The following is a 57,671-nucleotide window of genomic DNA, read 5'->3' as shown; positions in this document are numbered from 1 at the left end:
CAATTCAAAGTCCGTGAGCGCAAGCTGATTTGGTGCAAATCCAAAACCGACAGTGATAGTCTGGATGGGAGAAGAACAAATGAGATGACAGTCTATGGAAAAAATCGTTTTCAAGTAGGCTTATTTGTTGATGTCTTATACTCCCAAAACCCCTTTGATGAAAGGGGTTTTTATTTTTTTATTTATTGTTAATTAGTGAAGGGAGAAGGATAAAACACAAAAACAGGTGGATAGAATTTCAGAAATGACGGATAAAACTTCAAAAGTGAAGGATAGAAGTGCTAATAAAGTAGAGTAGGTGATGAAATGTTTACAGGGCTTGTAGAGGATATTGGTGTCGTAAAAGCTATGCAAAGCGATTGGGACAGTATGAAAATTACGGTTCAATCAGCCATGATAGCGGAGGATGTCAGGCTTGGCGACAGTATAGCAGTCAATGGTGTTTGTTTAACGGTGACACATTTTACTGATCAGCAGCTTACAATGGATGTTATGCCTGAAACAGTCAAAGCAACAAATTTACAGCAGCTGGCACTTGGTGATTCTGTTAATTTGGAGCGTGCCATGCCTGCCAATGGACGATTTGGCGGTCATTTTGTTGCTGGTCATGTTGATGGAGTCGGTAAAATTTTGCGCATACGTCCAGTAGCAAATGCCGTTTATATGGATATTGAAATGTCAGAAGAACTAACAAGCTTTTGTATTCCGAAGGGTTCCATAACTATTGATGGCACAAGCTTAACCCTTTTTCATGTTGAAGCGAATCGTGTCACGATTTCACTCATTCCTCATACTTACAAAGAAACCGTTTTAGGTATGAAGAGGGTTGGAGCAATCGTTAATATCGAAACAGATTTAGTTGGTAAATATATTTTACAGCAACTAAAAAAAGGGCAAGTAACGCCAACAATTACGAGAGATTATTTAGCACAACATGGTTTTTAAAATAACAGAATGAGGAGATGATAATCGTGCTACATACAATTGAAGAAGCCATTGAGGATTTAAAGCAAGGCAACATGATTGTGGTGGTCGATGATGAGGATCGGGAAAATGAAGGAGATCTGTTGGCACTCGCTGAATTCATCACACCTGCAACGATCAACTTTATGGCAACCTATGGTAGAGGTTTAATCTGTACACCGATTTCGCAACAGATCGCACAAAAGCTAGATTTACATCCGATGGTTCAGCGCAATACGGATAACCATCAAACCGCATTTACGGTGAGTATTGACCATGAAGATACAACGACAGGGATTAGCGCCTTTGAGCGTGCATTGACAATACAGAAAATGATAGAAAAGCAAGCTAAGCCGACTGATTTTCGTCGACCAGGTCATATTTTTCCGCTGATTGCGAAGGAGCATGGTGTGTTAGAACGGAGAGGGCATACTGAAGCGACAGTTGATTTGGCGAAGCTTTGTCATAGTATACCAGCAGGTGTTATTTGTGAAATTATGGGGGATGATGGGCAAATGCTTCGTTTTGAGGAACTGACAAAGTTCGCGGCACATCATGGCTTAAAAATGATATCAATAGAAGCATTGGTTGTTTATCGTAATCAGTTATCCACAAATGAAAATAAAATTTCTATTTAAAAAGGAGCAAGAACAATGGGTCAAACATTTGAAGCACAATTAATTGGAACGGATTTAAAAATTGCAGTAGTTGTAGGTCGTTTTAATGAGTTCATTACAAGCAAATTATTGGATGGAGCAATGGATGGTTTAACACGCCATGGGGTTGATCCCGCATCTATTGATGTCGCATGGGTTCCAGGGGCTTTTGAAGTTCCTTTTATTGCGAAACAACTGGCAGAAACAAAGAAATATGATGCCATTATTGGTTTAGGTACCGTTATTCGTGGCTCTACAACTCATTATGACTATGTTTGTAATGAATCAGCAAAAGGCATTGCCAATGTATCGTTAACAACGAATGTACCTGTTATTTTCGGTATTGTCACGACTGAAAACATTGAACAGGCGATTGAAAGAGCAGGCACGAAATCTGGTAATAAAGGCTATGATGCTGCAATGTCTGCGATTGAGATGGCGAATCTAAAGAAAATGATTGGATGAGGATAATTTGAATAACTCGTCACAACATTTGTTTCTTTGAATATTTTGAACAACCGTGGGAAAAATATGCTTAAGTGTATTTATTGAAGGTGATTGTTTTCATAAATGTACTAATCTTGAGCTGGCTCAGTAGGAGATGAGAAGTATTTCATCAATGGAACAAATGATCAATTTGAAAATGTTGAAATCACTATTTCAACGCTCTGCTGATGTGATTTTCCAACAATATAATTTTCAGCAATATACAGTACATTTGATAACTTGTGATGCAATGGTCAATGAGCAAATACTTCAAACTGTGGTTGTTCAACGTGTTCAATCTTTGTTAAGCAAAGTCTCTGAGGACATGTTAGAGGAAGAAATCGAACAGCATTTACACATACCCTATTTACAAAAGATTTCATCGAAAGAGGATGCAGTGACAAGAGTCTATAAAGGCCATGTCTTATTGTATTTTGAAGAAAATCAGTTACTTTATTCTAGCGATATTTCAAAAAGACCAAATCGAGAGCCTGGGGAAACAACACTAGAACTAGTGGTCAAAGGACCTAGAGATGACTTTATTGAAGATGTTTTTATTAATATTGCTTTATTAAGAAAACGATTACCCACTAATTCTTTTAGTGTTGAGACATTAGAAATTGGCAAGCGTTCTAAAACAACAGTAGCCATCCTTTATATGGAAGACATTGTGAATTTAAATATGCTGGAACAAATTCGACTTCAATTACAAAAAATCGATACGGATATTGTTATCAATGGTGATTTGTTAATGGAAACAATCGAAAAGACAGCAACCATCCTTCCAAGACATGATTATACAGGAAGACCTGATTTTGCTTTGCAGTCATTAATTAATGGGCGAATATTAATAATGATTGATGGCGTATCCTATGCTTTAATTACGCCTACAAATATTATGCTACTCTTTAAATCGGCAGAGGATAATGAATATCCAATCATTGTCAGTTCACTGGAGCGATTACTTCGAATTGTAGGGATATTAATTAGTATGCTATTACCAGGTTTGTGGCTTGCGTTGACGACTTATCATCAAGAGCAGCTTCCTTTTATTCTTCTTGCAACGGTTGTTGAGTCGAGAACAGGGCTACCTTTTCCAACGATTCTTGAAATATTAATGATGCTATTTATGTTTGAATTGTTTCGGGAAGCCAACTTGCGTCTACCAAGTGCAATCAGTGGCTCAATCAGTGTTGTGGGAGGATTAATTATTGGTGATGCTGCCATTAAAGCAGGTGTTACAAGTCCTTCGATGATTGTTGTGATTGCCATTTCAAGTATTGCTGCTTTTACACTGGTCAATCAATCCTTTGTGACGGCTATGAGTATTTTTCGATTAATCATTATTATGGCTTCTGCGTTTTTTGGTTTATTTGGTTTCTTTATTTCAGTCTTTTTCATACTGCTATATACGGCTAATATGCAAGTCTTAGGAGTGCCCTATATAAACTTTAGTGCAGACTTTGAAAAGGGCAGTCTTCGAAAGTCATTATTGCGCCCCTCTCCAAAGAGCTATACGAAACGACCTTCGTTTTTAAAGCCACAGGATCAAACACGTACTTCGGATAAGAAGAAGCAAATGTAAGAGAAGATCAGGTATTGTCGGTACCTGATCTTTTTTGTGACCTTTGCTTTAGTGGCCTTTTTCATTTTCCATTTAAATAGGAAATGAGACATAAAACGCTATTACTTACCTTTTTAGTTTACTTTCTTGTCAAGGATTATTAAACTATTGGTTACGGTGTGTAATTTTAGGAATGAATAAAATAAAAATTGATTTTGTGTTTTAATTTATGTAGGATATACAAGCAATGTTTGCTTTACAAACAAAAAATAGAGTTAATTATAATATAATAATATTCTAGAATATTTATAGATGAGGAAGTACCGTTTTTTATGAAAAATAGAAAAATAAAACTAATATTAATTCTATCAACGATTTTATTATGTTTGTTTACAAGTTTAAACATCTTTACATCCTATGTAAAAATAAAAAAGACCGTTGAAGAGTCGATTGCCAATCAAAGTTTAGAGGCAGCCCATTCTATTGCTGCATCCATTGATACGGATGCATATCAGCAATTTTTGAATAATCCACAGGAAAATGATTATTATTGGAAAGTAAGAAGTTATTTAAATGATGCAAGAATAAAATTAGGGGCACTATTTGTTTACACCTTAAAGGTGGACAATCCTGAAGTATCAATAGCCATGATTACGGGGATGCCAAAAGAAATGAAAGAGGGCTTTGGAATTGGGGTGATTTGTACTGTTCCTGCAAAGCAAGTTAAAAAAGCCTATAACGGTGAAACCTATGTCACAGAGGTAATTCATGATTCTGTACATGGGTCTTATTTGTCGGTTGGTGCACCCATCAAAGATGACAATGGGAAAATTATCGGGTATTTAGGCATTGACATCAGTGCAGATACGCTAAATGGTATTAAGGGTAAAGTCATTGAAGACAACTTATTTAATTTTATTTTTAATGGTGTGCTTATTTTAATTGTCATCGGTTCTTTTTTATTTTTACAAAGATGGTATCAAAAAGAGGTAGCGAAGGAAGTTGGAGCTACAGAGGACACGTACCTAGCAGAAATCAAAACATTGATTACTTCGGTGTCGTCCCTTCGTCATGATTTTACGAATCATATTCAAGTGTTACATGGTTTATTACAATTAGAAAAAACAGATCAGGCTAAACAATATTTATCTTCACTATCGAAAGAAGTGCAAGCGATTAAATCATTAAAATTAAATATTGATCATCCAGGTTTATCCATATTATTGCAAACGAAGAAATTAACGGCTCAAAATCATAATATCGATATGGATTTTACTATTTCTCAAGATGACTTTAATAAGATTAAAACTACAGATTTAATCAAGATTCTATCTAATTTAATTGATAATGCGATTGATGCTGCTGTTGAATTACCTGAGGAACAACGTAAAATTAAAATTTGCTGTTCAGCAGATGAGGCACAGTATGAATTTAAAATTACTAATACAGGGCCAAATATTGCGAATTCTGATCAAATATTTAAGCAAGGATTTTCAACGAAAAAACATGAGAATGGTAGATTAAGAGGCCAAGGCTTATTTATTGTGAAAGAAATTGTTGCTAAATATAATGGTCATATTTCAATTGATTCATCAAAACATTTAGAAACGACTGCCATTGTCCATCTTCCAATAAAATAAAAGAAAAAGCTTTCTACAAGAAATTGTAGGGAGCTTTTTTCTATGTATAGAACATACATTACAAAGTAGAAAGTGATATGATGAAGGAGATGAAGAAAATGGAAAAGGCTCTCCTGGCGTTATTGAGAAAGGGTGGGCTCACTTTATATGCAAGGCATGGGACTGCAACTGTCGGTGTCGATCAAGCCTATGGTACATTGCACAGTTGTCGAAATCAACGAAATTTGTCCGATCATGGCCGTAGAGAGGCTATGTATTATGGTCAAATGCTACGCTATTGGCAAATTCCCATCCTTTCCACCATTACTACTAGCCCTTTCTGTCGGACGATTGAAACAGCTCGACTGGCATTTCCAACTAACAATGTGCAAATTGACCCCTTTTTGTTTGAAATCTTTATGTTAGGTGGCAATCTTGCTAGTGTTGAGCAAACTCGCATATTAACGACTCTTACATCAATGTTGGAGATCATACCACCACAGGGCATAAATAGAGTAATCAGTGGTCATAGCTTTCCAAGAGACGTGGGGCTTGGTGTCATTTCGAATATGGGGACGGTTGTCATAAAACCGAGGGGTCTAGGACAAGGTTATGAGATTGTGAGAAAACTAACCTTAGAACATTTAGCAACATTAGATTCCATTTGAAAAGAGGGGAAATATGAAGATTAAAACAGTTGCACAATGTACATTAGAGGAAGTATTGAAAGCATGGAACAAAGGCTTTGAAGGCTATTTTGTTGAAATCAATATGACAGCAGAAATGTTTTTACAGCGACTAGTGGGCGAGGGGCTATCTCCTGAGCATTCCATCGTCGTTTTCGACCAAAATGAACCGATTGCCATTGTTATGAATGGCTTTCGTACCATCGATGGCAAAAAAATTGCTTGGAATGGGGGGACAGGTATTTCCCCAGCGTATCGTGGTAAGGGAGTCTCGCGCCTATTAATGGAGGAAACCTTAGCCATCTATAAACAGGAAAACGTAGAAATGGGTACGCTGGAAGCGATTAAGGAAAACCAGATAGCCATTGCTTTATATGAAAAATATGGCTATGTAATTACTCATCACTTACTATTTTTAAGTGGCGAGTATGAAGTAAAAACAGAATCTACAGCCGCTCTTCATATAGCAACCATTCGCCCTGAGCAGCTAGCACATCTATCATTTTATCAGGAAGATGTTCCTTGGCAGTGTAGCTGGCAGAGTGTGAAGCAGGGAGAAGCCAAGGTGTTTTATAACGATAACAAGGAAGCACTGGGCTATATGCTATACAAAACCGTGTGGAATAAACTTGGTGAGGTGGAGCGTATTCTACTTTACCAATTGGTAATACTTGAAGAAGGTAATGTAGATTTACTTCCACAGTTTTTAGCAAGTATTACAACAGATAAAGTCCACTTGACAACAGTGAACTTCTTAGCCAGCAACCCAGCAACGAACTATTTATTAAAGCATGGACTTAAGGTGACGACAGAGCAGGTACAGATGATAAAGCGATTCTAAGCAGGTTATCCTTTACGTTGCTGTAACGGTTTTATTATCAGGTATTAGCTTTGACGCTGTCCAGCTACTTAAAATTATTGTTTATGACTGTAGGTGGATTGACGATATACTTATTAAATAAAAAATTGATTTATCCAAATAAAATGAGCGAGCTTCCGATTAAAGAGAGGCTCGCTTTTCTACTATTAATCAACAGTTACAGCTAGTTCTTTAACAATGAATGATGGTGAACCATGACCGCTTGGTAAAAAATAAAGATCGGAGCTAATGGCTTCTATATCTTTAAGTAAGCTAAAGAAATTACCCGCAATGGTCATTTGCTTCACGGGTGAGGCAATTTTGCCGTCTTGAATATGGAATCCTTGTGCAGCAACAGAGAAGTCACCTGAAATACTATTCGTACCAGAATGAAGCCCTGATAAATTGGTTACGAGTACTCCTTCTGATAAAGAGGCGATTAATGTGTCCTGTGTATCTTGGCTAGGTGCAATATAAATGTTTTGAGGAGCAATGGACAACGTCTCTTTATAGGATTCTCTTTTTGCATGGCCTGTTGTTTCACAGCCATCTTTAGTAGCTGTTTTCCGATTATGCAAAAGGGTTTGTAATGTCCCATCAGCAATAATGGCTTGATGTTTTGTCGCAACGCCTTCACCATCAAAGTTCCCACCAGATAGCGCATCTGGATGATAAGGAGCATTGAGAAGTGTGACCCCTTCAGAGGCGACTCGCTGCCCCACCTTTCCTTTTAACAATGACTGATTCTTTTGTGCATTTTCGGCAGAAAAAATAGGCATAAAGGTACTAAGTAGTGCAGCTGCCGCATCATGCCGAAGAAGGATAGGGTATTTGCTAGAAGGGATGGACTGTTCACCTAAGTTGGCAAGTGCCTCCTCAGCAACTTTCTTGGCAATAGCATTTACATCAAGTGCATGGAAATCTCTCGTTGTTTTTAAATATTCACCTGATTTTAACTCGTCTCCTTCTTTGACCACAGTTGAAAGATAGAGGATTAAGCCATTTTCCTTATGTGATAAAGATAAGTTTTTACTATTCGCTAAAGTCCGCTCCGTTGAATAGTATTGGAGTATACAATAATCGAGCGTAACAATGCGAGGATCATATGCTCGTATCTTCTGTTCTATGGCACGTAGGATATCGATTTTTTCAGGAATACTAACTGCTTCTAACGATTCATTGTAAAAAGAGTGCTCAGCATATTCCGGGCTGCCTTCAAAAATGGAGAGGTCTTCATATTCATCTAGTACATCTGCGTTGGCTTTTACATGGTCAATTAAAAAAGAGATGGAATCATCATCTACTTTTTCCGTATAAGCATAGCCCATCTTGCCATTATAGAGACCTCGAAGACTAAGACCTCCATCCTCAGAAGTTTCGTAGCTATCTAATTCACCCTCATACAGTGTACATTGGAAAGAAGTTTTCTGTTCATAATAGACTTCTGCTTCCGTTAGTCCAGCCAGTGCTGCTTGTTGTAAAAGTTTATTTTGGAACTGTGTGATACTCATAGTTTATTCCCCCTTTGTTCCACCAACAGTTATTTCACTTACGCGAATCATCGGCTGTCCGACATTGACAGGAAGGCTACCACTAAGTGATCCACACATGCCTGCTCCATGAGCGAGATTATTACCAACTTGATCCACTAACTGCAATGTCTTGGCTCCATTGCCAATGAGCGTAGCGCCACGCACAGGACGATCTATTTTGCCATCTTTGACGATATAGGCTTCCATCACTGCAAAATTATAATCACCAGTGGTAGGGGAAACTTGTCCTCCACCCATATATTTTGCATAAATGCCATACTCCGTAGAGGCAATTATATCTGCTGGGGTAGATGTTCCCGGTGCGATGTAAGTATTGGTCATACGTGAGGTCGGATTAAATCGATAAGATTGGCGACGTGAAGAGCCTGTTGGCTGAGCATTCATGCGTCGAGCATTAAACTTATCAATTAAGTAGCCCTTTAATATGCCATTTTCAATTAAAATATTTCTTCTTGTTTTTTCTCCTTCATCATCAATGTTTAGCGAACCCCATTCATTCGGAAGTGTGCCATCATCAATATATGTAACGATTTCAGGAGCCACTCTTTCACCAATACGATTGGCAAAGACAGAATTGTTTTTAGCAACAGCCGTAGCTTCTAAGCCATGACCGCAAGCTTCATGGAAAATGACACCACCAAATTCGTTATCAATAATGACAGGGAATTTACCACTTGGACATTCATCTGCATGAAGCATCGTCACAGCAATACGTGCAGCCTCTCCTGCATAGTGGTTTAGATCTAGTTGCTCAATAAATTCAAAGCCTGCATGTGCACCAGGTCCATAAAAGCCTGTTTGGATTTCGTTGCCTTCTGTGGCAGTCGCTTGTATGCTGAGTCTACTGTGAACACGTGTATCCTCTACAAATTTGCCTTCAGAATTAGCAATTAGTATGTTTTGTTGTTCGTCTAAATAGCGAACCCTTGCTTGGCTAATACGAGAATCATAATTTCGTGCTATGGAGTCTGCTTGACGCATAATAGCTATTTTACTTGCGTGCTCCACTGTATTGGGCATACGGAGGATTTGATGAATAGGTGGGATGATTTCCTTATGAAGTGGGTGAATGGTACCCGATGCGTCACCTTTAATCGCTAATGCTGCTCTTTTGGCTGCTGCAAGTAAACCTTCCTCTGAAAAGTCATTGGTATAGGTATAAATACTTTGAAATCCTGAAAAAATCCGGATGCCGATACCGAAATCACGGCCAGCTATACTTTGTTCAATTTTTCCACTTTGTAATAGGAATTCATTGGTGTACTTATCTTCAATGAAGATTTCAGAAAAATCACCGCCTGTTACAAGAGCCGCTTCAAGCACATTTTCTATAATCGATTGTTTAAGCATGTATCTTCCTCCTTTTCTTGATTATACCAAATTATTAAAAAATTCTGTATTATGCTATTTTCCTAAATAACTGATGAAAATAACCACACAAATGTATGTATATTGCTAATAAATTTTTTTATGACATATTTTTTGTACATTTTCACCAAACTAATGGAAAGACAGAGGAAGGTGAAGAGATGCAACAACCATTTGATGTGGGAGATATTGTTTATATTTTTTACCGCAATCCACATATTCAAGATGTAACGAATATACAGGAAGCGGCAGTGGTACATCATCCAGAGCAACCAGAGGAGCTAGCGCTATTTTTATTTGAAACATATTATCCAATTACGAATGACATGTTAATTTTTGCAAGTGAGATGGCGGCTGAACAGGCCTATCATCAGTATTTTCATTGAGGGAGGACTAACAGAATGAAGCCATTTACCCCTCAGCTTGTTTATTTTGAGCCTGATGCTCTTCATTATCCACTAGGTCAGGAGCTAAAAGCGAAGTTTGAGCAGATGGGGATTGAAATTCGCTATACAACTTCGCACAATCAAGTGAGAAATCTTCCTGGTGACAATGATTTTCAAAAGTATCGGGTAGCCAAATCGACATTAGTAGTGGGCATTCGAAAAACATTAAAATTTGATACATCTAAGCCCTCAGCTGAATATGCCATTCCATTTGCCACAGGCTGTATGGGGCATTGTCATTATTGCTATTTACAAACAACAATGGGCAGTAAACCTTATATTCGGACGTATGTCAATATCGATGAAATCCTAGAACAGGCTGATCACTATATGGCTGAACGAGCACCTGACATCACACGCTTTGAGGCATCCTGTACCTCTGATATTGTAGGAATTGATCATCTAACACATACTTTAAAGCGAGCCATTGAGCATTTTGGCCAAAGTGAGCTAGGCCAATTACGATTTGTGACGAAATTCCATCATGTGGATCATCTATTGGATGCCAAGCATAATGGGCGGACAAGGTTTCGTTTTAGTGTCAATGCTGATTATGTGATTAAACATTTTGAGCCAGGTACCTCTCCGTTAGCGAAGCGTATTGAAGCAGCGGGGAAAGTGGCAAGAGCTGGCTATCCACTTGGCTTTATTGTGGCCCCAATTTATCTTCATGATGGCTGGCAGGAGGGCTATTACCATATGTTTGAGCGATTGGATGCTGAATTGCCAAAGGATGTGCGAGATGACATCACCTTTGAGTTTATTCAGCATCGCTTTACAAAGCCAGCCAAACGTGTGATAGAAAAAAATTACCCGATGACGAAGCTAGAGCTTGATGAGACGGTGAGACGATATAAATGGGGCAAATATGGGATTGGTAAATATATTTATCAAAAAGAAGAAGAGGAAGACATTAAAGAGCACCTGTATGGCTATATGCAGAAATTTTTTCCTCAAGCGAAATTAGAATATTTCACATGACAAGTAGAGAGAGAACAGCTTGTTTTCTCTCTAAAAATATAGCGGCGATCTATTAAATCGTTTGGTAAATCTAACAGTGAAAAATATTCCATTGTTTCTGATTCAGTATAATCAATCGCTAAATTACCGAGCACATTTCTTGGACTGCTGTCACTGCGTATAATTCGTCCCCATCCGATACTTTAAGGTAACAATCTGGACTAGAAAAATCACCTAGTAACTGTGTATCCTTAAAGCTCTCGTCTAATTTAGGAAGTCCCTCATATCTTTTTTGTAGTAATAGCTCGTTTGATGGATTAGCATGATGACCACCTAACCAGGTAAAATGATTGGCTGCTGTCCTACATACTGTCTTAGAAATTTATAGTATTCCATCATGTTCGAAACTATTGGCCTTGTATAATCCGAAAGTCAATGGTAACGCTAACAGAGATCGTCGTGAAGAAGGGGAGAATACATGGATGGATTCATTTCAACTAAATTGTTGGTCAGAACATGGGGAATTAAAAGTGGTGATGCTTTGTGCACCATCAATCGTAGATGTAACCAATTTAACAATTGCAGAGCAGGTTGGTTGGAGTGCTACTGTTAACCATCAGAAGGCAATGGAGAACTTCATGGCATTCAAGACAACATTAGAAAACGCTGGGGTACATGTACTTGATTATGCAAAGGAACTAGCCCATGATCAGCAGCTATTAAGTGAACAGCTACTCAATCGTTATTTTGTACGTGACCTCGCCTGTGTCATTGGTAATCGACTTTTACTTGGAAAGGCAGGCAGTTCACTTAGAAGACCAGAGTATCCTTTTGCTCATTCACTTTTAGAGAGATGGTTTCCGCAGCAATGGATAGCTACATCACAACCACTTCATTCATTCGAGTGCGGAGATTTGTTAATTTTAAATAAAGATGCTGTGCTCATTAATCTTGGGATGAGAACAACATTAGAGGCTATCGAAAGCTTGAAGGAAAGCATTTTTCAGGAGGGCTTTTCAGAAATTGCTGTGATTGATTTACCAAAAAGTAATGATACGCTGCATTTAGATATGAATTGTAATGTAGCGAACGCTAATCTGGTAGTAGCTAAAAGCTTTGTACGCCATTTCCCTGTGCAGGTGTTGACAGCGCAAAGCAGTCGTTTTGACATGGTAGAGCCATTTTTACAGCGCCATGGTTTTGATGTTTACTGGCTAGACACATATAAGACCATTCCAGACATTAACTTCATTAACCTGAATCCAGAAACACTGTTGATAAGCAAGCAGGCAACGCAACAACAATTATTGGCGCATCCACTGCTAAAGAAAAAGAACTTGCTTGAAGTCGATGTCACAGAGCTTGAAAAAGGCGGCGGTGGCATTCGCTGTATGACATTGCCATTGGTAAGAACGTAACGAAGGGCTGATAAAAATGACTTCAAAATCAACTAAAGGAAGTATGGCATGGTGGCAGCTTTCGCTTCTTGGTATCGGTTGTACACTGGGCACAGGCTTTTTTCTTGGGACAAGTATGGCCATTCATAAAAGTGGGCCTGCGGTATTAATTCCTTTTTTATTAGCGGCCATATGTACGTATATAGTGTATGATGCACTTGTTAAAATGTCTGTGGACAACCCAGATAAAGGCTCATTTCGTACCTACGCCAAGCAAGCCTTTGGACGCTGGGCAGGCTTTAGTAATGGCTGGGTTTACTTGATTTCTGAGTTATTGATTATGGGAAGCCAGCTGATGGCGCTCGGCATTTTTACGAAATTTTGGTTTCCAGCGCTGCCCCTCTGGATTGCTGCATCAATTTATGCTGCTATCGGTTTAGTCGTCATTCTCACAGGCATGAAGGGCTTTGAAAATTTTCAAAATATCTTCGGCGCTCTAAAAGCAGCGGCCATCATTATGTTCATTATCGTAGCGGTGATCATCATCATGAAAGGCACACCATCCGCTACATTGGCTTCACTTCAAACTAATTATGAAGCATTTTTCTCGCAAGGAATAAAAGGCATTTGGCTCGGCTTGCTTTATGCCTTTTATGCATACGGAGGAATTGAAGTGATGGGTTTAATGGTCATCGATTTGAAAAATCCAAAGGAAGCGCCAAAAGCAGGGAGAATGATGCTGTTTGTGATTACGATTATTTTTATCATGGCTATAGCCCTTGCATTGTTACTCGTTTCGTGGAAAGACTTTTCGATCGATGAAAGTCCTTTTATTACAGCGCTTCAAAATTATCATATACCCTTTGTGGCAGATATTTTTAATGGTGTGTTAATCATTGCTGGTTTCTCAACAATGGTGGCTTCGCTTTATGCAGTCATTACCATTCTCACTACACTTGCTGAGGACCATGATGCACCGGCAATACTCGCAAAGAAAGGAAAAATGAAAGTTCCCTTTCCAGCCTTGTTATTTTTAACGGGTGGGTTAGTGATCACGATTGTGATTGGTTTTTTGATGCCAGAAAAAATCTTTGAATATTTGATCACGGCAGCGGGTTTAATGTTGATCTATAATTGGCTTTTTATTTTAGTAACATATGGGAAGCTTATGGAGTTAACGAAGTGGGGGCATGTAAAGAATGGTATAGGGATGTTGCTCATTGCTGTGACGGTATCTGGGACTTTAGGTGAAAAAACAAGCAGACTCGGCTTTTGCGTGAGCCTGCTCTTTATTGTCTTAATCGGTGTGGCGACGTGGATCGTTGTGAAAAGGCAAAAAAACATTGCGTAATGAACCATTTTCCTGTGACATCCGTAAAAAAGGACACTTGGATGGACTATGGTTATCATCACTTAAAAAATACTGCTTCCATTCATAGCTATCCTCTTGCCCGTACCATTTTAAATCTGGATGCCCTGGGACCGTGTCATAGTCTGCAATACGCTGGCGGATGAGCTTTTTGATTTTTCGTCCAAAGGCGGTCGAGTCGTTAATATCATCAAATATCCAACGTGGTTGAATAGCCATCAATAAAGTGGAAAAATGACGACTCTTTCGCAATTTATGGGCTGGTGTTGCACAAGAAATAAAATAGGGCTCTCCATGAAAGCAAAACTCCCACTCATGGTGGGTTGGTTCCATTGGTATTCCCTCAGGCCAATCCATCTCATCCATATTGGTTAAATTGTTTAAGATGGACCAAAATAACTGCTGATAATCTGCCACCTCAAAGCTATCTCGCATATCATGAGGGGTATGAAAGAACACAGTGAGTGTTGTATACTTCCCGAAAGTTCGTGACGCTTTCGTATAGTCCTTTAAGCATTGTGCCAACATCTTAATCGATTGCTCCTCCCGTGGATCCCCGACAAAACTATAGCGCAAATGGTTTGATAAAAAGCCCATTCTTGCTGGTATACACGGAAATGTATTCGCTTCGTCTGCAATCGTGGCAGCAAAATCAGTATAGGCTGACTGTTGCCATAATGGAAGTGTTTCAAACTGTTCCTCGATCCACTCCCTATCAAACACTACTACTTCCACTTGAGACTCCTCCTTCTACTCACCTTTATACTATTAAAGAAAAGACAAAGTGGTTACGAATCTAAGGTGAGTGACACGGGTATTCTGATAAAGTTTTTTATGCTTCATTTCACGTTATGGATAACCAAAAGATAAATAACTCGATTAAAGAGAATAAGCGGTTTAAGTTAAGAAGTGATCACTTTAAGCCAGGAGATGAGCGGTTTTGAATCAAGAGTGAGCGCTTTGAAATAAGGCAAGAATGATCACTTCGAACTAGGGAGAGAGCGGCTTTACATGAAAAGAGAGCGCTTCGAACCAAGGTGAGAGCGGTTTAGAAGTAAAAGAGAGCGCTTCGAACCAATGGATGAGCGGCTTTGCATGAAAAGAGAGCGCTTCGAACCAAAGAAAGAGCGGTTGTGAACCAAAAGAGAGCGCTTCGAGCCAAGAAAAGAGCGGTTGTGAACCAAAAGAGAGCGCCACGAACCAAAGAAAGAGCGGCTGTGAACCAAAAGAGAGCGCTTCGAACCAAGGCAAGAGCGGCTTTGAATCAGAAGCGAGCACTTCGAACCAAAGAAAGAGCGGCAGCGGTTCAAAAATGAGCACTTCGAGCAAAGGTAAGAGCGGCTTTGAATCAAATGAGATCACTTCAAGCAAGAAAGAGCGGCTTGGCATTAAAAATGATCACTTCAAACCAAAGAAAGAACAGTTTCAGTCAAGAAAAGATCCCGCCCCCTGCTCCTCCAATAGTAGCCATCACCACACTCCCAAAGCAACATGTTCTCAGCCTTTTTGTTGAAAAACCTTTTCCTCTAGAATGGTTAGAGCATGCTGGATGTCCTTTAGATCATCCTGTGTTGCGTGTTGAATAAGCTGTAAAAAGCGTTCTTCGATACAGGCGAATGCCTCCTCCATCATTTCTTCGCCTTCTTTGGACAAGCGGACATACTGCTTTCTTCGGTCGGCTGTGTCGCTAAATTTTTCGATTAGCTGTTGTTCCTGCAATTTCCGTAATTCACGGCTTGTATTCGGTAAGGACATGTGCTGACATTCACTGATTTCGGTTGGTGTGACGGGTTGGCTTACTTTAATATATTCAAGAATTTTATATTGTAGCGGTGTGATATTCGCAGCGGTAACATTTTGTGTGAGATCATGTGTCACTTGATGGATGGTGGCTGTAAATGATACAAACTGATGAAATAAAGCGCTTTTATTCAATGGGATCACCTCTTACTGTCAAGATAACAAATAACTTGTCTTAAAACAATTATCATTTGACAACTAAAATAGAATGGACTATTATTTTGTTATCAAATGATAAGTAATGAGGAGGCACACAATGAAAACGTTAATTGTTTATACATACCCAAACCATAAAAGTTTAAATTATGCTTTTTTACAAGAGGTGATAAAGGGGTGTCGTGAAAATCCTGCCATCGAGGAGATTCAAATACTAGATTTATATGAAGAAGAGTTCGATCCACGCTTAATTTTCCATGAGCATAAGCGACGTCGTGATATGTATCAGGATCCGAAAATGGAAAAATACCGCCAACAGCTCTCTTGGGCAGATCATATTGTATTTGTTTATCCGATCTGGTGGGGGAGACCGCCAGCCATGCTGTTAGGGTATATTGACCAATTATTTGCGGCAAACTTTGCTTATCGCGATACAAAGGGGTTATTTCCAGAGGGTCTTTTAAAAGGGAAATCGGTTGTCTGTGTGTCCACAATGAAGGGGCCAACCAATTATCCGTTCCTATGGTTGAACAATGCACATAAAATTTTGATGAAGAGAGCGTTGTTTAAGTTTGTTGGAATGAAAAAAGTGAAGTTTTTTGAGTTTGGTAATATGGAGAGCAAAAAAGGGAAACAACAGCAAAAACTAAATAAAATCTATCAATATTTTAGAAAAGTAGCTTACTAGAAAAAATAACTCGTGCAGACGTTTTTTAGTCGTTTGCACGAGTTGGCGTACTGTCGATGGGCACCGTAATCAAAAATCTTGTAAATTCAGCTAGCTTGCTTTCTACAGCAATAGTTCCGTGATGCATATCGATAATTTTTTTGACAATGGCTAGCCCTAATCCGCTACCGCCATTTCCAACGGTTCGTGATTGATCGGCCTTATAAAATCTTTCAAAAATATGCTTTTGTTGTTCTTCAGTTAAGCCAATGCCAGTATCCTGAACCATCACGGTTATCGTATTTAATTGCTTCTTCATAGAGAGGGTGATGGTTCCTTTGTCGGGCGTAAACTTAATGCTATTTGTCAGCAAGTTCATCCATACTTGATTCATTAAATCCTCATCTGCTGTGATGCTCATGCCATCAAGATCGAGATCAAAGTCGATCTGTTTGGCTATCCAATTCGGTTCAAGTGCCAGCACAACATTGCGTAATTGTTTATCGAGTCGATAATTTATAGGCTCAAATGGATGATGCTGCGATTCTAAGGATGTTAGCTTGAGTAAATTGTCGCTAATCTTGGATAAACGATTACTTTCCAATTCAATTATATCTAAATAATGCTGACGCTTTTCCTCAGGTAGATTAATATTTTTCAGTGCCTTTGCAAAGCCATTAATAGACGTTAACGGTGACTGAATTTCATGAGAGACATTGGAAATGAACTCTTGACGCATTCTTTCCAGTTCACCTAATTCAACGGCCATATGATTAATACCATGAATCAATTGCCCAAATTGATCCTCTTCGTCTGCTTTCAAATCCAACTGAACATCAAAATCACCTTTTGCCATGCGGCTTAATGCATCGACAATGGTATCCCAGTAGTTGCGTTGTCGATTTAGTCCAATTAAAAAGATAATAGCCGCTGAACAAGCGAAGAGCACAAACACGCCAATTACGGTTGCTAATTGTAGCCAAAATCCATGAGGTTCTGTCCCTAATCGACCATACAGCCATGTCGTTGCGTGATAGGAAATAAAAGCAAAAACAGTATTGGCAATAAGAAACAAACAAAAGACCATGGCTAATCTTAAAAGGAATCTTCGTTTTCTCATGAAGCTAGTTCCAAGCGGTAGCCGAGCCCACGAATGGTACGAATGACAAAGCCACTCGTCTCCTGTGGGAAGCGCTCGCGAATTCTTTTGATATGGACATCAACTGTTCGTTCATCTCCCTCATAGTCGTAGCCCCAAATTTCTTCGATTAATTGTTCACGGGAAAAGGTTTTGCCAACATAGCTTGCAAATGTAAATAATAGCTCGAATTCCTTTAAACGAAGTAGAATCGTCTCGCCGTTCATCTCCACTTCATGTGTGTGGCGATTCAGTTTGACGTTACCAGCCTCTACAACTTGAGAAAGGGAAATACGGTATCTTTTTAAGATTGACTTAACACGTACAATTAGCTCAGCAGGCTCAAAAGGCTTCACGAGATAATCATCCGTCCCTAAATGAAAGCCTTTGATTTTTTGAGAGGTTTCTCCTTTAGCTGTTAGCATAAGGATTGGTAGATCTGTATTGAATGAACGTATTTCCTCACATAATGCCCAGCCATCCATGTTGGGCATCATAATGTCCATCACGACCATATCGACTTTTTCAGTGTCTAATTTGGACAGTGCATCAACACCATCGATAGCCTCTATCACCTCTAAGCCCTCATTTTGCAGAAACACTTTTACCAATTCTCGAATATGTGCATCATCATCCACCACTAATAGTTTTGTCATTTCAACAAACCCCTTTATTCAACGTCTTTAATGCGTAATTGCTGCATGGCAAACTCACGATACATAGCATGTGTTTCAAAGAGTGTTTCGTGTGTGCCACAGCCAGTAATATGCCCTTTCTCAATAAATAGTATTTGATCGGCATCTACCACTGTCGATAAACGGTGCGCAATGACTAATGTTGTGCGCCCTTGCATTAAGTTGTCTAATGCTTTTTGTACATAAATTTCTGACTTACTATCTAAGCTCGATGTGGCTTCATCCAGCATTAATATTTGCGGATTACGTAACAGCGCCCTTGCAATAGAGATACGCTGACGTTGCCCACCTGAAAGCTTAATGCCTCGTTCTCCAACTTCTGTGTCAAACTTGTCTGGAAGCTCATTAATAAATTGATCTGCATAGGCCATTTTAGCCACTTTTTCTAGTTCATCATCTTGCACTTCACGGTCTATACCATAGCAAATATTTTCTCGAATCGTTCCTGATAGCAGGGCACTTTCCTGCGCCACATAGCCGATTTGACTGCGCCAAGAGTGGAGTGAGAAAGTTTCGATTGGTGTATCTCCTAGTGTGATACTGCCGTTCGTTGGCTGATAGTATCGTTCTAGCAAAGAAAATGTGGTTGTTTTACCGCCACCACTTGGTCCTACGATGGCTGTTACTTTGCCTGGCTCAATTGTGAAGTTAATACCGGATAAAATAGGCTCTTCACCATAAGAAAAGTCAACATTTTTAACATAAATGGGTTGGTCTACTTTTTCTACAGTTAAGCCTTCTTCAATATGTTCTTCCTCATATTCAAGTAATGCACTAATTCGTTCTGTAGCCCCCATTGCTTTTTGCAGTTGGGTAAAGAACATCGTCAATTGTGTCATCGGCATAATGATTTGGATTAAATATAAAATAAATGCTACCATATCGCCAGCCGTCAGCTCTCCAGAGGAAACACGGACACCACCATAGCCAATAATAGCTACAAGCACTGACATTAAAACAAATGAAATAAGCGGTGAAATCAGTGCGTGGATTTTCGCTTCTTTTAAGCCGAATGTAAAGAGATTTGTAATGCCTTTTTTTCCACGCTCATATTCAATTTGCTCAGCATTCGAAGCCTTTACTAGGCGTGTTTCAGGTAATACTTGATTTAATACAGACGTAAACTTCGCTGTTTCATCTTGCATCCCTTTTGAAATCACAAACATGCGTCTACCTAGCAGCATTAAAATCACCATTGCCAGTGGTACGGCAATCAGCATGACTAACGTCATTTTCCAATCTAAAAATAGAAGAATGATGATAGAACCTATAATGGAAATAACGCCAGATAAACAGTTTGCTAAATGCTCTGTTATAAGCTCTTTCACAACCCCTGTGTCATTCGTAACACGACTCAATGTTTCGCCTGTATCATGTTCATCATAATAGGGGATTGGTAAATGCAACAGCTTTCGCCATAACTGATCGCGTAATTTTGCCACAACATGATGCCCAACGCGATTTAAATAATAGATGGATAATCCACTAGCAATAGCTTGTGCGATAAAGGCAATCCCCAATACAATGATTTGCCAATAATTAAGTGATTCTAACGAAAAGCCATCCACTAATTGTTTTGTAAATAATGGAACAATAAATCCTACCCCCGTCGTTGCTAAACTCATCACTAAAGCGATGACAAGTAGCCAAATCGGTGGTTCAGCTCGTTTTACTAATTGTATAAAACGGCGCCAATCTTTTTGTTTTGTTGTATCTTTTGATGTCTCTTGCAAAGAAATAAGCCTCCTTCATTGTCCGAAAACAATGTATTTCGTTTCTATGGCTTTACTATAGCATGCGTTTATGAACTGAATATGAAATGAATGGTCATCAAAAAAGGTGATGCGTTAATCACCTTTTGATGCTAGTCTGCGAATTCATCGTGGTATAAAGACTTACCAAGCAAGCGATAGATTCTCAAGGCTAGTTGGATTTGTAAGAGTTCCTCATAGCTTTTTAAATCGGTTTTTAAAATTTCTTTAATTTTTTCGATTCGATAAATTAATGTGTTGCGATGGATAAACATTTCCTTGGCTGTTTCACTTATATTCATATGATTAATAAAGTAATTTTCTAATGTAATTAGGTAGCTTGTCCCATGTAAAAGATCGTGCTCAAAGACAGTGCCCAAGCTTTCTAAGAAAAAGTCCTTGAGCTGTACTTCGTTAATATTCGAATCTAAAAAATGATAGATGGAGTGATCCGCAAAATGAGCTACAGCTCCACGTTCTTCGAAGCGATGCATAAGACGTAGTGCTTCATGTGCCTCTGCAAAGCTTTTATGAACAAATCGAATATGTTTATATTCTTTGCCAATTCCAATTAAGAAGGAGGTTTGGGTATGTTGCTGTACTAATAGTTGCAGAATGTTTTCTGCGTAGTGCTTTGTTTCATTGATCGTGAAATCTTGTTTGCCATCCTGCTGTCCAACTAATAGGATGATCTGGTTGTTGCGATAGAGGCACGTAATTTCTCCATTGATTGTACTAGAATGCTCATAAATTAAGTTCATACATTTTTTTGCAATATTATCGGACTCGTATTTTCGAGAAATTAAATCATGCTGGTTTTGAAGGTTTTCATGGCTAATAGAGATGACGATGCAATAATATTTATGGTTGATCTTTAAGCCGTGGAGATCACAAAGTGTTTGTAGCGTTTCAATCGAAGTGATTTTTCCAGTCAATAAATCATCAAAAAACTCCTGTTTAATTTTTAAACGTACACCCTCAATTTCCTTCTGTTTAATCCTTTCTAATGCCACGATCGTGGAGGCTTGCTCTAAAACGATGTAATCAAACTCATTCAGATCACGTACAGTTTGCCAAATGACAATATAGCCATAAATATAATTGGCAACTGCGACAGGGAGTATTCTACATTTCACTGCGATATCTTCTAATTGATAGATTCGTGTAATGGATTTTTGCATTTCATTGAGATCAATCGGGATAGTATCAATAAAATCCTTTGAAAACGTTGGACGATTCTTCTTTAGGTTGATCCCATAGGCAAGTGGCACTGGATTGGTATCAAGATCTGTATAATGCAGTAAATTCCAGTCATTATCTAAAAAGATAATTGGGTTATTAATTGTTTCGGCTAATTTTGAGGAAATGGATTCAATGCCTCCTCCTTCAAGTGCAACCTTAAATAGCGTATTGTGCATATCTAAAGATTTTCTATTTAATAGATCATAACCTCCTGATGCCTTTTCATTGATGATCGAGATGACCTTGGACAGGGTGTAATTATAAGGCAACTCTAATAACGGCAATCCATGTTGATTGGCAATATCGATCATGTTTTGAGGTGTTTTTTGTAAATAGCGCCTCATTTTGATGACGAGGCCTGCGCAATTGATTTTAGAGATTTCTTGGATGATTTTATTTTGTAATGCTTCATCGTCTTGGAAGATGTAACCGGTTGTTAATAATAATTCATTCGGTGTCAGCCAATCAAATGCATCGGGATTTTCGATAATGTTTACAAGTGCGATTTCATTGTGAATGCCTTGTTCGCCAGCAACAATTTTAATTCCTTCAAGCGCCTTTATGTCTAATATATCTTTGATTGTTAGCAAATGATTTCACTCCTTTGCCATAATCTTATCACAAAACATTGTACATATTGCCTAAATCATCTACATTCTTTTTGGTTTTGCTAAACAATGATATCTACGGCATAAGAGAATAAAATAAAGCTTGTAAGACGGAAATGTGAAAATAATAACATTCTCGCGGTTCATTTCCATTTAGTTGAAATGAACAATAGGTCGGAAAAATGGAGGTATGAAATTGGTAGATATGAATGTAGTCTCAGAATTTTTAACTGCAGCTGAAGCAGGGGATATTAACGCTCTGAAAGGTTATTTACAACAAGGTGTGGATATTAATTCTCGAAATAAGCGTAAGCGTACAGCAATTTTACTTGCTGCGATGAATGATCAATTAGAAACAGTAAAATTTCTAATTCAGGAAGGAGCAGATATCGACCTTCAAGATCAAATTTGTTTAAACCCATTTTTGTATGGATGTATTAACGGAAAGTTAGAGCTTGTGAAAATGATGCTACAAGCAAACACAGATTTAGAGCGTTTAACACGCTTTGGCGGTGTCGGTATTCATCCAGCAAGTGAGAAGGGCTTTGTAGAAGTAGTTCGTGAACTTGCAACGACTACAGATATCAATGTCAACCATACAAATATTTGTGGCTGGACACCGTTGATTGAAGCCATCCTTCTAAATGATGGTGGAGAAAAGCAACAGGAAATTGTTCGTCTATTAGTTGAACATGGTGCGGATACACAATTAGTGGATCAATACGGAGTGACGCCATTAGCGATGGCTAGAGAAAAGGGATTCACTGAAATTGAAAAAATTCTACTAGAAGCAGGGGCAAAATAGTAGTACTCCTACGACATAAAGAGGTGTACATATGATACGTGCCAAATCTGGTGATGATTATTTCCTTCAGCAAATGGTGGCAACGGCGTTTACTGGAACGGTCCATAGTGTGTTTAAACATGCCTTAAATATTCAGAGAGATGGTAATGGTGAAATTTTCACACTTGCTACGAAGGCAATGGATCGTGCACCCAATACACTTGTCATTGATCTCGATACGTTCGATTACCTGGACATTCATCAATATGACAGGGTATTGGTTCGCCATAATCAACTATTAATAGAAGAAAAATTACAAATAGCGATTCACACAGCCACTCGTTGGCAATGTCAGCTACCTATTTATCCATTAAATCGTACAAGTTTAAGAATGAATATGAGCAGTGTGAAACAATTCATTGATTTACAAGGCAAAGGTGGCGGCATAAAACGTAATGATTCACCCGTCAATGAATTTGAAGCGGAGGCATCGAGATTGCTACAGCAGCGTACCACTTTGCTTTATGAGGAAATATTGAATCAACGTTTGGATCGCTTTCAGGCATATGCAGCTGATTTAGTCGGCTTGGGGCCAGGACTTACACCATCAGGGGATGATTTTTTAGTAGGCTTATTTGCTGTCATTCACTTAGAAAATAGTCCGTGTTCTATTTATAAATCATTGTGTGAAAGCGTCATCAAAATGATTCAGCCTTTAACCAATGAGATTAGCTATACAACATTGAAAAAGGCAGCATATGGACAAGTAAGGGAGTCCATCTGTTCATTCATACACGCCATTTTATATGGCACAGAAGCGGAATCGATTGAGGCTCTGAGAAAGGTGCTTGCTATTGGCTCCTCCTCAGGAACAGATATTGCCTTAGGGCTAATAAGTGGCTTAGAAGCCAATATAAAATTAGGAGGATAAAGATGAGTATTAAAGTCGTAATTAAGCGCAACACATATTTTGATTCAGTGTCATTGATGTCACTATCTACAAAAGCGAATCAAATTGAAGGCGTTGAGCAAGCAATTATTGGTATGGGTACAGAAATGAACAAAGGGGTCATTCGCAATGTTGGTTTGATGACGCCAGAAGTGGAAGAAGCAACAGCAGGGGACTTAATGATTATTGTCAAAACTACTAGTGCGGATCAAACAGAAAGCGCTTACCTAGCGGTTGAAGAATTACTAACAAATAAAAATAATGCACAAGCAAAAAGCGATATTAAATATGCAACGATAGATTCTGCTGCACAAGGTATCCCTGATGCAAACTTTGCAGTCATTTCTGTCAATGGTGCATTTGCCGTTCGTGAAGCACGCAAAGCACTTGAAAATGATCTACACGTGATGCTGTTCAGTGATAATGTGAGCGTTGAAGACGAAGTAGAATTAAAAACGTTAGCACATGAAAAAGGTCTATTAATGATGGGGCCAGACTGTGGTACGGCCATTATTGGTAATACAGGTCTTTGCTTTGCCAACGCTGTGAGAAAAGGTAATATCGGTATCGTAGCAGCATCTGGTACAGGTAGCCAAGAGGTAAGTGTTCGTATTCATGACTTCGGTGGTGGAATCACACAACTGATCGGTACTGGCGGAAGAGATTTAAGTAAAGAAGTAGGCGGCATTATGATGCTTGATGGCATTAAAGCCCTTGATGCGGATGAAGCGACAAAAGTGATCGTTCTAGTATCGAAGCCACCTGAAGCAAGTGTTGAGAAAAAAGTGCTCGCACAAATTAAAGAATGCAGCAAACCAGTAGTGGTTTACTTTATCGGTGGTAATGAAGAAGCTGTAGTGGCAGCTGGTGGACAATTTGCTAAAACATCGAAAGAAGCAGCATTAAAAGCAGTCTTACTAGCAGGTATTGATGAAGCAGGCATTAACAAACGTGCACTTAACATTCCATTAGTTGAAGAGGTTCGTGCAAAACTAGCACCAGAACAAAAATACATTCGTGGGTTATTCTGTGGCGGTACGCTTTGTGATGAATCTATGTATCTAGCGATGGAAAAATTCGATAACGTTTACAGTAACATTCAGAAAAATCCTGATTTCTTATTGAAAGAGATCAATGTGAGTCAAGAACATACTTTCATTGACTTCGGTGATGATGATTTTACAAATGGTAAACCACATCCAATGATCGATCCATCTTCTCGTATTGAGCGTTTCTTACAAGAAGCAAAAGATCCGTCAGTTGGTGTCATTGTGATGGACTTCGTATTAGGCTTTGGCTCTCATGAAGACCCAGTTGGCGTTATGCTTCCTGCCATGATTGAAGCAAAACAATTAGCTGAAAAAGAAGGCAGACACTTAGAAATCATTGGGTATGTCCTTGGAACTGATTTAGATACGCCAAACATAGAGGAGCAAGTGAAAAAATTAATCGATGCCGGTGTTACACATGCAAGCAGTAGTACAAATGCTGGATTACTTGCTAGAGAAATGGTGTTGAAAGGAGAAAATCATGAGTAAGATTAATGAACTTTTTACAAGTAAAATTAACGTAATTAACGTAGGTATTGAACTTTTTAAAGATGATATTTTAGCACAAAATGCAAGTGCTACACACTTAGAGTGGTCACCACCAGGTGGAGGTAAGCCAGAAATTATTGCAGCACTAAACAGAATCGATAAAGCAGAACTTGCTGAAAAAATTGAAGCAGCAAACCGTCTTGCAGTTGAAAAAATTGTGAACTCTCAACCCGTGCTGATTGGTTTTGATCAAGCCATCAATGTTGTGCCTGGCATGACGAAAAAAACAATTTTACACGCAGGACCACCCATTACGTGGGAAAACATGAATGGCCCAATGCAGGGCGCTGTTATGGGTGCACTTGTATTCGAAGGATTAGCAAAAGATTTAGAAGAAGCAGCAGTGGTAGCGGCTTCAGGAGAAATCACATTCTCACCTTGTCATGAGCATAATGCCGTTGGTTCAATGGCTGGTGTAACATCTGCTTCGATGTTCATGCACATCGTTGAAAATAAAACGTATGGCAATATCGCCTATACAAACTTAAGTGAGCAAATGGCAAAAATCTTACGTATGGGTGCCAATGATGACAGCGTTGTTGAACGATTAATATGGATGCGTGATGTGTTAGGGCCAATTTTACGTGATGCAATGAAATTAAATCAAGACGGCATCGATCTACGATTAATGCTTGCACAAGCACTTCATATGGGCGACGAATGTCATAACCGTAATAATGCCGGTACAAGCTTATTAATTCAAGCACTGACACCATATATCTTAGAAACAGATTACCCTGTTGAACAGAAGCGAGCAGTATTCGATTTCGTGGCAAGTAGTGATTATTTCTCAGGTCCTACATGGATGGCCTGCTGTAAATGTGCATTAGATGCTGCACATGGAATCGAATATAGTACAGTCGTGACAACAATGGCACGTAACGGTGTAGAATTTGGTGTTCGTATTAGTGGCATGGCAGGTAATACATGGTTTACTGGCCCTGCACAAAAAGTAATCGGACCGATGTTTGCTGGCTACAAACCAGAGGATTCAGGTCTTGATATTGGGGATAGTGCTATTACAGAAACATACGGTATTGGTGGTTTCGCAATGGCTACTGCACCAGCAATCGTTGCTTTAGTAGGTGGAACAGTAGATGAAGCAATTGGTTATTCTCGTAAAATGAAAGAAATTACAACGACGGAAAACCAAAATATTACCATTCCATTATTAAACTTCATGGGAATTCCTACAGGTATTGATATTCGTAAAGTCATCCAATCAGGTATTCTTCCAATTATTAATACAGCTATCGCACATAAAGAGGCTGGAATCGGTATGATTGGTGCTGGTATTACGAATCCTCCAATGGAAGCTTTTGAAAAAGCATTAATCACAATTAGTGAGAAGTGGGCTTAAGCCCACTTCCTATAAGTAGGAGGAGCTTTATATGGAACACGCTAAAATTGAACAGTCCAATCAAGACTATAGAGCACTTGGCTATTCGGAAGAACTTTTACCAAAAGGTCCTCAGGAAAGAGACTGGGGAATCTTTAACTACATTACCGTGTGGATGGGCGCAGTTCACAATATTATGTCTTATATGACGGTTGCAGGATTTTTTGTCTTAGGATTATCAGTTAATCAAGTTTTCTTAGCCATTATGCTTTCAGCAGTGATCGTCTCAGCAGGCTATTGCTTAAATGGATATTCTGCCTCTAAATATGGTATTCCATTTGCCATATTACTAAGAGATTCATTTGGAGTGAAAGGCTCTATTATTCCAGCATTATGTCGAGGATTGATTGCTGGGGTTGTATTCTTTGGTACGACAACAGTTGTGGGCGCTCAATCCCTTAATGTATTATTTGCAAGATTCATTCCGAACTATATGTCTATTGGTGGAGACTTCACTATTTTTGGCTTAGATGTTCCGACAATGATTTCTTATATTATTTTATGGGTCATTACAGTTTTACTATTTTTAGGCGGCATGGATATGCTAACAGTCTTCGGTAAATATTCATCACCGATTGTTTATATTTTCATTATTGGCGCAGCTATTTGGGCAATTAATATTGCTGGAGGAATCGGGCCCATTTTAGAATATAAGCCTTCTACAACAATGGAAAGTCCATTGGTCTTTATTGCCTGTGTGAGCGCATTGGTGTCAAACTGGGCGGGTCCAGTTGTAAATATTGCAGACTTTACGCATCGAGCTAAATCGCCAAAAGCAATGATCTATGGCTTATCCATTGGTATGATCGGCTCGTATCTCTTGTTTGCGATTACTTGTATTAGTTTAATAGCAGGGACAGAAATTGCTTTCGGGCAACCAATTTTTAATATTGTAGACGCTATTGATAAAATTCAAAATCCGTTTTCTGTAATTGTATTAATTTTAGCTTTAAATGTAGGCGCAACAGCTTTTGTAGTTTTCGGTAACTTATTACCATCGGGATTACAAATGACAACTTTATTCCCTAAAGTATTTACTGTCAAAACAGCAGGGATTTTAACAGCGATTATTGGCACAATCATTTTGCCTTGGAAACTCGTATCGAGTACAGAAACGTTATTTTTCTTCTATAGTTTTATAGGCTCTATGTTTGGACCCATCGCAGGTATTATGTTGTCTAGCTTCTTTATCGAGCGTAAAAGACGTTTAGATTTATCCGTAATTTATGTGGAAGAAGGGAGCAATGGGGCTTATAAATCTGGCTATAACATCGTAGCATGTATCGTCCTTTTGATCAGCTTCCTTTTACCGATGTCAGGTGCTTTCCTGAAAGGTGTGCCGTTCTTAGTACAGCTAAATAACTTTGCTTTCTTTAGCGGACTGATCGTGTCATTCATTTTATATACGTTGTTATATAAATTTAATCAGCAAAATGTTCAAAATAGTGTAGAAAAAGAAGTAGGGGTGTAGTTGTGAATAAATTAGTAATTGTAGCAATCGGCGGTAACTCGTTGGTAAAAGATAGTGGAAGCGAATCCATTCAAAGTCAGCAAGAGGCAGTTGCTCAAACTGTCGAACATATTGCGGATATGATTCAGGAAGGTTATAAAGTGGTTGTCACGCATGGCAATGGCCCACAAGTTGGTTTCACTTTACAACGAAGTGAAATTGCTAATGAGGTATCGGGCATGCCAGCAATTCCCTTAGTAAACTGTGTAGCTGACACACAAGGTGGAATTGGCTATTTGATTCAACAAGCATTAATTAACGAACTGGCTAAACGTCAAATTGATAAAAAAGTAGTCAGTGTGATTACACAAGTTGAAATCAATGAAAATGATCCAAACTTTATTAACCCTACAAAGCCAGTTGGTTCATTCTTTACTAAGGAGCAAGCCGAGGAGATGTTAGTCGAGCATCCTGATTGGAAAATGATAGAGGATTCGGGGCGTGGCTATCGTCGTGTTGTGCCTTCCCCAAAACCAATTGATATCGTGGAAAAAGACGCAATTAAATCATTAATTGACAATGATTATGTCGTGATCGCTGTAGGCGGTGGTGGAATTCCAGTTGTTAAAAAAGAAAACAATGTCTATGAGGGTGTAGATGCAGTAATTGACAAAGACTTTGCAACAAGTCTATTAGCTGCACAAGTAAATGCAGACTCATTAATTATTACGACGGGTGTTCCTCGTGTGTTTATTAACTTTGGAAAACCTGAGCAACAAGCACTTAAAGAAATTACAGTCGAAGAAACAAAGCAGCATGTTCAAGATAATCAGTTCCCGCCAGGCAGTATGCTACCAAAAATCGAAGCAAGCTTAAGCTTCTTAGAAAATGGTGGTCATCGAGTGATTATTACAAACCCTGAAAGTCTAAAAGAAGCGATTAATAATCAGGCTGGTACTCATATTATTAACTAGGAGGAATCACGGTATGGATTACATTCAACTAGCTGTTGATAAAACAAAAGAAGGTATCAATCAAAATATTGGTGGACCATTTGGTGCAACGATTGTAAGAGGAGATGAAATCATCGCTGTTGTAGGCAATACAATGATGCGTGATACAGACATCACTGCACATGCAGAAATAGTAGCCATTCGTGAGGCTTCTAAAAAGCTTGGCACTATGGATTTATCGGATTGTGTCATCTACGCTACATGTGAACCATGTCCAATGTGTGTTGGCGCAATCATTTGGTCAGGTATTAAAGAAGTCCATTATTGTAATACAGCAGAAGATGCTCATGTACATGGCTTCTCTGATATGCATTTACGTGATTACTTAACAGGTAAAGATAAAAGTGTGCTGAACATGAAAAAAATTGAAACGACTGAAGAATGTGATGCATTGTTCCATCATTTCAATGACAAAATGGCGAATAGTAAATAGATTGCAGCAGTCATAAACTGCTTAAGTCTTTCCGACAAATTAGAGCAGGGATCTCGTTATAGAGAATCCCTTTTCTAATTTTCAACCAAAAAGGTGTAAAATAATTGGTACAATGAAAAAAATGCTATGAAAGAGTACATTTGGTCTGATTTTCATCTTCGTAATGCTTAAGAAGGAGCTGTTTACATGATCTATAAAGAACGTTATCAACAATTACTAGATAAAATGAATCAATATAATTCAGGCGAGAAAGGGATTACGAGAGTTGCCTATACGAATGAAGAACAGGCTTGTTTACATGCCTTTATTCGTTTATGTAAAGATGAAAATCTTCAAATTCATATTGACCATTGTGGAAATCTTATTGCTCGAAGAGAAGGCAGTGTGCCAGGATTGCAGCCTGTTGTCATGGGATCCCATTTAGACACTGTCTATCAAGGCGGTAAATATGATGGCGTTGTTGGTGTAACCGCAGCCCTAGAGGTCATTAAGCGATTAAACGAGCGATCTATTGTGACAGAGCATCCAATTGAAATTATCGCCTTTGCCTGTGAGGAGTCTTCAAGATTTGGTGTGTCGACAGTAGGCAGTAAAGCAATGGCAGGTCTAATCGATAAAGAAAAATACCGCCATTTGGTTGATCGAGATGGTATTACGATGGAGCAGGCTTTTGCTCATTGTGGACTTGATTTTAGTAGTGTTGATCAAGCAACAAGAGTAGAGGAAGGATTCCATGCTTTTTTTGAATTGCATATTGAACAGGGACCATTGCTTATTAACTATGAGAAGAAAATAGGTATTGTAACAGGGGTAGCAGCACCAGTCCGCTTATTAATGAAGTTAAACGGAAAAGCATCCCATTCAGGCACGACCCCAATGAATATGAGAAAGGACGCTCTTTTAGGAGCATCCGAATTGGCATTAGAATTGGAAAAAGCAGCGATAGCAGAGCAGGAGTTTGGAACTGTGGCAACAGTAGGGATACTAGAGGTTGTGGCAGGCTCGATGAACGTAGTTCCAGGTGAAGTGGAGTTAACTGTAGATATCCGATCATCCTCTGTGGAATCGAGAGAACGTGTCCTTCAGCATTTTTATGCTGTTATTGCAAACGTTCAACAAAAGAGACAGCTTACGATTGAATACAATGTCATTAGTTCAGAGGAGCCTGTCCTACTTTCTCCAAATCTAATGCAAGATCTAGAAACGATTTGTGTAGAAAAGAAACTCTCCTATCAATTTATGCAAAGTGGAGCAGGTCACGATTCTATGAATATGACGAGGCTTGGACCAGTTGGCCTTATTTTTATTCCTTCTGTGGATGGTTTAAGTCACCATCCGGATGAACATACAGCGCTTGAAGATGTATTAATAGGAATCGATGTATTAGAGGCCGTTGTTCTAAAATATGCTTCAGTTAGCTAATTTGCATTAGTCATCTGAAGATCTACGTTTATTGCTAGCGTAATGATTCATAAAGGCAAAAATCGATTTCATAATAAAAAGACGACCTTCCTTGTTAGAAAGTCGTCTTTTTCATATGTGCATGATGCATTTGCTTCTGATTCCCAATTTTTAGTTGAATCAGTATCATCACGATGACGATAACAATCATGCCAATAATGGCAGTTGTAAAATTGCCTGTGTAATCTCGAACAAGACCGACAAAGAAGGGGCCAAATGCAGCAAATACAAAGCCAACTGATTGTGTCATGGCAGCTAAGAAGCTGGCCTCGTGAATATCTTTGGCCTCATCAATAGGTAGTGTTAGCCCTAATGAGAATAGCCCACCTGCACCAATACCAATCAGAATACTGCTTAGCCAAGGATTATAAGAAAATAGAAGCATCAATAAACCGATTAATTCTAATGATGAACTGCCTACTAGCCATACAGCTCTATGCTGAAAACGGTTATTTAATATAGGCACTAAAAACGTAGCGGGCATTTGGGCAACTGTTAATAGTGTCAGCATCAGCCCAGCTTCGTGTTTGCTATAACCTAAATTTTCAGCGATTGGGGGTAACCAAGCCATAATGGTATAAAACATAAAGGCCATTAAGCCAAAAAAGCCTGTTAAAAGCCAAGCCCTTTGATTCATTAACATTTGCTTCACAGTTATGCTCGTACTAGGTGAATTCGCGACTGTTGCCGTAACTGTTTTCTGTTCGAGGGGCTTCCACCAAAAGAATAAAGCGATTAAAGCAAGAATAGCCCAGGAGGCAGCAGAAACTTGCCATGAATGAAAAAGATTACTTAAGGGAATAGAAAGCCCTGAACCAAGTGCAGCTCCTACTACAAGTGCTAGCGAGTAAATACCCACTACACGAGAAGGGTTCGCAAATTTCTCCTTAATATAGCCTGATAATAATGGTCCCACGATGGCAATGCCAATGCCTGACAACAAGGCCGTTAACAGCATGACCCAGGCAGTATAAGCAAAATATCTGGCAGCTGTTGCTAGTCCAATAAGAATAAGAGAGTAAGCAATAGCTCGCTCAATGCTCCAACGATTGGCTAGTTTGATTGCAAAAGGTGCAAATAAGCCCATACAAAGTACAGCCAAAGAAGTGAATAAACTGGCCGTAGCCGCACTCATATGTAAAGCCTCACGAATGGTGCCTAATAAAGGGGACACTGAAGTAATAACAGGTCGTAAATTAAAAGAAGCTAAAATAATAGCGATAATTGGTACGATTTTACGTTTTATATTCATTGTCTTTCCACTCCGTCATATCAAATAAATAATAAGTCCAAATTGAAGTCTATACTAACTAGAATGATTGAACAATACTATTATTACTATTACAATAATAGTTACAAACTATGATGGATGTGATCGTTATGGAAATAAGGCATTTGCATTATTTTATGGCAGTCTATGAGGAGCTACATTTTACAAAAGCTGCTGAGAAACTAGGCATCGCTCAGCCAACATTAAGTCAGCAAATACGTGTGCTTGAGGATGAGCTAGGTATGCCATTGTTCGATCGGATTGGCAAAAAAATTGTTGTGACAGAGGCGGGCTCACTATTATTTAGCTATACTTCAGAGGTATTGAATACATTACAAAATGTTAAAGATTCTATTAAAGATTTACAGGCGCTAGAAGGGGGGCAAATACGTATTGGCATTATGCCCTCTGATCTTGACTATCGGATCACACAGCTAGTTATTGATTTCCATCAAAAATTCCCAAAGGTGAAATTAAAGATACTTGCTTCAATCGATATTATGCGGCAGGTGCTTGAAAATGAAGTGGATATCGGCATTGGGACGAATGTAGAATCAGATGATCGTTTGGTTATTATTCCTTTATGTAGAGAGGAATACGTATTGACTGTTTCAAAGGAGCACCCATTGTCAAATCAAACAGTGATCTCAATTGCTGAATTAGAAGACCTTCCTATGGTGATGTATCCAGAAGGTTTTCTTGGTAGAGAGGTTGTAGAAGAGGCTGTAAAAAAGCATGGTTTTCAACTCCATTCTATTCTTGAGACAAGCTCTGTCACGTCCATCATGAATCTTGTTCGAGCCAATATTGGTGTGACGGTGCAACCTTATCCGTTACTCCAACAAATGAATGATCCTACTTTGTGTAGTATACGGATTTCAAATGGTGCACCAAGCCGTAGCTTATCGATTATTTACCGCGTAGATCGCTATGTCAGTCAGGCAACAACAGCTATGATTGAGCAAATTAAAGATTATTTCAAAGGCTAATACGAATAAAATATGGGCGGTATAAAAATAAGTTCCTTTTTTTGGAGCGTTCACATATACTATTTATAAACCGACAGTCAGTCTATTTTTGTAAGGCAAGTTAAAAAAGCTTGTAAAGCCTCAACTTGTGCCTACATTTTTTTTACACAAATGATGACCGACTGTCGGTCTAATTGTATAAAGGAGTGGTCAGTATATGGAAATGCTAGTCAAAGAAAAGGGCTTTTCGAAAGATTTCATCATTATGGTAGTTGGTCAGATTATTTCTATTTTGGGCTCTGCGCTTTTAAGATTTGCTCTTTCACTTTTTGTTTTAGACATAACGGGGCGGGCAGATCTTTTTGCCGTGCTTTTTGCTATTTCAAGCCTACCTATTTTACTTACGCCATTTGGTGGTGCTATAGCAGATCGTTTTAATCGGCGTAATTTAATGGTCCTATTTGATTTTGTCAGTAGCGGCATTGTGTGGATGTTTTTTATTGGATTACTAACAGACAATCATTCAGTGATTTGGATTGGGTTGGTCATGGTGCTACTATCATTTATTAGTGCGATGTACACGCCAGCTGTAATGGCGAGTATCCCGCTATTGGTTAGCGACCAGAAGCTTGAGCAGGCCAATGGAATCGTCAATGGGGTGCAGGCATTAGCGGGGGTGACAGCACCTGTACTTGGAGGTATTTTATATGGAATGCTAGGTCTCAAAACTCTTGTCATAGTGAGTGGTTTATTATTTTTCTTTACGGCTATTGTAGAAATGTTTATGACAATCCCATTTGTAAAACGTAGCTATGATGGTCATTTGGTACCGACATTACTCAAAGACATGAAAGAAGGTTTTACTTTTGTCGTGAAGCAAACATTTATTTTAAAATGTACGCTACTTGCTGCTTTATTGAATTTATTATTGACACCACTATTTATCGTCGGTGTGCCTATTATTCTTCGTGTCACGATGAAAAGTAGTGATACATTATATGGAATAGGAATGGGCATTATTGATTTTGCGACGATTTTAGGCGCGTTAACGATGGGTTACTTTGCAAAAAAGCTGCGCATTCACACCCTATACATTTGGGTGTTGGTGTCAGCCTTTTTGGTAATTCCAATGGCTATGGCTGTATTTCCTCACACACTTCAAATTGGCTATTATCCCTCCTATACCCTATTTATTGGTTGTGCTCTTGTCATTGCGATGATGATGACAATCATCTCTATTTACGTGATGACGCTTGTCCAAAAGGATACGCCGAATGAGCAATTAGGGAAGGTTATGGCGATTATGATGGCCGTATCACAATGTATGGCACCGCTTGGGCAAATGGGGTATGGATTGCTATTCGAGTTCTTTCAAGACAACATCTATGTACCAGTCCTTATGATCTCTGTGTGTGTATTATTATTAGCGTTCGTAACGAAAAGACTATGGCGATTGGAGGCTAAATAATTTGCTAGGACAAAGAAAACCACCTTTTCATTGGTAGTTTTCTTTGTAATGCGATCGTTAGCTAAAATCTTCTTGTTCTACGACGTGGCCGATGCCTGCTGGTAGGAGTATTGGTAGGAATGGTTGGAAACAGTAGTGGTGGCATATGTTGTGTATTATCTCCTATATGAATAGCAATCGATTCCTCTTGAATAGGAGAGGCTTCCTTTTCTTCCTCATGTGATGAGTGTTCTGCCGCATGTAATAGTGGTGCTGGCGATTCGCTATGATGGGTAGTACTTGTAGTGCTAGTAGGATTTGTGGGAGCGGTTGTTTCTTGATGTGATGCTGAATGTTCTACTTCTGCATGCGGCTGCTGGACAGCATGGACGTCTTTCATGACGAGAATTGGTCGCATCATATCATGATCCTCATGCTCCAGGAAGTGACAATGCCACATATAATTTCCGATATGATCTTTCCAATGCATAATAATTTTCGTAACCTTACCAGCATCAGCTTTCACCGTATCCTTCCAACCTCGTTCATAGTCTCGTGGTTCTTCAGGCGGTCCTATAAATTGTACGATGCCTTCATTTTGATAGATCTCTAAATCAAAGGGCCTTCGTTCCAGAATTTTAAATTGAATAAGATGTAGGTGAATAGGATGGATAAAAGGCGTCGCATTAATAAAGTTCCAGATTTCCACACTATCTAAAGATGGTTTTTCTGTTGCTGGATCATGGTACATCCGATCATTTAATAGTAACATAGGTCGCCCAAACTCATCAGTGGTCGCTGTCAGTGGCAGTTGTCTGTCGATATGTGCATGGTGTGGATGTAGATCCATAGAAACGGCAAGTCTTTCTGGAATTTCACTTGTATCTTCACATTTTAAAGGCAGAGTTACTCGAAACTGCATAATCACATCTGTATGTTCATCACTGAAATCAGTATCAGTATTAAGTAAGGTGATCTCCTGTCCAGCACAGCTTGAGAAATCGATAATGACATCTGTGCGTTCAGCTGGCAGCAACTCGACAGATTGGATAAGTTGTGGAGCTGCTAAAAAACCCCCATCTGTACCAATTTGAAACATTGGTTGACCATTTGACAGGCCGATGACATAGCCTCTGCGATTAGAGCCATTTAGAAACCGAAATCTATATTTACGTGGCTCTACATCTAAATAAGGCCATAGTTTTCCGTTAACCACTATCGTATTGCCAACAAAGCCTGGTGTGATAGAGGGGTGAACGGGAACTGGGAATGGTGGTTCATCAGGATAAAACAATGAGCCATCCTCGTTAAATGATTTATCTTGTATTAAAATCGGATATTCATAGTCTCCACATGGTAAATTGGAACGTTCCTCAAGTGCATCCCTCAGTAAATAAAAGCCTGCTAATCCTGCATAGACATTTAAACGTGTTAAAGCCATGGCATGGTCATGATACCACATGGTAGTGCCCGGCTGATGATTCGTATATTCATGTATTTCCTTATTAAATTTTGGACCAGTATGCCGATAGTCTCTTGTGTACCATGCTTCTGGATGACCATCACTTTGCCAATCCACATTGGCACCATGTAAGTGAGTGACGGTCCTCACTTCTTGTGAATCGTTGGCGGCATGAAGCGTAAAATCTACTGGCAAAAAGTGCTGTAAGGGCAGCTGATTTTTATATTTCACGTAGATAGTTTTGTCTTTAGAAGCTTCAATGGTTGGTCCTGGATAAAGCCCATTGTATCCCCAAATTAATGAGTTTGGAAAATGCTTATGAAAACGATGCTGGCCTTCCATCATAACCAATTCGTAATAATCATTCTTTTGTTGCCCTCTACTGTATTTGGGTTTAGCGATCATTGGTTTTGGGAGTTCATCTACAAATTTTGGAATCGTTGCTGGGTCAGAGGGGTTAATTTGCATACTCACAACATCACGTCCCTTTTCAATACTTAAAATGGCTAATTATCTCATCATATGGGTAAAAACAATAGGTAACGAGGACAAAAATGGAGAAAAATGTGTAAAGACATAAAAATTTTAGCTACAGATTATTGTTGGAATAAGATGGTTCATTTTGAAAGCAAATTGATGTAAGATTTTAGAACAATCACCACAAGCGAGTTTTGCAATATAGGTAATAGTTGGTATCTTACGAAAAAGGCGGACGAAGTGAATAAATATGTCTTATAATTGAGAAAGCACAAAGTAAATTGGATGATATAGGGCATGGAGAAGTGGTGAAACGGTGGAATTAACATTAGAAGAATTAAATAAAACGATTATGGAGATGCGCACAAAGGGGTATTTAACAGAAGCGCTAAAGCTAGCTGATCAAGGACTTTTAGTCGCATTAGAGAGCAATAACTATCCATATGCATTGGATTTGTATTATCAAAAAATATTAGTTCATCATTCTTTAGGTGACACATTAAGCATGGTCAGCCTTATTCATGATTATGAAGCCATTTGTCAAAATTATGGTACGACTAAAGATTTAATGCATTATCATTTAGTGATGTCCTTAATCTATGATTTAGTGGGTATCCGTGAAAAAACGGTGGAGATGACGAAAAAATCTATCGCCTATGCACAGGAGCTACAAGATCCAATCATGCTAGTTCGTTGTCATAATAATTTATGCTATCTAGAGGTAGAGAAGGGCTGCACAAAGGAAGCACTTCAAGCAGGGCTATTAGCTAAAGCGTATAATAAATCCCTATCTAGAACAATGCCTGATTTAGCAAAATTACATGATATTCGTATTAATAATAATTTAGCAGATGTGTATATTTTAGAAGGAGATTTTTTGACGGGGAAGGCATTGCTGGACAGTACACTATCTTCTGACATTATTCAGCACCATAAACGCGAAAAAGTAGCGGCACTGTTTGGCTATGGTTTTTTATATGAAAAGCAGCAAAAGCTTGAAGAAGCCGTATCCTATTATAAACAAGCGATAGAACTTGCTCAATCCTATGGGGATAAGCCGATTACAAAAAAAGTGATGCGCTTACTGTTAAATGTATTGTATCAATTGGATTGGCGAGATGAGATTTTTGATGTACAGCGTGAATATATTGATCTCTCAGAAAAAATGAGTGTTGCTAATTTACTGCAACAAGTAATGAACTTGGAATTTAAGCGTCAAAAGGAGAAGCTTGAGGAAAAAGCACATTATGATCCATTAACAGGCGTATTAAATCGTCATTTTTTAGATTATGAGCTACAGGAATGGTTGAATGCAGCGAAAATGACGCAATCCTATGTATGTATTACGGTACTGGATGTCGATTATTTTAAATTATTTAATGACACGCATGGTCATTTGTTTGGGGATATGATTTTACAGCTTTTAGCTAACGGGTTGAAGGATTTTTTACAGGATGAAGATGTGAAAGTTATTCGTTATGGTGGAGATGAATTCATCCTTTGTTTCAGGCATCCGCAAAAGGATTATATCAAAGCATTGGTCCATAACACCCATGCCTATTTGCTCTCATTAAAGCTCGAACAAGAACAGCAAAGCTATCCTTTAAGGGTGAGTATGGGGGCTTGTGTGAATAATCAGAAAAACTATCAATACAAAGAGCTATTTGAGCAAGCAGATAGCTGTTTATACCAAGCGAAAGCGAATGGCCGTGCTAGCTGTGTTCTATACGAATTATCATAATTACTCGTTCCTATTTACATGGTTAAATAGGAATTTTTATTTTGATTTAGCCATGATATTTATTCCTAAAAAGAAGCGTTTTTTATCTGGAATGAAATTTACTGTAGTCATCATTTGAAAACGTTGTTCTAGCAACGTACAATATATGAAATTAAGAAACACGACAGTACAAAATTGTTGTATAATGTTGTGGTATGAGGAAAGAAAGCAGGTTGACAAAATGGAAAGCAAAATGAATGGTTACACAGTTATAGACACACACATGCATCAGCTATGTGTTATACCAAAACAGCTCGATGTGAAACATAAGGTGAATAGATGAAAAACTGGTTAATTTTCATTTCTGTCTTTATTGTTTCGTTGTCACTTGTCATTAGTATTTTAGTACTCTGGAAAGCCGAGGCTCCGTTCCGTTCAATTGAAGAGCAGGCTGAACAGTTGGCACTCGATGCCAAAGCCCTCGCAATTGTATCGGAGTCCTACACATATAATGGCAAACATTCGTATGTTACTGTGTTCGGGGTAGACGAATACGGTGATAAAAAAGCTGTCTTTGTTCCGACGAATCTAGACGAGGATTCCATTCAGGAAGTGTTATTAGAAGATGGTATTACGGAAAAGCAAGCATTATCGGTTTTTAAAAATGAAGGAAATGTACAAAAAGTCCTCCACATGAAATTAGGCTATGAGGAGCCTGGCGCAGTTTGGGAAATTACGTATCTGAACGACCATGACCAGCTCAACTATGTCTATATTATGTTTAAGGATGGCGACTGGTGGAAGCGCATTACGAATTTATAAGAGGAGTAGATCCCGAATGAAAAATTTATTAGCAACACGTGTAAAAACTTTAACACCATCTTCAACTTTAGCGATTACTGCGAAAGCAAAAGCATTGAAAGAGCAAGGTATTGATGTTATTGGTCTTGGGGCTGGTGAACCAGACTTTAATACACCTCAAAACATTTTAAATGCAGCCATTGATTCAATGGAAAAAGGGTATACAAAATATACACCTGCTGGCGGACTTCCAGTTCTGAAAAAAGCCATTATTGATAAGCTTCAACGCGACAATAACCTTGCCTATCAGCCAAATGAAATCATTGTGGGTGTAGGGGCAAAGCATATTTTATACACGCTATTCCAAGTGATTTTAAATGAAGGCGACGAGGTTATTATTCCAATTCCTTATTGGGTGTCTTATCCAGAACAAGTGAAATTAGCTGGCGGCGTACCAGTATATGTTGAAGGTACACGTGAACAAAGCTATAAAATTACAGCGGATCAACTGAGAGCAGCTGTGACAGACAAAACAAAAGCAGTGATTATCAATTCTCCTAGCAACCCATCTGGCATGATTTATTCTCGTGAAGAGCTAGCAGAACTTGCTGCTGTTGCAGAAGAAAAAGATATTTTAATCGTGTCAGATGAAATTTATGAGAAGCTTGTATACAATGGTATTGAGCATTTTTCAATTGCACAACTTTCTGATGCAGTGAAAGCACGTACAATCGTTGTAAATGGTGTGGCAAAATCTCACTCTATGACAGGCTGGCGTATTGGGTATGCTGCAGGCGACGCAGACATTATTAATGCAATGACTGACCTTGCATCACACTCAACATCTAACGCGACAACAACAGCACAATATGCAACTGTGGAGGCTTATAATGGATCTCAAGATACAGTAGAGGAAATGCGTCAGGCATTTGAATCTCGTCTTGAAAAAATTTATCCACAGGTAAGTGCTATTCCTGGCTTCCATGTATTAAAGCCACAGGGTGCATTCTACTTATTACCAGACGTAGCAGAAGCAATGGCTCATACTGGCTATGATTCAGTAGATGCATTTGCTGCGGATATTTTAACAGAAGCAAACGTAGCAGTGATTCCAGGCTCTGGCTTCGGCACACCAACTACAATGCGATTATCTTATGCTACATCTTTAGACTTATTAGAAGAGGCAGTCCGTCGTATTGATTCATTTGTAAAATCAAAATGGCAAGACTAATCCTGCTAGTCGACTTTGGAGGATTTCTATGAAAAAAATTATGATTAAAGATATGCCACAGCATATCGGTGAAACAGTCAAAATTGGCGCTTGGTTAGCCAATAAACGTTCAAGCGGCAAAATCGCGTTCCTACAGCTACGTGATGGCTCTGGCTTTGTACAGGGTGTTGTTGTGAAAGAAGAAGTAGGCGAAGAAATTTTTGCTACGGCAAAAGGGATGACGCAAGAAACTTCTATGTATGTTATAGGTGAGGTTAAAGCTGACGAACGTTCAAGCTTTGGCTGTGAGCTTGCTATAACTGGTATTGAGGTACTACATGCAGCAACAGATTTCCCAATCACACCAAAAGAACATGGTCCAGAATTTTTAATGGATAACCGTCATTTATGGCTACGTTCTCGTAAACAACATGCTACTATGAAAATTCGTAATGAAATCATTCGTGCTACATACGAATTTTTTAACAACAACGGTTTTACAAAAATGGACCCACCAATTTTAACAGGTTCTGCACCTGAAGGTACTTCAGAGCTGTTCCATACAAAATATTTTGATGAAGATGCTTATCTATCTCAATCTGGTCAGCTTTACATGGAAGCGGCTGCGATGGCTTTAGGAAAAGTATTCTCATTCGGTCCAACGTTCCGTGCTGAAAAATCTAAAACTCGTCGTCATCTAATCGAGTTTTGGATGATCGAGCCTGAGATGGCGTTTGTAGAATTTGAAGAAAATTTAGAAGTACAAGAACAATATGTAGCACACATCGTACAATCTGTACTTGCAAACTGCAAATTAGATTTAGAGCGACTTGGCCGTGATACATCGACACTTGAAAACATTAAAGCGCCATTCCCTCGTATTTCGTACGATGATGCGATTAAGCTTTTACATGAACAAGGCTTCGACGATATTGAATGGGGCGATGATTTTGGTGCGCCACATGAAACAGCGATTGCGAACTCATTTGACAAACCAGTATTTATTACTTGTTACCCAGTAGGCATTAAACCGTTCTATATGCAGCCACATCCAGATCGTGATGATGTTGTATTATGTGCTGATTTAATTGCACCAGAGGGTTATGGGGAAATCATTGGTGGTTCTGAGCGTATCCATGACTATGATTTATTAAAATCACGTCTGGAAGAGCATAACCTATCATTAGATGCCTATGCATGGTATTTAGAGCTTCGCAAACATGGCTCTGTTCCACATTCAGGCTTTGGTCTTGGGTTAGAACGAACTGTCGCATGGATTTCAGGCACAGAACATATCCGTGAAACGATTCCATTCCCACGTTTACTGAACCGCTTATATCCATAAGCTAATCAATTTAAAAGTCGCGTAGTGAACTATCTACGCGGCTTTTCTACTTACTTAAAGAAGGGGTCTGGAGAATAATGAACGTAAATAATCATCGACTCCGTACATGGACTGAGCAGAGAATGATTCCCATTCCTCAGCTTTTTTTTCAGTTTTATAAGGAGTTAAATATGGAGGATGAAGAGGCACTAATTGTCATGCACTTATTAGCCTTTCATATGGAGGGGAATGACTTCCCGACACCGAATGATCTAAAGAATCGTCTCGCAATGGCTGACAATGACATCACATCACGTTTACAGCGATTAATGCAAAAGGGATTCCTTGAAATTACACGTGATGTTGATGCAGGAGGCAAGCTATATGAAAAGTATTCCGTATACCCACTTTGGGAGCGCATTTTGCAGATGATTGATATGAAAGAGCAACAACAAACGGCAGTGACTCTTCAACAAGAAGAAGGTGAGATATTCCGTCTTTTTGAAGAGGAAATGGGGCGTCTTTTATCTCCTTTAGAGCTTGAAAAAATTGGATGTTGGCTTGATGAGGACAAGCATAGTCCAGCACTCATCAAAGAGGCGCTAAAGGAGGCTGTCTTTGCTGGGAAACTGAGTATACGCTATATTGATCGCATTTTATTAGAGTGGAAAAAGAAAAATATTACAACACCGCAAGCCGCACAAAAGCAAAGTGAGCAGTTCCGTGAGAAACAGACATTTAACAGAGCACCAGCTCGAACAGCTCAGCCAGAATCGCAATCAACGGGTAAAGTACCTTTTTATAATTGGTTGGAAGAAAGAGAATAGGGGGCATCCAGTTTGTTAACGAAAAAACAGTGGGAGCATTGTCTACATGAGATGGATCGAATGTTTCCCGATGCACATTGTGAGCTCGTACATGACAATGCCTTTGAGCTAACGATTGCTACATTATTATCTGCACAATGTACAGATGTACTAGTCAATAAAGTAACGAAAACATTATTTCAAAAATACAAAACACCAGAAGATTATTTAGCTGTTTCTTTGGAGGAATTGCAACAGGATATTCGCTCGATTGGCCTTTATCGCAATAAGGCGAAGAACATTCAGGCGCTATGTCAACGCTTGCTAGATGAGTACGGTGGCGAAATCCCTGCAACCCGTGAAGCATTGGTGACATTACCGGGTGTAGGACGAAAAACGGCCAATGTCGTGCTTTCAGTAGCCTTCGATATTCCAGCACTTGCAGTGGATACCCATGTGGAGCGAGTATCCAAACGCCTAGGGCTCTGTCGATGGAAAGATTCGGTGCTTGAAGTAGAAGAAACGATTATGAAGAAAACGCCAATGGACAAATGGTCAAAAACACATCACCAACTAATTTTCTTTGGACGTTACCATTGCAAGGCTCAAAATCCTGGGTGTCATACTTGCCCTTTATTCGATGATTGTCGTGAAGGTCAAAAGCGTTTAAAGAAAGGCCTGGTGAAGGAAGCATGAATAGCGAAGCCATTGCAAAAGACAAAGTAGATGCTTGGTTTACCCAATGGACTACACTGCAAGCCGCTATCCATACAGCCCATGATGCGAGAAACGGTCTGGCAAAAGGGCTAATGGAAGAAGCCATCGAGCTATTTGAACAACTTGTGCAAGCAGCAGGTGATGAAGTGCTACCGATTAATGGCGTTGAACGACTTGCCTTTATCAAAGCCAAGCCAGGTCAATATGCATGCTATCGTCAACTAGATGAGCTATTTAAAGAAACAAAAAAGCGTACAGCACGGTTGCGGATTCAAGCTAGTAAAAGCTAGACTGTGTAGAGTGAAGGATAGAGTGTGAGAAGTGGATAGAACAGGTAAAGTGAAGGATATACCGCGAAAAGTGGCGGATAAAGCATCAGAACTGACGGATAGCTTGCGTAGAGTGTAGGATAGAGTATGAGAAGTGGATAGAACAAGGAAAGTGAAGGATAGACCGCGAAAAGTAGCGGATAGAGCATCAAAACTGACGGATAGAACGTCAATACTGACGGATAGCTTCCTCAGCCTTCACTATCTAATAGAAACACCGAGAAGCAGAAATGCTTCTCGGTGTTTCTTTGTTTATTCAGTGCTTTGATCTTCTTCATTTGGGTTGGTAGGTTCGGTAGGTGGTGTTGGCTGCTGATTGCCATCGTTATTGCCGTTATTTCCATGCCCATTCCCATTATTATTGTTGTTATTGCCGTTGTCACCATTGCCATTATTGTTATTCCCATTATTATTATTGTCCTCTTGACCAGGATCAATCGGTAAGTCAATTTCTGGCTCATCTGGATCTTCGGTTTCCAAATCTTCCTCAGGGGTACTTGCGATCTGGAAGGTAGTTGTACCAGGTTCACTGCGTGTGCCATCTACAATGGCTACGACATAGATTGTATAATTACCATCTTCAAGCGTGTTCGCAACAGTTAAGCCATTAGTGTCCGCTGTACCTAGGATAACCGTTTCTCCACCTTGTCGTGTGGCAGAAACTTCAAATGAAGTTGGTAATGGTTCATCTGTTTCAGGATTTAGGATGGCATCATGTTCCCAAGAAATATTGATGGACTGTGCTCCTAAATCTAAGCTTGCCGATACATTATAAGGTGTAGATAGCTCTGGCGCTTCATAGACCTCAGAAACTTCTGTTGGTTCCGTACCGCGAACGAATAGCTCTGTTTGACGTAGTTCGCTAGGTGTATACTCACTTGCCAATCTTAAAGGTTTAGAGCCAACTTCCACCGTTGCTTCTACAACCGTACTTGGCTTTTTAAAGCTTGCTGTTTCAACGTTCGCTGAAATTTCTTGCATAATGGTCTTAAATAAGTTTTGAGGTAATCGACGTTCTTCCCATGTTGTAATGGGATCAAAGTGTTTTTCATAGCCACTCCATATAGCAATGGAATAATTTGTTGTGTAACCTGCAAACCAGGAATCTGGCACACTCGTATTCGGTAAATTATACTTGCTAAAATCTTCTGCTGAGTAGTTGGTTGTACCTGTTTTACCTGCGATATCCAAGCCAGGCACATTGGCTGCAGTTCCTGAGGCATCAGGCTTATTGCCGACTACATCACGTAGCATGTCTGTTACCATGTAAGCCGTATAATCGTTCATCGCCACTTTAGACTCAGGTGTGTAGTTTTTAGACGTTTTACCATCTCGATAAACAATTTTTGTAATCGAATGTGGATCTGTATAGACCCCGTTATTTCCGAAAGCAGCATAGGAAGCTGCCATTTGAATAGGAGAGATAGTAATAGCACCACCGCCAATTGCATCGGACTCATAGAGGTTTTCTGTTTCAATTCCTAAACGTCCAACAAATTCCTTGGCTTTTTCTGTGCCAACCTCCTGTAATGCTTTGACAGCTGGAACGTTCCGTGAAGCATATAATGCTTTACGTGCAGTCATGGCACCCATATATCTGCCATCCCAGTTTGTGATTGTTTGTTTTGTACCTGTATAGTTCATTGGTTCGTCGACAAGTGTTTGACCTGTAGACCATTTTAAATATTCAATTGCTGGCCCATAGTCGACTAACGGTTTCATTGTGGAACCTGGTTGATTATTTGTTAAGTCCTCGGCATAATTCCAGCCACGTTCTGCACCATATTTACGACCGCCACCAACGGCTTGAATGGCACCTGTTTTTGTATCAACGACCGCCACACCTGACTGAATATCTTCAGTTGGGAAATTACTATCATCATTCATCACATTTTCTACAACTTGTTGAGCATTTGGATCAAGCGTCGTATAGACTTTGATTCCTTCTGCCATTGCCGATCCATCACCGTTATTTTCTAATTCATTGATCACAATATCCAGGAAGGCATCATATTTGGAACCTGCAAATGATTGACGTGTCGCATCATCCGCTAAACCTGATTGGACTTCTGCTTTCTTTGCTTCTTCCATTTCCGCTTTAGAAATTTTTCCATGTTGATTCATTAATCCTAGAACGGTATTACGACGTTTTTTTGCAAGCTCAGGATTTTTTAATGGATTATACGCATTTGGTCGTTGCACTAATCCTGCTAATAGAGCTTCTTCATCTAATGTTAAATCTTTTAATTCTTTACCATAGAAATATTGTGCGGCTGTGCCGAATCCATAGATGCGACCTGACATAAGCATTTTATTGAAGTACATTTCAAAAATTTCTTCTTTTGTATACTTACGTTCTAACTGGAAGGCAAGCCATGCTTCCTGTGCTTTACGCTTTAATTTCTTCTCGTTTTGTAAAAATGAGTTTTTGACAACTTGCTGTGTGAGAGTCGATGCACCTTGTGCACCAAAGCCATCACGGAAGTTTGCTAGAATGGCACCACCAAGACGATAAAAATCCATACCATGATGCTCAAAAAAGCGTACATCTTCTGTTGCCAGAATAGCATTGATCATATCTTCAGGTATATCTTCATATTTTATATATTTACGGTTTTCAGCACCGATTGTTGCAAATAATTCACCGTTTTTATCGTAGAACTCTGAAGAAACAGGATCTTTCAATAATTCTTCATCGAGCTCTGGAGCCGTGCTTGCATAGAAGGCAAATAATGCAGCTCCTCCAATTAAGCCTGCCACACCGATAGCTAAGACTGTTAAGAAAATGCGTTTAAACCATGACTTAGTGGATGAGGCTGGTTTGGTTTTTTTCTTTTTATTTTTTTCAGCGAGAGCTTTTTGATGCTCTCCACGTGTTCGACGACGTTCAGTCATTCTTATTTCTCCTCACTTTCAGACCCGTAGCATTTTGCATCGATCAATTGTTGGATGATGGGTAAATAATCGATACGTGGATAATAACTTGTGGGAATTTCATATGCCTCTTCTTCGATTGTTGAAAAGGGTATCGATTTACGATCGCCATTGTCCATTGCTTGCCAGGCCTTTTGTAAAACTTCGTATGGCACAATAAAATATCGTTCAAAAGCAGAAAAGCGAACGATAATAAAAGCCACACCATTTTGTTCCGTCACTTGCTGCATATGCGTCATTTGATGTTCATGAATATTTTTTAAAGGGAAACTTGTTTTGGAAGCAGTTTCCTTTGCATCAAAATCTATATATTGCCCATTCCAAACACCATTGTAGTCGGTTGTAGAGGGTGTTCGAAAATAAGCTTCACGAATGACAGCAGCACTTCGTGAAGGGTACTCTACTTTGACGATTTGCACAGGAACAGGTTTCTTATGAATGATAGCAAGTCGCCTTTTTATATAATAGTCGTTTGCTTCATTAATTTCATCTTCTAGCGTCTTCCCACGATTACTAAAAGATAAATCTTTGTTTTTGCTCTTTTTTTCTGTTTTCTGTACAGAAGCATTTGGGGTATACAATTTCCCGTTTGGATAACGAATTGTCATTAAGCTCACCCTTTACCTTACTGCTTTTCTATCCACTAGTTTACCATGTTTTAGTGGCTATTCTCTACCTCCATCAGTCATGTAATTGTTACTAGAATAGTAGAAAACCGATGGTAAGTATGAATAATTTGCGTCGAAAAATCGCCAGCTTCCTTATTACTCGAATCGTCAAAATAACTGATAAATTTAAATAGGCCATTAGGATGAAAATATGCTCACATCGAGACCTTTCATTCATGACGATTTTTCAGATGGAAGGTTCATTATTAAAATTTTATCGAAAATCTTCTTCTTTCAGCTAACTTACGCTTATTTTGTCACGCATGAAGGTAATTCTATACATGCGAGGAATACTAAAGTAAAGCAAAGGAGGCGTTATTTTGAACAAGTTAGAACAATTAGTTGCGCAGTTAGATCTGGTCAATCAATTACTTTTCACGAGAGTGTCACTGGAAAACAATGCTCATGGGTTGCATCTTTTTATGCAGCTCAAAGCGGTTAGCCAAAAAGTAAGCTTAGCAGAAAAGAACTGGCAAGTAAAGAATGCTTGTTCGCCTATTAGTAGTGAAAAATGATAGACTTTGGTACACTTATCTCATAAGCAATTGAACTAACGCAATAGCATGAAAATTGATACAATATTTGCCATAAAGGTGAGGTAAATAGGTGTCAAGAATAGTGATATTTCCATAGTGGACATGCTGGACAAGACATATTCACCATGTATATGCAGTCACTACGAAATATATTTGCTATGTGTAATTGATGAGAGATGAGGTGCAAAATTGTTAGTTATCCAGCAAACATCCAAATTAATAGATGAATGTGATCAATGTGTTTCACGTTTTTGGCAAATGCGTGAGGAAGATCGAACACCCGATTTTTTTCAAGAAGTAAAGCCACATGCAGATGAAATTCATCAACTGTTGAAGGAATGGCAGCAAGAAGCCAATAAATGGATTCAAAAAAATCGACCGAAATACATGCATACACAACAAATTGCTTCAGCGGCAGAATCCATGGAGCAATTTGTTGTGCAGTCTTTTTATAAAGAAACAAGTAAAAAACGTTTTTTAGATGCGATTCACTCTACCTCCTATACATTGAAAATTTTTGAACGATTAGTAAAGGAGGTAGAAGCGGGTGCTATCGAAGAAACGAACGATTAGTGAGCTTTTACATGAGTGGAGATATGATGAAGAACTAAAAGAGCGTATCTTGCATTGGCAAACATTAGAAGGACGCCCAGCCAACTATGCACCTTTTCCGGGAAATTTACATCCGTCTTTAGTGAAAGCCTTGCAGGCAAGAGGTATCGAGCAGCTTTATACACATCAGCGAGAGGCTTTTGATTTGGCACAGAGTGGTACGTCTTTTACAGCAGTTACGCCAACTGCTTCAGGTAAATCTTATTGCTATCATCTGCCAGTACTACAAAAAATAATGGAAGATAAAAATGCGCGTGCCATTTATTTATTTCCAACAAAGGCATTGGCACAGGACCAAAAAAATGATTTGAATGAACTAATCGAGCAAAGTGGTGAGGAGATTTTAAGCTATACGTATGATGGAGATACGGCTCCAGGTATTCGCCAAAAGGTTCGGAAGGCTGGGCATATCGTGATGACAAATCCTGATATGCTTCATTCGGGAATTTTACCGCATCATACAAAATGGGTTTCACTGTTTGAAAATCTTCAATATATTATCATTGATGAATTGCATACATACAAAGGTGTATTTGGTTCCCATGTTGCCCATGTTATTCGGAGACTAAAAAGAATTTGTGAATTTTATGGTAGTAAACCCGTGTTTATTTGTACATCAGCTACCATTAAAAATCCTAAGGAACTCGCTGAGCTACTAACGAATGAATCACATATGCTCATTGCTGATTCGGGTGCACCAGTTGGCAAGAAAACCTTTCTTTTTTATAATCCGCCGATTATTCATAAAACATTTGGCGTGCGTAGAAGTGCTGTTTTAGAGGTTAGTGATTTAGCCAAAAGGCTGTACACAGCTGGCATTCAATCGATTATTTTTGCTAAAAGTCGGGTACGAGTAGAGATGATAGTGACCTATTTAAAGGAACTAACACGTAATAAGCTGCTCGATGAATCTGTGCGAGGCTATCGCGGTGGGTATCTGCCATCTGAACGACGTGTCATCGAAAAAGGCTTGCGTGATGGGACGATTCAAACAGTAGTTAGCACCAATGCATTAGAATTAGGTGTCGATATCGGTCAATTACAAGCATGTATTATGACGGGTTACCCGGGAAATATTGCGAGTGCTTGGCAGCAAGCAGGACGTGCGGGGAGACGTCAGGATGAGGCATTGATTATTTATGTTGCGCAATCTTCCGCATTGGATCAATATGTGGTCAATCATCCACTATTTTTACTAGGCAGTACACCAGAGGAAGCACGTATCTATCCAGAGAATATGCTGATTTTAATGGATCATTTGAAATGTGCCGCCTTCGAGCTACCCTTTTCAACAGGCGATTCGTATGGGGAATATGACATACAGGAATTGTTGGAATATTTAGCAGAGGAAGGGGTTGTCTTTAAGACGAGTGATAAATGGCATTGGATGAGTGAGCGTTTCCCTGCGCATGATATTAGCTTGCGCTCTGCGTCACAGGAAAATGTGGTTATTATTGATCTGTCCATCCCTGCACAGACAAAGGTCATTGGTGAAATGGATCGTCATAGTGCCATGACACTCTTGCATGAAGAAGCCATTTACTTACACCAAGGTATTCAATTCCAAGTGGAGAAGCTTGATTGGGAAGAAAAGAAAGCCTTTGTACGGGAAGTAGATGTAGATTACTATACAGATGCCAATCTAGCAGTTGAAATGAAAGTATTGGAGGAGGATCGTAGCCGTTCATATGTGGGCGGTACGATTTGCTTTGGCGATGTTGGCTTAGTCGCACAAGCAACAATTTTTAAGAAAATAAAGTTCGGTGGAAAACAGGACAATATCGGGTCGGGAACAATTCATTTACCACCTGATGAAATGCATACTAGCTCATCTTGGCTATCATTTGATGCTCCATTGAAATGGACAGAGGCAGAGTTAGATGGAGCTATGATTGGTGCTGCTTATGCCATTAATGCATTTATTCCGATTTTCATTCGATGTGATAGTAGTGATGTAGCTGTCGTACCACAAATAAAGGCAACGCATAATGAGCTACCAACATTTTTTGTTTATGACAAGTATCCTGGTGGTATTGGTCTAAGTGAAAAAGTATACGATTTATGGGAGCAACTTTTGGACAAAACGCTACAACATGTATCAAGTTGTCCCTGTGAAGCAGGTTGCCCATCTTGCATTGGCGTTCAAGACAGCTTGAATGAATCAAAAGGGTATGTTATAAAATTGTTAAGCTATTTAGTGTCCCAACTAAATAATGAAAAGGAGCGTTGAGGGTACGCCTTCAACGCAATTTTTCTTCGCGTATAAGCTTGTATATCATTTTTCTGTTTATTTCTGTGATTTTTTCGAGTTGACGACCTGTTGCATTTGGATGTGATTGTAGGGCTTTTTTTATTGTTTTTATTCTTTTCTGTCGCATTTCAGGTCCCAATCTATTAGGCGCTAAATGCTTAAATGGGCCAAACCATTCTTGATACTTAATAAGTGTGCTGTAATTACTGTGGAAATGCTTCTGCAAATGCTCAAGCGAAGCCCCCTTATTTTTGTTTAGGTATGTTTGAATGGCATGATATTTTTCTTTAGCAGCCGCATACATTTCTCTTTCTTTAACAGCTTCCATTGTTTCAATATCGATGCGAATATCCAGTGTGACTTGTTGTGGCAACCTAGCGTGCATAATTAATAAATCATTAGAAACATCTAATGTTGCGGTAGGAAAGATAGAACCAATAAGTCTTTGTTGTTATTACGTCGCGAGTTTGAGCGTTACAAAGTGTTAATAATTACTATGGATGCTGATGGAGTGCCAACTATTTACGATTACGCTACTGTAAAAGATCAGCTCTCAACATGGAGGCTACCACGTGAGGATGCTGAATATTTATTAGTGTCTATAAGTGATGTAACAAGTCAAATAAGTGTGAACTATGGTATAAAGTTTGAAAAAGTACCATTTGAGCCGTTATATGAGTTTCGTATAGGACAACTTAATTGTTTACAACTAAATGGCGTGGCAGTATCACCTTCACCAGCATTAAATACTATACAAGCTGAAGTTTTTTATAAGGAACTTGATGAATATGAAGGCCTGCGAATAACTTTGCTACGTGAATATAGATCCTATTATATTGGCATTCGGACATATGATAGTAAAGGTAAAGCAACTGATAGGGAATATACAAGTATTACTGACTGGACTTTTCCTCGAAAAAGCGTGATGCATATGGTCATTAGTATTATGGAGAAACCACCAAGTGTATTTGACCCAAGTAAACATAGGCAAGCTTGGTATGCGATTAAATTTACAGAGCAAAATAGCGAAGTTATCGATCAACTTGGACCTCAATTATTTCTAGAATCAGAAACAGTAAAAGCATCCTCAGGGGGTGCTCGTTTTGATTTTACAGAAACCTATACAAAAGTTATTAGTGTAGCATTAGGTGTTGGTAAAACTGAACAAACAGAGCTTGTTACAGGAGAATGGTCACTTGTAGAAAATGAAGAAGGAGTTACAGGAGTGCTAGTGGATGTAAAAGGTCTACTGTCTGGAGAGGTTAGCATCAGTATACAAGCAGTGTGTCAAATGGGTCTTGATGACGAGGAGAGTGAGGTAGATGGCTAATGGTTTATTCGGTGGCGGGAATGGCACTATAAACAATCCTTTTTTAGTAGAAGATGCTGAAGATTTAATTGCTATAAGTAATAAATCAGGAGACCACTATTTTTTACAAACACGAGATATTAATTTATCAAGTTATCTAAATTGGCAACCAATTGCAAATGCAAGTGGTACACATTTTACAGGCATCTATAAAGGAAACAATAAAAAGATAACAGGATTTAGACATGTAGGAACAGAAAATTACTTTGCATTATTTGGTTATTTATCGGGAAAATTAGAGAATATCACACTTGAAGATATAGATTTAGAATGTACAGCTTCTGGAACAAGTGCGTATCATGATTGGGCTGGATTGACGCCAGGACAAAGGTCTTTTATATATGCAAGTTCAAGAATAATTAACTGTCATGTAACAGGAAAAATTAAAGTTAATAGGAAAAATTCATTAGGTGGCATCGCAGCCATATTAGATACGATAAATGTAGAAAAGTGTTCATTTGAAGGTCAATTACTTGGAAGTGTATCAAATGATTCAATCGGTGGAATTGTAGGAAGAATCCGAGGGAAAACAAATATAAAGAACTGTTACAGTATCTCTACTGGTAACAGTTTTAATTTAGTGGGCTATTTAGAAGCCAATAATTTAAAAACAATAGAAAAGAGCTATGTTGTTAGTGGCAGGATTATTGGTAATAAAGCTAGTGATGTATCAGCGAGTAATTTATCAGTTGTAGATTGCTTCTATGATAACTCTATTGTAAATAATGGATATGGTACTCCAAAATCACTAACAGAAATGAGAAAACGAGCAACCTTTACCAATTGGATGTTTGACAATGAATATGTGAGGTTTTGGTCAATTAAAGAAGGATTGGACTATCCTCGATTTTCGCGAATAGTGAATATAGAATTAATTTATCGTAACTCAATTGGAGGTATTGTGGATAGATGGTTTTGGGAACATGATGTTTTTGCAAATGATATATATTTATATAGTTGCGATAATCAAGAAGTGACTTCTCTTGGTAAAACGATCATTTACTTGCCGTGTGAAACGTCTTGTGAAATAAACACAAAAATAAGTGGGAAATTAGGTTTTGAAAAGATTAATAGAACCATAACAGTTAATAGTGATACCCAAATTGTCATTGCTGCACAACCATACGATTTTGTAAACCAACGGACGTATTATTTGTATACCCCACAAGATTTTGTAGAAATGAAAGATGAATTCGGGAAATATATTGTAATGAATGATATTGATTTTAAAGGTTTTGAATATAAAATTCCTTTTGATGTCCCTTTTTTGGGTGATTTTAATGGTAATAACAAGAGATTGAAAAATCTCGTCATTAAGAAAACAGTAGAAAATGGAGGCGAAGGATATGGTCTTTTAGGTAATACAGTAAACGCCACTATTGAAAATATTGTGATAGAAAATAGCACAATAACAGACGAGGAAGGACAATTGTATTATCCTTCTGGTTTCATAGTCGGTAAAATGGAACAAAGAATTATAGATGAATATCAACCTGAAAAAAATAGATTAATGAGTTTGCATAATTGTATTGTTAAGGATTGTACATTAAAATTTGCCAATCCTATGTACAATAATTTAGGAACATTTTTAGGGACGGTATCAACACAAACGGATGCCTTTGGAGCTTTAGAGCTGTCAGATTACACTATGATTAAATCACTAAAATCTCGTAATGTTGAATTTGATTTGAATGGCGGTGCTACATTTGGTGGTGTAGCGGGATTAATTCGAATTGAAGATGATAAATTGTTAGATATTGCAGCAGATGTGGAAGTATATACAGTATTTGATTTTAACAATACTGATGGCGTTTTAATTGGAGGGCTTTTTGGTCAAGCTAATTTCCGTAATGCGAATCTACAAAAAGTCGGAGCAAACACAAAATTGAAAAATGTAGCGCCAATCAATTTCGGTTTTGGTGGACTGTTTGGACAAATCGATTATCAAGAAGTGGCACATTTGGAAAATTGGTATGCAGATACAATTATAGAAAATGTAACAGTTAAGTGGCTTCGGAGGTATCGCAGGTACTTGGGGACAAGGGAATGCGACAGAAATCACATTCAGTAAAGGATATATAGCAACAGCTACAGAATTAACAGCAAATACAGAGCGAGGTATTGGTGTGTTTTGGGGAAATAATAGCATGAGTATTTCTCCAGCAATGATAGACATATTTATTGATGCAGACATAAATAATTTAATACAAAGTGAAGATCCTACAATGCTCAAGAAAACAGCTCAAATGAAAAATAAATCTACATTTACAAATTTCGATTTTGAAGACGTTTGGGTGATCGATCCAGGTAATTATCCAAAGTTTGAATCTTTAACAAAGCGTGCAATCATACTTTGTAAACGTATGCCTTTATTCAACTTTAGGAGGAAATAAGATCTTGAACATAGTTAAGAAAAAAGTTAATAAAAGGTACAATAAATAGCCCTATTTCTCAAGTTTATTTGAGGAATAGGGTGTTTTTATTAAATAGAGGAGGGAAAAATAGTGGATTTTACAAAAGTCAAAATGATTCGTGATGCACTGGGCAGTCCAATTCCGCAAGCGTGGGATGAAGCGCAGAGAAAATTTGTACCCTTAATTAATCAAGGGAATCAAGAAAAATCAAATTTACACATCTCTACAAATTCGCCTAGTGATTTAGATGGTAAGGATGGGGATTTGTGGATTAAGTATACGGAGGTTGATGTCTGATGGCAGGTGGATTATTTGGTGGCGGAGATGGATCAAAATCTAATCCTTTCCTTGTAGAAGATTTTGCTGATTTTGAGGCTATAAAGAATCACTTAGTAAAAGAAGATGTTTACTTCCAACAATGTAATGACATTGAGTTCAATTACGAAGGGGACTGGCATCCTATTGGCGATTATGCTAATGGTCCATTCGGTGGCGTTTATGATGGAGCTGGATACGAAATTTCTAACGTAATTTCAATTGCGAAAGAAGGTCATCCTGGTGGACTCTTTGGATTTATAATAAACACTTCTATTTTAAAAAATACTAATGTTATTAATATAACTGCAACAGGTACAGATTTTGTAGGAGGGCTTGTGGGGCATCAGCAAGGACTTGTAGAAAGATGTACAGCAATTGGAGAAGTAAACGGAATTAACAATGTAGGTGGATTAATTGGTTTTTGTCAAAGAAGCGTTACTCAATGTAGCTCTAGGGGGACAGTTAAAGGAAAGGACTGTGTTGGCGGGCTAATAGGCACAGGCTCAGTAATTGTAGATCCCGTACTTATCTCTGATTCTTATGCAGTAGTTGATGTAACAGGGACTGAAACAGAGTCTGGAAAGGTAGGAGGATTAATAGGGAAAACTCATAATATACAGATTACTAATTCTTTCTTACAGGGAAAAATTAGAAGTGATTCTATTGAAAAAAACTATATAGGAGGATTATTAGGCAGTGTCAGTGAAACAACAGTTTTGTCCTCTTATTATGATTTAGAGAAATCTGGGATGAGTGATGTAGATAGGGGTACACCAAAAACCACTACTGCACTAGCAGAACAATCTACTTTTGTAGGATGGGACTTTGATGAAATTTGGAAAATGGAGAATGGTAGACCCTGGTTAATCTTTGAACAGGCTATTCAACCTCCTGTTTCAGGCTTACCCTGTGAATTTTATTTAAAGATTAGAGGGCGATGGTTTCGTCTTAATCCGACTAATTAAGGATTTATTTAATAGAATTTTTATTATTTAAAAAGAAGTGGATAATGTGGAAAAGACGCAAAAAATCGTGGCTAGCAGAGTAGAAATCCAAGCCTTCCATAGATAATTGTGGAGGGCTTCATTTTATGGAAAGTAGGTGCTTTATGAGTGATGATTTAGTAAGAGATGTATATGAACGTTTAGGGGCAATTGGTGAAAAATTAGACGGTATTAATCATATTCGTGATACAGCTAATCGTGCTGAGGACAAAGCGGATGAAGCTTTAGCCAGTACAAAAAGCGCTCACCATCGTTTAGATAAAGTTGATAAAATTGTTTGGTGGGCTTCTACAACTATTATCGGAACTGTTATTTTGGCGTTATTAGCGCTAGTCATCAAAATTAACTAGGAGGAATTTTAAATGGAATTTTTATATGATTATATTATCGAACAGGCTCTAATTGTAGTGCCTGTTTTATTAGTTATTGGACAAGTTCTAAAAAACACACCAAAAATGCAAGATTGGTTTATTCCGTATATATTATTGATATTTGGAGTTGCTTTTACAATTGGAATTATGGGAATTACGATACAAGCAATCGTACAAGGTATTCTTGTGAGTGGAGCTGCTGTTTTTGCCAATCAATTATATAAACAATATTCAAGTAAGGATGGTGCGAAATGACATACACAATTGAAAAACGTTTAATGTCAGGACTACCTAATAAGGCTTTAACGGCAGTAAAATATGTCATTGCTCATGAATCAGGTAATGGTAATAACACAGGTCCAAATGCTTTAGAAAATGAAATTGCATACATGAACCGAAATAAAGCTAATGCTTTTACGTCTCACTGGGTAGGTGGAGGAGGACGTATCGTGCAAATTGCGCCAGTTGGCAGATTGCAGTATGGTTGTGGTCCAAAAGGTAATCCACTTAGCTATGCACAAGTTGAATTAGCGAGGACAGCAGATAAAGAACAATTTAAAAAGGACTATGCTGCTTATATTTGGCTATTAAGAGAGCTTGCAAAAGAAGCTGGAATACCTGTTGTACTTGATGGCAGTGGTAATGGTATCAAGTCACATCGATGGATTACAGACAATCTTAAAGGAACAACACATAGAGATCCTTATGGTTATTTAGCAAGCATGGGGACTACAGAGGAACAATTCAAGTTGGATATTCTGAATGGCTTGGACAAACCACAACATATGGTTAAGGAGGATGATGGTAAGATGAAATTTACAAATCCAACAACGAAAAAGGCAGTACGTGACTACTTAAAACAAGCAGTAGATAAAAAGCTTATTGATAAGTTGCACCTAGATAAATTTGATACTGGTACATTAACTGGCGGGGATTTTGAAGGATTGAAGATTATCATTGCACAGCGAAGTAAATAAGTGAAGGTCTAATTACAATGGATATTAAAAAGACTATAATTTCTAATTCTAACTTAAAGTATCTACAATTTGAACAATGTCAAATGACCGTTTAATAGGGTTGTAAATTACAATCCAACAAAGAAGAGGTAAATAATTTAAAATTTTATTAAGTAAAGAATTTATTGTATAATAATGATATATGGTAAATAAGAGAAAAGGAGGATGAAAATGACTAAAACGGATTATGTGTTTACAATTTTTATTCATTTAATATTAACAATGTTACTGATTTATGATTTTTTCCCTAATTCAATTAACTATATTAATATTCCTAAGGGTATCCTTGTAATTTTAATTCTAATTATTTTTTTACTGGGTGTATTTTTTGGTAGGAAAAACAAGAATAATAAAACTAATTTTTTTGTTGGAGTAGTTTCTATATTATATATACTATTGATTTTTTTAGTCCTAACACTTTTAGGAGGAGTCTCTCAAGTGGGGATATCTATAACAAGCCCTTGGACGTGGATTATCTTTGCGTTTGCATTACTTGAACTTTTTAGAAGAAATAAAAAAACTTTGAAAGATAGCTAGAAACAAATAACTAGAATATTTTAAAAGACCCCAGTCAATT

55 protein-coding genes and 1 riboswitch (1 of these 56 running past the window's edge) are annotated in these 57,671 nt (G+C 38.5%); of the genes, 41 read left to right on the top strand and 14 right to left on the bottom strand.

From position 1 onward, the window contains the following. Positions 1-80, top strand: a riboswitch (FMN riboswitch); it begins 46 nt to the left of the window's first position. A gap of 226 nt (positions 81-306) precedes the next feature. The 7 genes from ribE to ACEVFT_RS02100 all read left to right on the top strand — a co-directional run bounded on the left by ribE (position 307) and on the right by ACEVFT_RS02100 (position 6,815). Next, the gene (gene ribE / locus ACEVFT_RS02130) at positions 307-945 is read left to right on the top strand and encodes a riboflavin synthase (RefSeq protein WP_393947870.1); all 639 of its coding nucleotides are present in this window, start codon (positions 307-309) and stop codon (positions 943-945) included. Between the two features lie 26 nt (positions 946-971). Beyond that, positions 972-1,601, top strand: a complete 630-nt coding sequence (ribB, locus tag ACEVFT_RS02125) for a 3,4-dihydroxy-2-butanone-4-phosphate synthase (RefSeq protein WP_456952016.1) — start codon at positions 972-974, stop codon at positions 1,599-1,601. Between the two features lie 15 nt (positions 1,602-1,616). Beyond that, positions 1,617-2,084, top strand: coding sequence for a 6,7-dimethyl-8-ribityllumazine synthase (ribH, locus tag ACEVFT_RS02120; protein ID WP_205442434.1), 468 nt, complete (start codon positions 1,617-1,619; stop codon positions 2,082-2,084). 154 nt (positions 2,085-2,238) lie between these two features. Further along, positions 2,239-3,690: a spore germination protein gene (locus tag ACEVFT_RS02115; RefSeq protein WP_393947868.1), complete on the top strand. Its 1,452-nt coding sequence runs from the start codon at positions 2,239-2,241 to the stop codon at positions 3,688-3,690. Positions 3,691-4,001: 311 nt separating this feature from the next. After that, the gene (locus ACEVFT_RS02110; RefSeq protein ID WP_393947867.1) at positions 4,002-5,309 is read left to right on the top strand and encodes an ATP-binding protein; all 1,308 of its coding nucleotides are present in this window, start codon (positions 4,002-4,004) and stop codon (positions 5,307-5,309) included. A 98-nt stretch (positions 5,310-5,407) separates the two neighbouring features. Continuing rightward, positions 5,408-5,956: a histidine phosphatase family protein gene (locus tag ACEVFT_RS02105; protein WP_393947865.1), complete on the top strand. Its 549-nt coding sequence runs from the start codon at positions 5,408-5,410 to the stop codon at positions 5,954-5,956. A gap of 13 nt (positions 5,957-5,969) precedes the next feature. Next, positions 5,970-6,815 carry a GNAT family N-acetyltransferase gene (locus tag ACEVFT_RS02100; RefSeq protein ID WP_393947863.1) on the top strand — a complete coding sequence of 282 codons (846 nt, stop codon included), beginning with the start codon at positions 5,970-5,972 and terminating at the stop codon, positions 6,813-6,815. Positions 6,816-7,000: 185 nt separating this feature from the next. On the opposite strand, the gene ACEVFT_RS02095 is transcribed toward ACEVFT_RS02100, so the two are convergent. Both ACEVFT_RS02095 and ACEVFT_RS02090 read right to left on the bottom strand, forming a co-directional pair. Beyond that, positions 7,001-8,344: a TldD/PmbA family protein gene (locus tag ACEVFT_RS02095; RefSeq protein WP_393947861.1), complete on the bottom strand. Its 1,344-nt coding sequence runs from the start codon at positions 8,342-8,344 to the stop codon at positions 7,001-7,003. A gap of 3 nt (positions 8,345-8,347) precedes the next feature. Next, positions 8,348-9,736: a TldD/PmbA family protein gene (locus tag ACEVFT_RS02090; RefSeq protein WP_342443070.1), complete on the bottom strand. Its 1,389-nt coding sequence runs from the start codon at positions 9,734-9,736 to the stop codon at positions 8,348-8,350. A gap of 179 nt (positions 9,737-9,915) precedes the next feature. On the opposite strand from ACEVFT_RS02090, the gene ACEVFT_RS02085 reads away from it, so the two are divergent. The 4 genes from ACEVFT_RS02085 (at position 9,916) to ACEVFT_RS02070 (ending at position 13,908) form a co-directional block, all read left to right on the top strand. After that, complete coding sequence (locus ACEVFT_RS02085) at positions 9,916-10,140, top strand: transcriptional regulator SplA domain-containing protein (RefSeq protein ID WP_205442441.1); 225 nt, start codon at positions 9,916-9,918, stop codon at positions 10,138-10,140. A 15-nt stretch (positions 10,141-10,155) separates the two neighbouring features. Beyond that, on the top strand, positions 10,156-11,181 hold the full coding sequence (splB, locus tag ACEVFT_RS02080) for a spore photoproduct lyase (RefSeq protein WP_393947860.1): 1,026 nt from the start codon (positions 10,156-10,158) through the stop codon (positions 11,179-11,181). A 329-nt stretch (positions 11,182-11,510) separates the two neighbouring features. Then, a complete protein-coding gene (locus ACEVFT_RS02075; protein WP_393947859.1) occupies positions 11,511-12,578 on the top strand; it encodes an arginine deiminase family protein in 1,068 nt (355 codons plus the stop codon). Between the two features lie 16 nt (positions 12,579-12,594). After that, the gene (locus ACEVFT_RS02070; protein ID WP_393947857.1) at positions 12,595-13,908 is read left to right on the top strand and encodes an amino acid permease; all 1,314 of its coding nucleotides are present in this window, start codon (positions 12,595-12,597) and stop codon (positions 13,906-13,908) included. Here the strand turns inward: ACEVFT_RS02070 and ACEVFT_RS02065 are convergent. From ACEVFT_RS02065 to ACEVFT_RS02055, 3 genes are all read right to left on the bottom strand, one after another. Then, the gene (locus ACEVFT_RS02065) at positions 13,855-14,661 is read right to left on the bottom strand and encodes a YqcI/YcgG family protein (RefSeq protein WP_393947856.1); all 807 of its coding nucleotides are present in this window, start codon (positions 14,659-14,661) and stop codon (positions 13,855-13,857) included. The two genes, ACEVFT_RS02070 and ACEVFT_RS02065, sit on opposite strands and share 54 nt — an antisense overlap. 255 nt (positions 14,662-14,916) lie before the next feature. After that, positions 14,917-15,297: a hypothetical protein gene (locus tag ACEVFT_RS02060; RefSeq protein ID WP_393947854.1), complete on the bottom strand. Its 381-nt coding sequence runs from the start codon at positions 15,295-15,297 to the stop codon at positions 14,917-14,919. Between the two features lie 126 nt (positions 15,298-15,423). Beyond that, positions 15,424-15,861: a MarR family winged helix-turn-helix transcriptional regulator gene (locus ACEVFT_RS02055; RefSeq protein ID WP_393947853.1), complete on the bottom strand. Its 438-nt coding sequence runs from the start codon at positions 15,859-15,861 to the stop codon at positions 15,424-15,426. A 121-nt stretch (positions 15,862-15,982) separates the two neighbouring features. Between ACEVFT_RS02055 and ACEVFT_RS02050 the strand changes: the two genes are divergently transcribed. Then, positions 15,983-16,570: an NAD(P)H-dependent oxidoreductase gene (locus ACEVFT_RS02050; protein WP_393947852.1), complete on the top strand. Its 588-nt coding sequence runs from the start codon at positions 15,983-15,985 to the stop codon at positions 16,568-16,570. A gap of 25 nt (positions 16,571-16,595) precedes the next feature. Here ACEVFT_RS02050 and ACEVFT_RS02045 read toward each other — a convergent pair whose 3' ends face one another. The 4 genes from ACEVFT_RS02045 to ACEVFT_RS02030 all read right to left on the bottom strand — a co-directional run bounded on the left by ACEVFT_RS02045 (position 16,596) and on the right by ACEVFT_RS02030 (position 21,965). Beyond that, positions 16,596-17,669 (bottom strand): sensor histidine kinase, encoded by a 1,074-nt coding sequence (locus tag ACEVFT_RS02045; RefSeq protein ID WP_393947851.1) that lies wholly within the window; start codon positions 17,667-17,669, stop codon positions 16,596-16,598. Further along, positions 17,666-18,343, bottom strand: coding sequence for a response regulator transcription factor (locus ACEVFT_RS02040; protein WP_205442451.1), 678 nt, complete (start codon positions 18,341-18,343; stop codon positions 17,666-17,668). The genes ACEVFT_RS02045 and ACEVFT_RS02040 overlap by 4 nt, the downstream gene beginning before the upstream one ends. 14 nt (positions 18,344-18,357) lie before the next feature. Then, on the bottom strand, positions 18,358-20,115 hold the full coding sequence (locus tag ACEVFT_RS02035) for an ABC transporter ATP-binding protein (protein ID WP_393947848.1): 1,758 nt from the start codon (positions 20,113-20,115) through the stop codon (positions 18,358-18,360). A 131-nt stretch (positions 20,116-20,246) separates the two neighbouring features. Continuing rightward, positions 20,247-21,965, bottom strand: coding sequence for a PucR family transcriptional regulator (locus tag ACEVFT_RS02030; protein WP_205442453.1), 1,719 nt, complete (start codon positions 21,963-21,965; stop codon positions 20,247-20,249). Between the two features lie 214 nt (positions 21,966-22,179). On the opposite strand from ACEVFT_RS02030, the gene ACEVFT_RS02025 reads away from it, so the two are divergent. The 8 genes from ACEVFT_RS02025 to ACEVFT_RS01990 all read left to right on the top strand — a co-directional run bounded on the left by ACEVFT_RS02025 (position 22,180) and on the right by ACEVFT_RS01990 (position 31,031). Further along, positions 22,180-22,788 carry an ankyrin repeat domain-containing protein gene (locus tag ACEVFT_RS02025; RefSeq protein WP_205442454.1) on the top strand — a complete coding sequence of 203 codons (609 nt, stop codon included), beginning with the start codon at positions 22,180-22,182 and terminating at the stop codon, positions 22,786-22,788. 31 nt (positions 22,789-22,819) lie between these two features. Next, on the top strand, positions 22,820-23,698 hold the full coding sequence (locus ACEVFT_RS02020) for an oxamate carbamoyltransferase subunit AllH family protein (protein WP_393947846.1): 879 nt from the start codon (positions 22,820-22,822) through the stop codon (positions 23,696-23,698). Positions 23,699-23,700: 2 nt separating this feature from the next. Further along, positions 23,701-25,254, top strand: coding sequence for an acyl-CoA synthetase FdrA (gene fdrA / locus ACEVFT_RS02015; protein ID WP_393947844.1), 1,554 nt, complete (start codon positions 23,701-23,703; stop codon positions 25,252-25,254). Beyond that, the gene (locus ACEVFT_RS02010; RefSeq protein WP_342443085.1) at positions 25,247-26,674 is read left to right on the top strand and encodes a YlbE family protein; all 1,428 of its coding nucleotides are present in this window, start codon (positions 25,247-25,249) and stop codon (positions 26,672-26,674) included. The genes fdrA and ACEVFT_RS02010 overlap by 8 nt, the downstream gene beginning before the upstream one ends. A 31-nt stretch (positions 26,675-26,705) precedes the next feature. Then, on the top strand, positions 26,706-28,184 hold the full coding sequence (locus ACEVFT_RS02005) for a cytosine permease (RefSeq protein WP_342443086.1): 1,479 nt from the start codon (positions 26,706-26,708) through the stop codon (positions 28,182-28,184). 2 nt (positions 28,185-28,186) lie between these two features. Continuing rightward, complete coding sequence (gene arcC, locus ACEVFT_RS02000) at positions 28,187-29,137, top strand: carbamate kinase (protein ID WP_393947843.1); 951 nt, start codon at positions 28,187-28,189, stop codon at positions 29,135-29,137. Positions 29,138-29,150: 13 nt separating this feature from the next. Further along, complete coding sequence (locus ACEVFT_RS01995) at positions 29,151-29,609, top strand: nucleoside deaminase (RefSeq protein WP_205442461.1); 459 nt, start codon at positions 29,151-29,153, stop codon at positions 29,607-29,609. A 186-nt stretch (positions 29,610-29,795) separates the two neighbouring features. Next, positions 29,796-31,031, top strand: a complete 1,236-nt coding sequence (locus tag ACEVFT_RS01990) for a Zn-dependent hydrolase (protein ID WP_342534269.1) — start codon at positions 29,796-29,798, stop codon at positions 31,029-31,031. 94 nt (positions 31,032-31,125) lie between these two features. Here ACEVFT_RS01990 and ACEVFT_RS01985 read toward each other — a convergent pair whose 3' ends face one another. Continuing rightward, on the bottom strand, positions 31,126-32,322 hold the full coding sequence (locus ACEVFT_RS01985; RefSeq protein WP_393947840.1) for an MFS transporter: 1,197 nt from the start codon (positions 32,320-32,322) through the stop codon (positions 31,126-31,128). A gap of 110 nt (positions 32,323-32,432) precedes the next feature. On the opposite strand from ACEVFT_RS01985, the gene ACEVFT_RS01980 reads away from it, so the two are divergent. Together ACEVFT_RS01980 and ACEVFT_RS01975 are read left to right on the top strand one after the other, a co-directional pair. Then, positions 32,433-33,329 (top strand): LysR family transcriptional regulator, encoded by an 897-nt coding sequence (locus tag ACEVFT_RS01980; RefSeq protein ID WP_393947839.1) that lies wholly within the window; start codon positions 32,433-32,435, stop codon positions 33,327-33,329. A 196-nt stretch (positions 33,330-33,525) separates the two neighbouring features. After that, the gene (locus ACEVFT_RS01975) at positions 33,526-34,776 is read left to right on the top strand and encodes an MFS transporter (protein WP_393947837.1); all 1,251 of its coding nucleotides are present in this window, start codon (positions 33,526-33,528) and stop codon (positions 34,774-34,776) included. A gap of 61 nt (positions 34,777-34,837) precedes the next feature. On the opposite strand, the gene ACEVFT_RS01970 is transcribed toward ACEVFT_RS01975, so the two are convergent. Beyond that, on the bottom strand, positions 34,838-36,685 hold the full coding sequence (locus ACEVFT_RS01970) for a multicopper oxidase family protein (protein ID WP_393947874.1): 1,848 nt from the start codon (positions 36,683-36,685) through the stop codon (positions 34,838-34,840). 325 nt (positions 36,686-37,010) lie between these two features. Between ACEVFT_RS01970 and ACEVFT_RS01965 the strand changes: the two genes are divergently transcribed. From ACEVFT_RS01965 to ACEVFT_RS01935, 7 genes are all read left to right on the top strand, one after another. Next, entirely contained in the window at positions 37,011-38,435 is a 1,425-nt protein-coding gene (locus ACEVFT_RS01965; protein WP_393947835.1) for a tetratricopeptide repeat-containing diguanylate cyclase, read from the top strand. Positions 38,436-38,753: 318 nt separating this feature from the next. Beyond that, entirely contained in the window at positions 38,754-39,236 is a 483-nt protein-coding gene (locus tag ACEVFT_RS01960) for a cell wall elongation regulator TseB-like domain-containing protein (protein ID WP_342443092.1), read from the top strand. 16 nt (positions 39,237-39,252) lie between these two features. Further along, complete coding sequence (locus ACEVFT_RS01955) at positions 39,253-40,446, top strand: pyridoxal phosphate-dependent aminotransferase (protein WP_205442470.1); 1,194 nt, start codon at positions 39,253-39,255, stop codon at positions 40,444-40,446. Between the two features lie 28 nt (positions 40,447-40,474). Next, positions 40,475-41,770, top strand: a complete 1,296-nt coding sequence (gene asnS / locus ACEVFT_RS01950) for an asparagine--tRNA ligase (protein ID WP_205442471.1) — start codon at positions 40,475-40,477, stop codon at positions 41,768-41,770. Between the two features lie 77 nt (positions 41,771-41,847). Next, a complete protein-coding gene (locus tag ACEVFT_RS01945; RefSeq protein WP_393947832.1) occupies positions 41,848-42,576 on the top strand; it encodes a DnaD domain-containing protein in 729 nt (242 codons plus the stop codon). 12 nt (positions 42,577-42,588) lie between these two features. Further along, positions 42,589-43,251 (top strand): endonuclease III, encoded by a 663-nt coding sequence (gene nth, locus ACEVFT_RS01940; protein ID WP_342443094.1) that lies wholly within the window; start codon positions 42,589-42,591, stop codon positions 43,249-43,251. Beyond that, entirely contained in the window at positions 43,248-43,562 is a 315-nt protein-coding gene (locus ACEVFT_RS01935) for a YpoC family protein (RefSeq protein ID WP_393947830.1), read from the top strand. Before nth ends, ACEVFT_RS01935 begins: the two co-directional genes overlap by 4 nt. A gap of 291 nt (positions 43,563-43,853) precedes the next feature. Here ACEVFT_RS01935 and ACEVFT_RS01930 read toward each other — a convergent pair whose 3' ends face one another. Both ACEVFT_RS01930 and recU read right to left on the bottom strand, forming a co-directional pair. Next, positions 43,854-46,496 (bottom strand): PBP1A family penicillin-binding protein, encoded by a 2,643-nt coding sequence (locus ACEVFT_RS01930; RefSeq protein ID WP_393947828.1) that lies wholly within the window; start codon positions 46,494-46,496, stop codon positions 43,854-43,856. Between the two features lie 2 nt (positions 46,497-46,498). Continuing rightward, positions 46,499-47,143, bottom strand: coding sequence for a Holliday junction resolvase RecU (recU, locus tag ACEVFT_RS01925; RefSeq protein WP_205442477.1), 645 nt, complete (start codon positions 47,141-47,143; stop codon positions 46,499-46,501). 380 nt (positions 47,144-47,523) lie between these two features. Between recU and ACEVFT_RS01920 the strand changes: the two genes are divergently transcribed. The 3 genes from ACEVFT_RS01920 to ACEVFT_RS01910 all read left to right on the top strand — a co-directional run bounded on the left by ACEVFT_RS01920 (position 47,524) and on the right by ACEVFT_RS01910 (position 50,581). Further along, complete coding sequence (locus tag ACEVFT_RS01920) at positions 47,524-47,718, top strand: endonuclease (protein WP_205442478.1); 195 nt, start codon at positions 47,524-47,526, stop codon at positions 47,716-47,718. A 210-nt stretch (positions 47,719-47,928) separates the two neighbouring features. Further along, positions 47,929-48,312 carry a YppE family protein gene (locus ACEVFT_RS01915; protein WP_342443096.1) on the top strand — a complete coding sequence of 128 codons (384 nt, stop codon included), beginning with the start codon at positions 47,929-47,931 and terminating at the stop codon, positions 48,310-48,312. Further along, the gene (locus ACEVFT_RS01910; RefSeq protein WP_393947825.1) at positions 48,287-50,581 is read left to right on the top strand and encodes a DEAD/DEAH box helicase; all 2,295 of its coding nucleotides are present in this window, start codon (positions 48,287-48,289) and stop codon (positions 50,579-50,581) included. Before ACEVFT_RS01915 ends, ACEVFT_RS01910 begins: the two co-directional genes overlap by 26 nt. 10 nt (positions 50,582-50,591) lie before the next feature. On the opposite strand, the gene ACEVFT_RS01905 is transcribed toward ACEVFT_RS01910, so the two are convergent. Then, positions 50,592-50,930, bottom strand: coding sequence for a hypothetical protein (locus ACEVFT_RS01905; protein ID WP_393947823.1), 339 nt, complete (start codon positions 50,928-50,930; stop codon positions 50,592-50,594). Between the two features lie 120 nt (positions 50,931-51,050). Between ACEVFT_RS01905 and ACEVFT_RS01900 the strand changes: the two genes are divergently transcribed. From ACEVFT_RS01900 to ACEVFT_RS01860, 9 genes are all read left to right on the top strand, one after another. After that, a complete protein-coding gene (locus ACEVFT_RS01900) occupies positions 51,051-51,932 on the top strand; it encodes a hypothetical protein (RefSeq protein WP_393947822.1) in 882 nt (293 codons plus the stop codon). Beyond that, positions 51,925-54,042, top strand: coding sequence for a hypothetical protein (locus ACEVFT_RS01895; protein ID WP_393947820.1), 2,118 nt, complete (start codon positions 51,925-51,927; stop codon positions 54,040-54,042). Before ACEVFT_RS01900 ends, ACEVFT_RS01895 begins: the two co-directional genes overlap by 8 nt. 55 nt (positions 54,043-54,097) lie before the next feature. Further along, positions 54,098-54,364: a hypothetical protein gene (locus tag ACEVFT_RS01890; protein WP_393947818.1), complete on the top strand. Its 267-nt coding sequence runs from the start codon at positions 54,098-54,100 to the stop codon at positions 54,362-54,364. 111 nt (positions 54,365-54,475) lie between these two features. Then, the gene (locus tag ACEVFT_RS01885) at positions 54,476-54,682 is read left to right on the top strand and encodes a hypothetical protein (protein WP_342443101.1); all 207 of its coding nucleotides are present in this window, start codon (positions 54,476-54,478) and stop codon (positions 54,680-54,682) included. Next, positions 54,682-55,668, top strand: coding sequence for a hypothetical protein (locus ACEVFT_RS01880; protein ID WP_342443102.1), 987 nt, complete (start codon positions 54,682-54,684; stop codon positions 55,666-55,668). The genes ACEVFT_RS01885 and ACEVFT_RS01880 overlap by 1 nt, the downstream gene beginning before the upstream one ends. A 143-nt stretch (positions 55,669-55,811) precedes the next feature. Then, a complete protein-coding gene (locus ACEVFT_RS01875) occupies positions 55,812-56,057 on the top strand; it encodes a hemolysin XhlA family protein (RefSeq protein ID WP_342443103.1) in 246 nt (81 codons plus the stop codon). Between the two features lie 12 nt (positions 56,058-56,069). After that, positions 56,070-56,333 (top strand): phage holin family protein, encoded by a 264-nt coding sequence (locus tag ACEVFT_RS01870; RefSeq protein WP_342443104.1) that lies wholly within the window; start codon positions 56,070-56,072, stop codon positions 56,331-56,333. Continuing rightward, the gene (locus tag ACEVFT_RS01865; protein ID WP_342443105.1) at positions 56,330-57,055 is read left to right on the top strand and encodes a peptidoglycan recognition protein family protein; all 726 of its coding nucleotides are present in this window, start codon (positions 56,330-56,332) and stop codon (positions 57,053-57,055) included. The genes ACEVFT_RS01870 and ACEVFT_RS01865 overlap by 4 nt, the downstream gene beginning before the upstream one ends. Positions 57,056-57,265: 210 nt before the next feature. Continuing rightward, positions 57,266-57,631, top strand: coding sequence for a hypothetical protein (locus tag ACEVFT_RS01860; RefSeq protein ID WP_342443106.1), 366 nt, complete (start codon positions 57,266-57,268; stop codon positions 57,629-57,631). The last annotated feature ends 40 nt before the right edge of the window (positions 57,632-57,671 follow it).

The organism is Lysinibacillus sp. PWR01 (assembly GCF_043359455.1).
Taxonomy (GTDB): Bacteria; Bacillota; Bacilli; order Bacillales_A; family Planococcaceae; genus Lysinibacillus; species Lysinibacillus fusiformis_F.
This window is presented reverse-complemented; position numbering and strand designations above follow the sequence as displayed.

Coding starts and splice junctions, on each gene's coding strand:
- ACEVFT_RS01955 (WP_205442470.1), top strand. CDS start 39,253: ATGAAAAATTTATTAGCAACACGTGTAAAAACTTTAACACCATCTTCA.
- ACEVFT_RS02010 (WP_342443085.1), top strand. CDS start 25,247: ATGAGTAAGATTAATGAACTTTTTACAAGTAAAATTAACGTAATTAAC.
- ACEVFT_RS02005 (WP_342443086.1), top strand. CDS start 26,706: ATGGAACACGCTAAAATTGAACAGTCCAATCAAGACTATAGAGCACTT.
- ACEVFT_RS01980 (WP_393947839.1), top strand. CDS start 32,433: ATGATGGATGTGATCGTTATGGAAATAAGGCATTTGCATTATTTTATG.
- ACEVFT_RS01905 (WP_393947823.1), bottom strand. CDS start 50,930: ATGGAAGCTGTTAAAGAAAGAGAAATGTATGCGGCTGCTAAAGAAAAA.
- ACEVFT_RS01975 (WP_393947837.1), top strand. CDS start 33,526: ATGGAAATGCTAGTCAAAGAAAAGGGCTTTTCGAAAGATTTCATCATT.
- ACEVFT_RS01880 (WP_342443102.1), top strand. CDS start 54,682: ATGGCAGGTGGATTATTTGGTGGCGGAGATGGATCAAAATCTAATCCT.
- ribE (WP_393947870.1), top strand. CDS start 307: ATGTTTACAGGGCTTGTAGAGGATATTGGTGTCGTAAAAGCTATGCAA.
- ACEVFT_RS01865 (WP_342443105.1), top strand. CDS start 56,330: ATGACATACACAATTGAAAAACGTTTAATGTCAGGACTACCTAATAAG.
- ACEVFT_RS01935 (WP_393947830.1), top strand. CDS start 43,248: ATGAATAGCGAAGCCATTGCAAAAGACAAAGTAGATGCTTGGTTTACC.
- ACEVFT_RS01990 (WP_342534269.1), top strand. CDS start 29,796: ATGATCTATAAAGAACGTTATCAACAATTACTAGATAAAATGAATCAA.
- fdrA (WP_393947844.1), top strand. CDS start 23,701: ATGAGTATTAAAGTCGTAATTAAGCGCAACACATATTTTGATTCAGTG.
- ACEVFT_RS02095 (WP_393947861.1), bottom strand. CDS start 8,344: ATGAGTATCACACAGTTCCAAAATAAACTTTTACAACAAGCAGCACTG.
- ACEVFT_RS01960 (WP_342443092.1), top strand. CDS start 38,754: ATGAAAAACTGGTTAATTTTCATTTCTGTCTTTATTGTTTCGTTGTCA.
- ACEVFT_RS01870 (WP_342443104.1), top strand. CDS start 56,070: ATGGAATTTTTATATGATTATATTATCGAACAGGCTCTAATTGTAGTG.
- ACEVFT_RS02090 (WP_342443070.1), bottom strand. CDS start 9,736: ATGCTTAAACAATCGATTATAGAAAATGTGCTTGAAGCGGCTCTTGTA.
- asnS (WP_205442471.1), top strand. CDS start 40,475: ATGAAAAAAATTATGATTAAAGATATGCCACAGCATATCGGTGAAACA.
- ACEVFT_RS01985 (WP_393947840.1), bottom strand. CDS start 32,322: ATGAATATAAAACGTAAAATCGTACCAATTATCGCTATTATTTTAGCT.
- ACEVFT_RS01875 (WP_342443103.1), top strand. CDS start 55,812: ATGAGTGATGATTTAGTAAGAGATGTATATGAACGTTTAGGGGCAATT.
- ACEVFT_RS02020 (WP_393947846.1), top strand. CDS start 22,820: ATGATACGTGCCAAATCTGGTGATGATTATTTCCTTCAGCAAATGGTG.
- ACEVFT_RS02040 (WP_205442451.1), bottom strand. CDS start 18,343: ATGACAAAACTATTAGTGGTGGATGATGATGCACATATTCGAGAATTG.
- ribH (WP_205442434.1), top strand. CDS start 1,617: ATGGGTCAAACATTTGAAGCACAATTAATTGGAACGGATTTAAAAATT.
- ACEVFT_RS02115 (WP_393947868.1), top strand. CDS start 2,239: ATGGAACAAATGATCAATTTGAAAATGTTGAAATCACTATTTCAACGC.
- ACEVFT_RS01895 (WP_393947820.1), top strand. CDS start 51,925: ATGGCTAATGGTTTATTCGGTGGCGGGAATGGCACTATAAACAATCCT.
- ACEVFT_RS02050 (WP_393947852.1), top strand. CDS start 15,983: ATGAAAACGTTAATTGTTTATACATACCCAAACCATAAAAGTTTAAAT.
- ACEVFT_RS02105 (WP_393947865.1), top strand. CDS start 5,408: ATGGAAAAGGCTCTCCTGGCGTTATTGAGAAAGGGTGGGCTCACTTTA.
- ACEVFT_RS01995 (WP_205442461.1), top strand. CDS start 29,151: ATGGATTACATTCAACTAGCTGTTGATAAAACAAAAGAAGGTATCAAT.
- recU (WP_205442477.1), bottom strand. CDS start 47,143: ATGACAATTCGTTATCCAAACGGGAAATTGTATACCCCAAATGCTTCT.
- ACEVFT_RS02100 (WP_393947863.1), top strand. CDS start 5,970: ATGAAGATTAAAACAGTTGCACAATGTACATTAGAGGAAGTATTGAAA.
- ACEVFT_RS02045 (WP_393947851.1), bottom strand. CDS start 17,669: ATGAGAAAACGAAGATTCCTTTTAAGATTAGCCATGGTCTTTTGTTTG.
- ACEVFT_RS01970 (WP_393947874.1), bottom strand. CDS start 36,685: ATGCAAATTAACCCCTCTGACCCAGCAACGATTCCAAAATTTGTAGAT.
- ACEVFT_RS01930 (WP_393947828.1), bottom strand. CDS start 46,496: ATGACTGAACGTCGTCGAACACGTGGAGAGCATCAAAAAGCTCTCGCT.
- ACEVFT_RS01945 (WP_393947832.1), top strand. CDS start 41,848: ATGAACGTAAATAATCATCGACTCCGTACATGGACTGAGCAGAGAATG.
- ACEVFT_RS01860 (WP_342443106.1), top strand. CDS start 57,266: ATGACTAAAACGGATTATGTGTTTACAATTTTTATTCATTTAATATTA.
- splB (WP_393947860.1), top strand. CDS start 10,156: ATGAAGCCATTTACCCCTCAGCTTGTTTATTTTGAGCCTGATGCTCTT.
- ACEVFT_RS02070 (WP_393947857.1), top strand. CDS start 12,595: ATGACTTCAAAATCAACTAAAGGAAGTATGGCATGGTGGCAGCTTTCG.
- ACEVFT_RS02110 (WP_393947867.1), top strand. CDS start 4,002: ATGAAAAATAGAAAAATAAAACTAATATTAATTCTATCAACGATTTTA.
- ACEVFT_RS02085 (WP_205442441.1), top strand. CDS start 9,916: ATGCAACAACCATTTGATGTGGGAGATATTGTTTATATTTTTTACCGC.